44 protein-coding genes, 7 pseudogenes, 2 riboswitches and 1 other annotated feature (1 of these 54 running past the window's edge) are annotated in these 57,671 nt (G+C 38.2%); of the genes and pseudogenes, 26 read left to right on the forward strand and 25 right to left on the reverse strand.

What is annotated here, in order from left to right; genetic code table 11:
• The 3 genes and pseudogenes from QOS06_RS11130 to QOS06_RS03830 all read right to left on the reverse strand — a co-directional run.
• Positions 1-1,967 (reverse strand): LysM peptidoglycan-binding domain-containing protein (locus tag QOS06_RS11130; RefSeq protein ID WP_502868064.1); only part of this gene is annotated, 1,967 nt, incomplete at its 3' end.
• Between the two features lie 161 nt (positions 1,968-2,128).
• The gene (locus QOS06_RS03825) at positions 2,129-2,962 is read right to left on the reverse strand and encodes an IS982 family transposase (protein WP_152700983.1); all 834 of its coding nucleotides are present in this window, start codon (positions 2,960-2,962) and stop codon (positions 2,129-2,131) included.
• Between the two features lie 128 nt (positions 2,963-3,090).
• A pseudogene (locus QOS06_RS03830) lies at positions 3,091-3,515 on the reverse strand (ECF transporter S component).
• Between the two features lie 54 nt (positions 3,516-3,569).
• A riboswitch (THF riboswitch) is annotated at positions 3,570-3,668 on the reverse strand.
• Between the two features lie 178 nt (positions 3,669-3,846).
• On the opposite strand from QOS06_RS03830, the gene QOS06_RS03835 reads away from it, so the two are divergent.
• Positions 3,847-4,299, forward strand: coding sequence for an Rrf2 family transcriptional regulator (locus QOS06_RS03835; RefSeq protein WP_020843428.1), 453 nt, complete (start codon positions 3,847-3,849; stop codon positions 4,297-4,299).
• Positions 4,300-4,359: 60 nt separating this feature from the next.
• Here QOS06_RS03835 and QOS06_RS03840 read toward each other — a convergent pair whose 3' ends face one another.
• Positions 4,360-6,891, reverse strand: coding sequence for a M1 family metallopeptidase (locus QOS06_RS03840; protein WP_273774383.1), 2,532 nt, complete (start codon positions 6,889-6,891; stop codon positions 4,360-4,362).
• A gap of 145 nt (positions 6,892-7,036) precedes the next feature.
• Positions 7,037-7,678 (reverse strand): SDR family oxidoreductase, encoded by a 642-nt coding sequence (locus QOS06_RS03845; RefSeq protein WP_085678413.1) that lies wholly within the window; start codon positions 7,676-7,678, stop codon positions 7,037-7,039.
• Positions 7,679-7,896: 218 nt separating this feature from the next.
• Here QOS06_RS03845 and QOS06_RS03850 point away from each other — a divergent pair, with 218 nt between their 5' ends.
• The 3 genes from QOS06_RS03850 to QOS06_RS03860 all read left to right on the forward strand — a co-directional run bounded on the left by QOS06_RS03850 (position 7,897) and on the right by QOS06_RS03860 (position 11,869).
• Positions 7,897-9,219 carry a C1 family peptidase gene (locus tag QOS06_RS03850; protein WP_003670129.1) on the forward strand — a complete coding sequence of 441 codons (1,323 nt, stop codon included), beginning with the start codon at positions 7,897-7,899 and terminating at the stop codon, positions 9,217-9,219.
• Between the two features lie 149 nt (positions 9,220-9,368).
• Positions 9,369-10,544 carry an MFS transporter gene (locus QOS06_RS03855; RefSeq protein ID WP_085678419.1) on the forward strand — a complete coding sequence of 392 codons (1,176 nt, stop codon included), beginning with the start codon at positions 9,369-9,371 and terminating at the stop codon, positions 10,542-10,544.
• Positions 10,545-10,555: 11 nt separating this feature from the next.
• Complete coding sequence (locus QOS06_RS03860; RefSeq protein ID WP_078009799.1) at positions 10,556-11,869, forward strand: hypothetical protein; 1,314 nt, start codon at positions 10,556-10,558, stop codon at positions 11,867-11,869.
• On the opposite strand, the gene QOS06_RS03865 is transcribed toward QOS06_RS03860, so the two are convergent.
• Together QOS06_RS03865 and QOS06_RS03870 are read right to left on the reverse strand one after the other, a co-directional pair.
• Positions 11,862-12,314 (reverse strand): winged helix-turn-helix transcriptional regulator, encoded by a 453-nt coding sequence (locus QOS06_RS03865; protein ID WP_283595523.1) that lies wholly within the window; start codon positions 12,312-12,314, stop codon positions 11,862-11,864. The two genes, QOS06_RS03860 and QOS06_RS03865, sit on opposite strands and share 8 nt — an antisense overlap.
• Before the next feature lie 66 nt (positions 12,315-12,380).
• Positions 12,381-12,983 carry a nitroreductase family protein gene (locus QOS06_RS03870; protein ID WP_003670122.1) on the reverse strand — a complete coding sequence of 201 codons (603 nt, stop codon included), beginning with the start codon at positions 12,981-12,983 and terminating at the stop codon, positions 12,381-12,383.
• Positions 12,984-13,080: 97 nt separating this feature from the next.
• Here QOS06_RS03870 and QOS06_RS03875 point away from each other — a divergent pair, with 97 nt between their 5' ends.
• From QOS06_RS03875 to QOS06_RS03890, 4 genes and pseudogenes are all read left to right on the forward strand, one after another.
• Positions 13,081-13,392 carry a winged helix-turn-helix transcriptional regulator gene (locus QOS06_RS03875; protein ID WP_035159677.1) on the forward strand — a complete coding sequence of 104 codons (312 nt, stop codon included), beginning with the start codon at positions 13,081-13,083 and terminating at the stop codon, positions 13,390-13,392.
• Positions 13,393-13,520: 128 nt separating this feature from the next.
• Complete coding sequence (locus tag QOS06_RS03880; RefSeq protein WP_003670119.1) at positions 13,521-14,177, forward strand: NAD(P)H-binding protein; 657 nt, start codon at positions 13,521-13,523, stop codon at positions 14,175-14,177.
• Between the two features lie 177 nt (positions 14,178-14,354).
• Positions 14,355-14,792 carry a GNAT family N-acetyltransferase gene (locus QOS06_RS03885; protein WP_078009797.1) on the forward strand — a complete coding sequence of 146 codons (438 nt, stop codon included), beginning with the start codon at positions 14,355-14,357 and terminating at the stop codon, positions 14,790-14,792.
• A 128-nt stretch (positions 14,793-14,920) separates the two neighbouring features.
• A pseudogene (locus QOS06_RS03890) lies at positions 14,921-15,163 on the forward strand (cytochrome b5 domain-containing protein).
• A 189-nt stretch (positions 15,164-15,352) separates the two neighbouring features.
• On the opposite strand, the pseudogene QOS06_RS03895 reads toward QOS06_RS03890, so the two are convergent.
• Positions 15,353-16,485: pseudogene (locus tag QOS06_RS03895) on the reverse strand (5-methyltetrahydropteroyltriglutamate--homocysteine S-methyltransferase).
• Between the two features lie 469 nt (positions 16,486-16,954).
• Positions 16,955-17,190, forward strand: a binding site (T-box leader).
• Between the two features lie 55 nt (positions 17,191-17,245).
• Between QOS06_RS03895 and QOS06_RS03900 the strand changes: the two are divergent.
• Positions 17,246-18,202, forward strand: coding sequence for a ketopantoate reductase family protein (locus QOS06_RS03900; protein ID WP_085678428.1), 957 nt, complete (start codon positions 17,246-17,248; stop codon positions 18,200-18,202).
• 64 nt (positions 18,203-18,266) lie between these two features.
• Here QOS06_RS03900 and QOS06_RS03905 read toward each other — a convergent pair whose 3' ends face one another.
• Entirely contained in the window at positions 18,267-19,661 is a 1,395-nt protein-coding gene (locus QOS06_RS03905; protein WP_085678431.1) for an APC family permease, read from the reverse strand.
• A gap of 228 nt (positions 19,662-19,889) precedes the next feature.
• Here QOS06_RS03905 and QOS06_RS03910 point away from each other — a divergent pair.
• Positions 19,890-21,185 (forward strand): annotated as a pseudogene (locus QOS06_RS03910) (alkaline phosphatase family protein).
• A gap of 9 nt (positions 21,186-21,194) precedes the next feature.
• Positions 21,195-22,438 (forward strand): annotated as a pseudogene (locus QOS06_RS03915) (MFS transporter).
• A gap of 43 nt (positions 22,439-22,481) precedes the next feature.
• Here QOS06_RS03915 and QOS06_RS03920 read toward each other — a convergent pair.
• From QOS06_RS03920 to QOS06_RS03935, 4 genes are all read right to left on the reverse strand, one after another.
• Positions 22,482-22,616 (reverse strand): hypothetical protein, encoded by a 135-nt coding sequence (locus QOS06_RS03920; protein WP_263862755.1) that lies wholly within the window; start codon positions 22,614-22,616, stop codon positions 22,482-22,484.
• Between the two features lie 262 nt (positions 22,617-22,878).
• Complete coding sequence (gene thrS, locus QOS06_RS03925; RefSeq protein ID WP_283595526.1) at positions 22,879-24,684, reverse strand: threonine--tRNA ligase; 1,806 nt, start codon at positions 24,682-24,684, stop codon at positions 22,879-22,881.
• 328 nt (positions 24,685-25,012) lie between these two features.
• Positions 25,013-25,696: a hypothetical protein gene (locus QOS06_RS03930; protein WP_152726250.1), complete on the reverse strand. Its 684-nt coding sequence runs from the start codon at positions 25,694-25,696 to the stop codon at positions 25,013-25,015.
• 265 nt (positions 25,697-25,961) lie between these two features.
• Positions 25,962-27,602 (reverse strand): Nramp family divalent metal transporter, encoded by a 1,641-nt coding sequence (locus QOS06_RS03935; protein WP_152726251.1) that lies wholly within the window; start codon positions 27,600-27,602, stop codon positions 25,962-25,964.
• Positions 27,603-28,124: 522 nt separating this feature from the next.
• Here QOS06_RS03935 and QOS06_RS03940 point away from each other — a divergent pair.
• The 6 genes from QOS06_RS03940 (at position 28,125) to QOS06_RS03965 (ending at position 34,006) form a co-directional block, all read left to right on the forward strand.
• A complete protein-coding gene (locus tag QOS06_RS03940) occupies positions 28,125-29,135 on the forward strand; it encodes a zinc-dependent alcohol dehydrogenase family protein (protein WP_283595528.1) in 1,011 nt (336 codons plus the stop codon).
• A gap of 155 nt (positions 29,136-29,290) precedes the next feature.
• On the forward strand, positions 29,291-29,803 hold the full coding sequence (locus QOS06_RS03945) for a TetR/AcrR family transcriptional regulator (RefSeq protein ID WP_283595529.1): 513 nt from the start codon (positions 29,291-29,293) through the stop codon (positions 29,801-29,803).
• Positions 29,804-29,814: 11 nt separating this feature from the next.
• The gene (locus tag QOS06_RS03950; RefSeq protein WP_085649590.1) at positions 29,815-30,873 is read left to right on the forward strand and encodes an ABC transporter permease; all 1,059 of its coding nucleotides are present in this window, start codon (positions 29,815-29,817) and stop codon (positions 30,871-30,873) included.
• 18 nt (positions 30,874-30,891) lie between these two features.
• Positions 30,892-31,581, forward strand: coding sequence for an ABC transporter ATP-binding protein (locus tag QOS06_RS03955; RefSeq protein ID WP_283595530.1), 690 nt, complete (start codon positions 30,892-30,894; stop codon positions 31,579-31,581).
• Between the two features lie 96 nt (positions 31,582-31,677).
• Positions 31,678-33,660, forward strand: a complete 1,983-nt coding sequence (locus QOS06_RS03960; protein WP_283595533.1) for an ABC transporter ATP-binding protein/permease — start codon at positions 31,678-31,680, stop codon at positions 33,658-33,660.
• A 109-nt stretch (positions 33,661-33,769) separates the two neighbouring features.
• On the forward strand, positions 33,770-34,006 hold the full coding sequence (locus QOS06_RS03965) for a hypothetical protein (protein WP_003670091.1): 237 nt from the start codon (positions 33,770-33,772) through the stop codon (positions 34,004-34,006).
• A gap of 101 nt (positions 34,007-34,107) precedes the next feature.
• On the opposite strand, the gene QOS06_RS03970 is transcribed toward QOS06_RS03965, so the two are convergent.
• A complete protein-coding gene (locus QOS06_RS03970; RefSeq protein WP_078009787.1) occupies positions 34,108-34,428 on the reverse strand; it encodes an ArsR/SmtB family transcription factor in 321 nt (106 codons plus the stop codon).
• A 164-nt stretch (positions 34,429-34,592) separates the two neighbouring features.
• The gene (locus QOS06_RS03975; protein ID WP_283595535.1) at positions 34,593-36,500 is read right to left on the reverse strand and encodes a LysM peptidoglycan-binding domain-containing protein; all 1,908 of its coding nucleotides are present in this window, start codon (positions 36,498-36,500) and stop codon (positions 34,593-34,595) included.
• 425 nt (positions 36,501-36,925) lie between these two features.
• Here QOS06_RS03975 and QOS06_RS03980 point away from each other — a divergent pair, with 425 nt between their 5' ends.
• A complete protein-coding gene (locus tag QOS06_RS03980) occupies positions 36,926-37,870 on the forward strand; it encodes a LacI family DNA-binding transcriptional regulator (protein ID WP_085649587.1) in 945 nt (314 codons plus the stop codon).
• Positions 37,871-38,001: 131 nt separating this feature from the next.
• On the opposite strand, the gene QOS06_RS03985 is transcribed toward QOS06_RS03980, so the two are convergent.
• Complete coding sequence (locus tag QOS06_RS03985; protein WP_003665077.1) at positions 38,002-38,187, reverse strand: LBP_cg2779 family protein; 186 nt, start codon at positions 38,185-38,187, stop codon at positions 38,002-38,004.
• A 224-nt stretch (positions 38,188-38,411) separates the two neighbouring features.
• On the opposite strand from QOS06_RS03985, the gene QOS06_RS03990 reads away from it, so the two are divergent.
• The 3 genes and pseudogenes from QOS06_RS03990 (at position 38,412) to hisS (ending at position 41,834) form a co-directional block, all read left to right on the forward strand.
• Positions 38,412-39,032 carry an LVIS_2131 family protein gene (locus tag QOS06_RS03990; protein WP_283581268.1) on the forward strand — a complete coding sequence of 207 codons (621 nt, stop codon included), beginning with the start codon at positions 38,412-38,414 and terminating at the stop codon, positions 39,030-39,032.
• A gap of 1 nt (position 39,033) precedes the next feature.
• Positions 39,034-40,230 (forward strand): annotated as a pseudogene (locus tag QOS06_RS03995) (MDR family MFS transporter).
• A 326-nt stretch (positions 40,231-40,556) separates the two neighbouring features.
• Complete coding sequence (hisS, locus tag QOS06_RS04000) at positions 40,557-41,834, forward strand: histidine--tRNA ligase (RefSeq protein ID WP_003670084.1); 1,278 nt, start codon at positions 40,557-40,559, stop codon at positions 41,832-41,834.
• Positions 41,835-41,960: 126 nt separating this feature from the next.
• Here hisS and QOS06_RS04005 read toward each other — a convergent pair whose 3' ends face one another.
• The 3 genes from QOS06_RS04005 to QOS06_RS04015 form a co-directional block, all read right to left on the reverse strand.
• Entirely contained in the window at positions 41,961-42,455 is a 495-nt protein-coding gene (locus QOS06_RS04005; RefSeq protein WP_085649583.1) for a helix-turn-helix domain-containing protein, read from the reverse strand.
• 103 nt (positions 42,456-42,558) lie between these two features.
• Positions 42,559-43,197 (reverse strand): NAD(P)H-hydrate epimerase, encoded by a 639-nt coding sequence (locus tag QOS06_RS04010; RefSeq protein WP_078009738.1) that lies wholly within the window; start codon positions 43,195-43,197, stop codon positions 42,559-42,561.
• A 338-nt stretch (positions 43,198-43,535) separates the two neighbouring features.
• Positions 43,536-44,921 carry a L,D-transpeptidase gene (locus tag QOS06_RS04015; RefSeq protein WP_098035536.1) on the reverse strand — a complete coding sequence of 462 codons (1,386 nt, stop codon included), beginning with the start codon at positions 44,919-44,921 and terminating at the stop codon, positions 43,536-43,538.
• 516 nt (positions 44,922-45,437) lie between these two features.
• On the opposite strand from QOS06_RS04015, the gene QOS06_RS04020 reads away from it, so the two are divergent.
• On the forward strand, positions 45,438-46,094 hold the full coding sequence (locus tag QOS06_RS04020) for a L,D-transpeptidase (protein ID WP_003670079.1): 657 nt from the start codon (positions 45,438-45,440) through the stop codon (positions 46,092-46,094).
• A gap of 198 nt (positions 46,095-46,292) precedes the next feature.
• Here the strand turns inward: QOS06_RS04020 and QOS06_RS04025 are convergent, their stop codons facing one another.
• Positions 46,293-46,874: a hypothetical protein gene (locus tag QOS06_RS04025; RefSeq protein ID WP_228340981.1), complete on the reverse strand. Its 582-nt coding sequence runs from the start codon at positions 46,872-46,874 to the stop codon at positions 46,293-46,295.
• Positions 46,875-46,944: 70 nt separating this feature from the next.
• Here QOS06_RS04025 and QOS06_RS04030 point away from each other — a divergent pair, with 70 nt between their 5' ends.
• Together QOS06_RS04030 and QOS06_RS04035 are read left to right on the forward strand one after the other, a co-directional pair.
• The gene (locus tag QOS06_RS04030) at positions 46,945-48,156 is read left to right on the forward strand and encodes a D-alanyl-D-alanine carboxypeptidase family protein (RefSeq protein ID WP_283595537.1); all 1,212 of its coding nucleotides are present in this window, start codon (positions 46,945-46,947) and stop codon (positions 48,154-48,156) included.
• A gap of 68 nt (positions 48,157-48,224) precedes the next feature.
• Positions 48,225-49,070, forward strand: coding sequence for an alpha/beta hydrolase (locus QOS06_RS04035; protein ID WP_085678464.1), 846 nt, complete (start codon positions 48,225-48,227; stop codon positions 49,068-49,070).
• A 193-nt stretch (positions 49,071-49,263) separates the two neighbouring features.
• Here the strand turns inward: QOS06_RS04035 and QOS06_RS04040 are convergent, their stop codons facing one another.
• From QOS06_RS04040 to QOS06_RS04050, 3 genes are all read right to left on the reverse strand, one after another.
• Positions 49,264-50,385: a glycerol dehydrogenase gene (locus QOS06_RS04040; protein WP_085678467.1), complete on the reverse strand. Its 1,122-nt coding sequence runs from the start codon at positions 50,383-50,385 to the stop codon at positions 49,264-49,266.
• A gap of 157 nt (positions 50,386-50,542) precedes the next feature.
• Positions 50,543-52,672 carry an LTA synthase family protein gene (locus QOS06_RS04045; protein ID WP_085678470.1) on the reverse strand — a complete coding sequence of 710 codons (2,130 nt, stop codon included), beginning with the start codon at positions 52,670-52,672 and terminating at the stop codon, positions 50,543-50,545.
• A 125-nt stretch (positions 52,673-52,797) separates the two neighbouring features.
• On the reverse strand, positions 52,798-53,061 hold the full coding sequence (locus QOS06_RS04050) for a hypothetical protein (protein ID WP_087216046.1): 264 nt from the start codon (positions 53,059-53,061) through the stop codon (positions 52,798-52,800).
• A 131-nt stretch (positions 53,062-53,192) separates the two neighbouring features.
• Here QOS06_RS04050 and QOS06_RS04055 point away from each other — a divergent pair, with 131 nt between their 5' ends.
• Together QOS06_RS04055 and QOS06_RS04060 are read left to right on the forward strand one after the other, a co-directional pair.
• Positions 53,193-53,846, forward strand: coding sequence for a histidine phosphatase family protein (locus tag QOS06_RS04055; RefSeq protein ID WP_078009745.1), 654 nt, complete (start codon positions 53,193-53,195; stop codon positions 53,844-53,846).
• A gap of 196 nt (positions 53,847-54,042) precedes the next feature.
• Positions 54,043-54,387, forward strand: a pseudogene (locus QOS06_RS04060) (YfcC family protein); the annotation flags it as partial.
• A 43-nt stretch (positions 54,388-54,430) separates the two neighbouring features.
• Here QOS06_RS04060 and nhaC read toward each other — a convergent pair.
• Both nhaC and QOS06_RS04070 read right to left on the reverse strand, forming a co-directional pair.
• Entirely contained in the window at positions 54,431-55,840 is a 1,410-nt protein-coding gene (gene nhaC, locus QOS06_RS04065; RefSeq protein ID WP_078009748.1) for a Na+/H+ antiporter NhaC, read from the reverse strand.
• A 311-nt stretch (positions 55,841-56,151) separates the two neighbouring features.
• Positions 56,152-57,480: a nucleobase:cation symporter-2 family protein gene (locus QOS06_RS04070; RefSeq protein ID WP_003669772.1), complete on the reverse strand. Its 1,329-nt coding sequence runs from the start codon at positions 57,478-57,480 to the stop codon at positions 56,152-56,154.
• A 103-nt stretch (positions 57,481-57,583) separates the two neighbouring features.
• A riboswitch (purine riboswitch) is annotated at positions 57,584-57,671 on the reverse strand; it runs 11 nt beyond the window's last position.

A 57,671-nucleotide genomic window follows, 5' to 3' on the forward strand; every position in this document is an offset into this window, starting at 1 on the left:
CCCGCTGCGCCACTAGCTGACGTGGCTGGTGCTTCCCCGCCTAGCGTTGCACTGGACGTTGGCTTGTCGCCGCTCGTTACCGGCGTATCCGTTCCGGATGTTGGCGTTTCGCTCGCTGAGCCACTAGCTGACGTAGCGGGTACTTCCCCACCTGGCGTTACACTGGTCGTTGAGTTGTTACCACTCGTGGCCGGCGTGTCCGTCCCGGACGTTGGTGTTTCACCGGCTGCGCCACTAGCTGACGTGGCGGGTACTTCCCCGCCTAGCGTTGCACTGGACGTTGGCTTGTCGCCGCTCGTTACCGGCGTATCCGTTCCGGATGTTGGCGTTTCGCTCGCTGAGCCACTAGCTGACGTTGCCGGTGCTTTCCCGCCTGACGTTGCACTGGTCGTTGGATTGTCGCCGCTCGTTACCGGTGTGTCCGTCCCGGATGTTGGCGTTTCGCTGGTTGTGCTACTGTCCGACGTTGTCGGTGCTTCCCTGCCTGGCGTTACACTGGTCGTTGGGTTGTCACCGCTCGTGGCCGGCGTTTCCGTCCCGGAGCTTGGCGTTTCACCCGCTGAGGCACTGCCGGACGTTGCCGGTGCTTCCCTGCCTGGCGTTACACTGGTCGTTGGGTTGTCACCGCTCGTTACCGGTGTGTCCGTCCCGGACGTTGGCGTTTCGCTGGCTGTGCTACTGTCCGACGTTGCCGGTGTTTCCCTACCTGGCGTTACACTTGACGTTGGGTTGTCGCCGCTCGTTACCGGCGTATCCGTTCCGGATGTTGGCGTTTCGCTGGCTGTGCTACTGTCCGACGTTGCCGGTGCTTCCCTACCTGGCGTTACACTGGTCGTTGGGTTGTCGCCGCTCGTTACCGGTGTGTCCGTTCCGGATGTTGGCGTTTCGCTGGCTGTACCACTATCCGACGTGGCTGGTGTTTTCCCACCTGGCGTTGCACTTGACGTTGGGTTGTCACCGCTCGTTACCGGTGTGTCCGTTCCGGACGTTGGTGTTTCGCTGGCTGTACCACTATCCGACGTGGCTGGTGTTTTCCCACCTGGCGTCGCGCTGGTCGTTGGATTGTCGCCGCTCGTCACCGGCGTATCCGTTCCGGATGTTGGCGTTTCGCCCGCTGCGCCACTAGCTGACGTGGCTGGTGCTTCCCCGCCTAGCGTTGCACTGGACGTTGGCTTGTCGCCGCTCGTTACCGGCGTATCCGTTCCGGATGTTGGCGTTTCGCTCGCTGAGCCACTAGCTGACGTAGCGGGTACTTCCCCACCTGGCGTTACACTGGTCGTTGAGTTGTTACCACTCGTGGCCGGCGTGTCCGTCCCGGACGTTGGTGTTTCACCGGCTGCGCCACTAGCTGACGTGGCGGGTACTTCCCCGCCTGGCGTTACACTGACCGTTGGCTTGTCACCCTTCGTGGTTGGCTGACTCCCTTGATCAAGCGAGGTGGCCGCCGTTCCCAGGCCACCAAAAGTCCCGATCGGCTCACTGCTCCGGCCTGAACTGACTTGCGGCCACAGGATCGTATTGGTCGTTCCGATTTGGGTCCGCCAGGCTTGCGGTGGCAAGTTTCGATCAATCAGTTTCCGACCATCCGGCGTAGTCATCGTCACGTGGTTGCCGCGAATCTTTACGACCGTTCCCACCGGAATGTGGTACTGATCTCCTTCGTGCAAACCATTCCACTCCATCAAAGTATGGTAATCAATCCCCAAAACTTGCGCCAAGGCCCACAAAGTGTCACCCGCCCGGAAAGTATAGGTTTGATCCGTTGGCGCAATGCGGGGCGCGATCTCCGCCGGCGTCGTCGCTCGCCATGGTAACAAGCTCGCCGCATCAATCGTGGTTGGGCCTAAGCCTAAGGTAAATGCGGTTAAGGTAAACGCGGTTAAGCCAATCGCAATCCAATGGTTTCCTTTCTTAACTAACTTGACCCGGTACAGCCGGTCAGCAATCATTTGATATTTATGTTCCATTTTTCTCCCCCTTATTTTAAGGATAATTTAACCAATGGCCACTCTGCTTCAAGTTAATTCTAACTTAATTTCTTGCTTTTTTCACTTATTACACGAAAAAAGAGGCTGATCAACGATCAAGCCCCTTTCCTAGACTGGACCCTGTCAAGTGGAAAGTTGAATTATACGCGAATTGCTATGCCGTTGCCTAAAATTTCCAGATTATGGGCCAAGATGATTGATTCAATTTGCGCTCGTAAACCGGCTAAGCTCCGAGTACAAGTTTGTTCGCTTCCTACTGCAGTAAGCTTGGCAAAGGTTGTCTCGATCAGACGTCTAGTCCGCTTTAAAGTTGGATTATTGTGTTCCTTAGCCCCTTTCATATTTGATCGATATGGCGTCCAGAAGTTATAACCTCGTCGCGCAAATTTAGCCCGAAGATCTACATCAGCCAGAATATTTGGGTAAGGGCAACCTTGCGTTACCGTTAAAGCTACTTTAACATCTGACAACGAGGCGGGAGTTACAACATAATTGAGGATTAGTCCGGATGGCGTCACTGCCATATGGACCTTAAACCCATAAAAATGTTGTTTCTTTGTAGCGTTGTAACCTATGTCAGCATAGCCGGCAAACGCACAGGCATGAAAGTTGCGCACATATTGGCATAACGGTAAAGGATAACTGTCAATGATGGCGATTGATCCGGGGGTTGTCCAAGATAATAACCCCTGACGAATAGCCTGTAATACCGGTCCCAGTTGCTTGATGCGCCGAGTAAAACGAGAATACTCAATCATCGCTAATTCAGGCAAAGCATGCTTAACCAAACGATAGAGGGCCATCCAAGTGGTAAGTTGATAGTGAACTTTTAGGCACATGAGGGCCAATAAGTCTTCATCGGCAAGCTTCGTGTTATTGCCGTTACGACGATCGGTGAACCAACAAGGAACGAACCAATCAATTAGTATTTTAAATTGAGCCCTTTGATGATCAAAACGGGCTTGGAAATCCATATGATTAAGACTAGACTGAGATTAGCTTAGCATGGTTAGGACTCCTTTTTTAGTCTACTTTGAGTCTAACCTTGTTAGGCTTTTTTAAATATTACGAACTAGCAATTCGCGTACTTTTTTAAATAAATTTATTTTTCGCTCTTTTTTGCAATTAAATTTAATCGTGATAATTGCCGCAGGATAACTAGTACAAGCAAGGTTTCAATCGGCCAGGTAATCAACTCTTTTGGCAAACGAATGAAGAGGAGAGCCATGAAAGTATGGCCGGTACTACTGGAACTTAAGCTCATAAGGTAAAGCCAGGAAAGAATAAGCTTCCTGAATTTAAAATAGTATTACTTATGATATCAGATACGACCATTGGCCATCCACCAATCCATGGTCCAATACAGTAACCAATAAGTGCAGTGGCAATAAAACCAAAACTAAATTTTAAAACCGCTGGATCTCCAATTGAAAGTTTATTTAAGATTACCTGCAGTGCGACCAGCATAGCAGCTAAAGTCAAATTCTTTGTAGTAAAACGCGGTCCGGCAAATGATAACGTAGACATATCAATCCACTCCCTTTTGAAAATTTTGTTAGGGAACACATTGACGTTTCCGTTCATGGTGAATGCGGAATAACAAAGCAGCTAGTTATAAGCCTCCTTCTAACGTTCACATTCCGTTCCGTTAGACAATAACTCTGAGATTCCTACCCCAACAGTAGTAATATATGCTAAATATATTTATTAATCAAGCTCAAACATGTGATTTTATTTTTATCATGTATTTATTTTGCTAGAATTAAAATTATTTAACAAGCGTAGTTATTAAAAGTGAAAACTATAAATTAATGCTATAGCGCTTGAATGTTATAAAACAACAAGATAAAATAGGAGTATGAAATATTCATATAAACTAAGTGATGCTGTTCACTTATTAAGCTATTTGCACATTTATCAGGATGGTGACTTATCTAGTAAAGCGATTGCTGATAGTATTGAGTCGAATCCGAGTGTTGTTCGTCAATTAATGTCAGATTTGAGGACTGCTGGTTTGATCGTAACTAGAAAGGGGGCTGCTGAACCGCGATTAGCTAAAAAGCCACGAGAGATTAACCTGTTTGATATCTACCAGGCAATAAATATGGATCATGATTTACTTCATGTTGATCCAAAAACTAATTTGAAGTGTATTGTTGGTGGAAATATTCAGGCGTCATTAGAAAAGTATTATGATCAGATTCAAGCAGCAGCTTTTAATGAGATGAAGCAAATTTCATTAGCAGATGTAATCGACGATATTCTACAACGCCAAAGTACAAAGTTAGATTTATTAAAGAAGCAGATTTAAAATAAAAACGCAACTGAGGAAAAATCCTTAGTTGCGTTTTTTATAGGGCTTTACAGTTAATTATTGTTGCGCAATTGCATCATTAACAGCTGTTTGCTCTTTGTTAATTAAATTGACCTTGCTTTCAATTACACTAATGTCCATTTTAATTTCCCGAGTTAAACCTGGTGTATTAAGTTTAGGTTCAAAGAAGTCTTTAAATTCGTTCAATCGTTCTGGAGTATGGAAAACGCCGGAAGTGACAGTGATAAAGGTAGCAAATTCCATATCGCCACCAACTGTATCATTTAACCATTGCCATTCATCACGAAGCCAATTCCAGGCAGCTTGTTGACCTGCTTTATTGGCAAGAAGGCCACGATACCATGCTCGTAAATCTTGTGGCTTAATGACGTCAGCATCTTCAAAGTAACTAACAACTTTTGCAATTAATGCTGGATCAGTTGTATTTGGTATTGCCATTCGCAAGTCTTGTTTAAAGCTTGCGTCCGCTGTTTGTTGGTAAGCTTTGATTAATTTATCAAATAATTCAGCACTCCCGAAGTTTTGAACTTCATTTTTAAGAACTAAACCACGAATATCCGCCGAAAGAGACTCTAATTTATCCTGATTTTCAGTAAAGATTTGATGAGCTTGAGTAATTGAATCATTATTGCGTGCAAATAGTGAAGTGCTAAGAATATAAGGGCGCGTCAATTGGTCATCGTTGCTTTCATCATCTTTAGGTAACCAACCAAGCCGCTTTACTTGATCCTTACTTAATAGATCAAAGAATTGTCGTAGTTCTTGTTCAGCAGGAGAATCAGGTTTAGCAAACATTTTAAGGCTATTAGCTATTTGGTATAGTTCGGCATTAACAATTGCTGAAGGACTATCTTTAAATTGCTTTAATAATGGGATTAATGACGCATAAGATATTTGTTGTCCTTGGGCAAGTAACCGCAGATCCTGAAGAAGTTGACGCTGGGTAATCGGGTCTAATTCATCAGTGTGATTTAAAATATCGTTTAGTAGCGTATCATCATATTTTACGATGAAATGTGAATTATTGCCAAGGTTTAGACGGAATGGTTGACCATTCTTATCGTGCAATGCTTGATAATTTCCAAGGTTGAGTTCTTGTTCCGCCATAATTTGTGGAGCTTCATCATAGTTGCTATTAAGTGGGATTTGCCATTGACGATCAACATCTTTACCATCACCAATGAAAAATTGCTTTTGTGACAGTACTAAATCGCCATCATCATTAATCTTTGCTGTTACAACAGGATAGCCTGGTTGTTCAAGCCATGAATTCATGATTTTTCCAATGTTAAGCCCCGATGCTTTGCCAAGAGCTTTCCATAAGTCAGCTCCGGTTGCATTACTGTATTTGTGAGCAGCAAAATAATTCTTAAGACCTTCTCGTAACGCTTTGTCACCTAAAAGAGCCCGGACCATTACTAACATTCGCGATCCTTTGGCATAAACAATCGCACCATCGAATAAGGCATCAATTTCAGCCGGATTGTTAACATCAACATGAACGGATTGAACACCATCAGTTGCATCTCGTTGTAATGCCATTGGAGCTTCTGAAGTTTGGAAAAGTTCCCAAATGTGCCAGTCAGGCTGGAGAGCATCGACGGCAACATATTCCATCATATTAGCAAAACTTTCATTAAGCCATAAGTCATCCCACCACTTCATTGTCACAAGATCACCAAACCACTGGTGAGCTAGTTCGTGTGTGATGACAGTTGCAACTAATTGTTTCATTTCAAGGGAAGTGTTGTCTGGATCGAGTAATAAGTAAGCTTCCCGGTAGGTTACCAATCCCCAATTTTCCATTGCACCGGCAGAGAAATCAGGTAAAGCTAACTGCCATGAATGGGGAAGAGGGTACGGAGTTTGATAGAAATCCTCATAAAATTCGATTGCCCGCTTAGCAATATCTAATGCAAAATCAAGTTCTTTTGGTTGGTGCGCTTTCGTTGCGAATACACCTACTTTAACGCCACCCTTTGTTTCAGTAATTTTACTTTGGAGTTCTCCAAATGCAAAGGCAACAAGATAAGTGGACATTCGCACAGTGGGTTCAAAGTAGTGGATGCCATTTTCAACGTGATCTTCTGGCATATTAGCGATAATGGTTTCACCAGGATGCTCATCAAATTTAATTGCTAGACTGAAGGTAGCCTTAGCCTCTGGTTCATCGACACAGGGAAAAGCTTGCCGAGCAAAAGTTGTTTCAAATTGAGTCCCGATAATTTGCTTTTTCTCCCCGTCAACCTCATAGTATGATGGATAAATTCCCATCATCGAATCAGTTAACTTAGTATTATAAGTTACAGTAAAAGTTACTTTACCAGTTTGCGGAAGGGTAATCCGAACTGCCTCGGCATCATTATCAATATTAAAGTCTAATTCTTGACCGTCTGCTTGAACACCAGTGACCTGCAAATTTTTTTGATTAATTGCAATTTGAGGATCAGTCGCGTTACCAGTGATAGTTGTTTTTCCATTAATAGTTTTCTTTGCTCGATTAATATCGATAAAAACATCATAATGGTCAGGTTGGAAAGTATTATAAAAGCGTTCGAGTTTTGCCATGTAAAAGATTCCCTTCTTAATTTGTTTTTAATGTTTATTATACGGCTGATGAGAAGAATTAGCTAAACTATTACCTGATTTTAGAATAGAAAAAAGTTGTAGGCCAATCTTACGCTATTTCGACTGGTCAACAACCTGTAAAAAATTAAATTTGATCTAGTGCTTCTTCAATCGGCGTGTCTCCACTCCGCATCATGATGACGTGGCCGATTGTATTATCGTGTTGTAGAATATCGGCTAAAGTCTGGGCAACGTCTGGAATCGGATTAGAAGTTGCAGAGCCTTCACCAATTTGGATTTTACCGGTACCGGGTTCTTCAGTTAAATTAGCAGGTTGAAGGATAGTGTAGTCAAGATTTGTATTTGAGATAAGATAATTATCAGCAAAGAACTTGGCAATGTTATAATCCATAATTGAAGCTAATGATGGAACTTTTGACCACATTTCAGGTTGTAAAGCATATAGCGAACTTAACATAATGTAACGTTTAATGCCGTCTTTTTCAGCAGCTTGCATTGTTTTAACTGCTCCCATCGCATCAGCTTGCAGTAAATCTTTGCCACGTGATCCGGCAACAAAGTAAATTGCATCCATGTCCTTCATTAATTCAGCGATTTTTTCAACACTATCATGTAGGTTCAATTCAACAGCAGTAACGTGGTTTAACTTAATAACTTTTTCCGGATGGCGAGCACCAGCTGTAACTTCATTACCAGTGGCAACTAAATCTTTAATTAAGTCAGTAGCAACACGGCCTGAACCACCAACAACAAATACTTTCTTCATAATTAATCGACCTCCTAGATAGAATTTTATCGCAGTTCATATAATTTATAATTAAAAGTGACTTACTAAATATAATCTTAGCTTACTTTTTATAAGTAGTAAAGGATTGATGCTTGTTTAAAATAGAAAAGCTTTTAAGTCAATAATTTTGAAGAAAATGCGGTATCATTAATAATGTATAAGTCATTTTAGAATTTTAGGCAAAGAAGGGATTTATTGTGACTGAAGAACACGATTTAACCTCAAAAATGGTTGAAAAATTAAAGAAAGAATTTCATTCACGTAAAGATGCAGAAATTATTGCCCGGGCAATACAAAAAAATGGGATTAAAGCTGCGAGTGAAGATCCAACGGCAAGCGAACGTCTTCATCGAGCATTTTCTTATGAAATTAAGACGGGGAAGCCAACCAACCAGCGTCATAGTGGACGTTGCTGGTCTTTTGCAGCATTAAATACATTACGTCATAAGTTTGCAACAAAATATAAGTTCAAGGACTTTGAATTGTCACAAAATTATCTATTTTTCTGGGATCGAATTGAACGGGCAAATATGTTTTTCCAGAAGATTATTGCAACTGCTGATAAGCCTTTGCATGATCGAACCGTTGATTTCTACCTTAGTTTTGCATTAAATGATGGTGGGCAATGGGCTAATGCCGCTTCTATTATTGAGAAATATGGTGTTGTTCCAGAATATGTAATGCCTGACACACATAATACGAAGGATACTTCAGATGTAGCCGAAGTATTTGATAGCTTAATGCGCAAAGATGCAATTGAATTACGGGCAATGGTGCAAACTAATGCCAGTGCAACGGAATTACAGGAAGCACAAGAACGAATGATGGGTGATGTTTATAAGATTGCAGCCTACTCATTTGGTGAACCGCCTGCAAAATTTGATCTTGAATATCGGGATGATGATAAAAAGTTCCACCAAGTTCTTGGCTTAACGCCATTAAAGTTCTATCATGAATACTTTGATACAAACTTAAGTGACTATGTTGTAGTTACTAACGCTCCTGATCATGAAATGGATCGGAGTTATTTAATGCCAGCGCAAGATAGTGTGGTTGATGGTTTGCCAATTAAATTTGTTAATGTTCCTTTTGCAGAATTACAAGAAGGAGCCATCAAACAATTGCAAGCTGGTGAAACAGTTTGGGTTGGGAATGATGTTCTCCAACAAATGGACCGTAAGCGAGGCTTGATGGATGCAAAATTATATCATCGAGAGGAATTGCTTGATGTTGATTTTGTAATGGATAAGAAGCACCGTTTGGAAACTAAGCAAGCCGTCGTTTCTCATGCAATGACATTAACAGGCTTTGACATGGTAAATGATCAACCTACACGATGGAAGATTGAAAACAGTTGGGGTAAAGATAATGGCGATAACGGATACTTTGTAATGACCCAAGATTGGTTTGAAGAGTATACTTATGAGGCTGTTATTAATAAGAAGTACCTTAGCGATCGAGTAAAGAAAGTAGCTGCCAGTGAACCCGTTACTCTACCAGCTTGGGATTCTTTGCAGTAAAATATAAATAGTGAAGTACACACGGAGAGGTTGGGAAACAAAACCTAATCTCTTTATTTATTTCCTGGGAAATCATTTAACTTCCCCAAATAGTTGTATGATAGTAATTAGAATTTAATTAAAATCATGCAAAGAAAGTAGGGGAATTGATGGCGAAGGAAAAATCGATTTTTACAAAAGATGTTGTGCTCGTAATGGCGGCTTCGTTCTTTTTTATGTTTAGTAATATGTACTGTAACCCATTGATTAACGGTTATGCTCAAGATTTAGGCGCATCAAGTGCTTTTGCAGGTATAATCGTTGGAATGATGAGTATTGTTTCAATGTTTTTGCGACCAATTGCTGGTAATCTGACTGATCGTTTTTCAAAATATTCATTAGCTTTTTGGGGTGGAATATTGTGCTTTATTGGGGTTGCAGGTTATGTGTTAACGCCTAATAGCACTTTCTTGTTAATATGCCGTTTGGTTAATGGATTAGGATTTGTATTATGTACAGTTTGTATGACAACCTGGCTATCATATTTAGTTCCATTTAATCATGTTGGCGAAGCAATGAGCTTTTATGGACTGATGAACGCTTTGGCAATGGCATGTGCCCCCGCTGTATCAATTAACTTATATCGAATTATTGGTTATCGAGCTGCAATGGTGATTTCAGCATTATCGGCTTTACTGGTTGTTGTCACAATTCAGTTTGTCAGTAACCGCGCTCAACCGGCAGCACACTCTGTAAAACAAAGTGGCTTTCATATTAAAATCATTCAGCGAGACGCTATCCCGGTTGCCCTTTTAACAGCTTTATTTGCTATCCCATATTTTGCAACGCAGGCAGATATTGTTGAGTACGCTGAACAACGTCACTTACCTATTGCTGTTGGTGCTTATTTCTTAATTTATGCTGTAGTTCTTTTACTTAGCCGATTATTCTTACGGACCCAATTTGATACTGTCCGTTTTGAACCATGGTTGATTTTAAGCACGGTTGCAACAATCTTTTATCTTATTATGTTAAGTATTATGAAAAATAACATTGAAATGGCACTGGCAGCTGCTGGAATGGCATTTGGCTATGGTATTATTTATTCCGTTTGTCAATCAACTGCAATGATGCTAGCTCCAGATAATGAACGAGGGTTAGCAAGTTCGACATTCTTTCTCGGCCTTGATATTGGAATGACGCTTGGGCCAATCATCGGGGGGATTATTGATAGTACGTTACCTGTGAAATATTTTTATCCCGTAATGCTATTTATTGTCCCGTTAGTTATTATTATTTTTCTAGTAAATCGAAAGAAACTGAATAGTGCAATTGACCAGCATTAGAGGAAATAAAAATGAAAAAATTAGAAAAGTTGACTGGTGTCTGTAGTTTATTATTAAATTTAATGCCTTTTTTGCTGTATATTTCCCTTACTAAAGAACAGTCTGATATCTTTGTTGGTGCCTTGCCCTTCGCTATTTTCTATGCTTTCCGGCATACAATTTTATTATTTTGCCGTGATTTAGAATACGATTATCAACGGCTGGCCTGGATTGGTCTTTATAGCGGAATTATTGGTTACTTTTTAGGGATGTTTGGTGGATTTCAACCAATCTTCTGGGATTTGTCAGGTGCAGGGGCAGGGATTGCCTCTCGACTATTTCCAACTGCAATAAGTCAGCGGCGGCGATTAATAAAACGAGGACTCTTACCCCAGCAGGATCATCTTAAGCCGCTTTTTCAAGTTATTATAGTTTTGATTGTGTTTGGGATAATTGTGTGGATAAAGAAGCCAGTAATTAGTTTTGTTTTAATGTTAATCATTACTTTTGGTGCAATGGGATCAATTTGGAAAACACCCCATGCAATTCGTCCGCTGCCAGTTCGTCTACATTGGGCTAATTACTTACTAGCATTAATTTTGCTTGGCGCAATGTTACTGTTGCGATTAGGGAGAAGTTTAGGCTTTGGGAAACCACTTGAATGGGGAACCGCTCTTTTATTAATCTTCCTCATCACGATGATCCTTACCTTGCTTGTAAACCATCGGCGATTACTTCACTATCCCAATCATTTACGGCAACGAATAATGCTTTATGGTGCTTGTGGTCAGTATTGGACCTTGTATAGTACCGTTTTTATTGGCATTTTGTATGGCACAAAAATGTATTCTTGGACAATTGTTGCTTACTTATTTGCTTTCGTCTTTGGAGGATTATTGGTAAAACAAACCCACCATTTATTCCATTTTAAGGATTGTCAAATTAATTTAGTGATGCTAACAATTGGAATTCTCTTAACATTTTGGTTGCCAACATATTTTATTGGCGTATTTATCATCCGTAGCTTTGCCGGTGCAGAACGTAAAACAGCAATTGATGACTACGAGAAAGCAACCCATAATTATAGTATTTCTTCGATCGTCAATTATTACTATGCATCAATTGCGGGGATAATTTCCCAATTAGTAATGTGGGGAAGTTTATTTATTTTTGCTGGAACAACAGGAATTAATAGAATTTTTGGTGCGTTTTCGGTGGGAAAAACAAGTATTCAAAGCTTTCCAATTATCATGAATACCCATCTTATTCTTGCGAGCTACATGATTATATTTATAATGGCGTTGGCTTTTAGATTAAAGAACACAAAAAAGCAAGAACTTAGATAGAAATATCTTTGTCCTTGCTTTTTACAATTTCTTGACGCCAATGATTAAGATGTTTTTTAGTGATGACACACAGGCCATCATCGCCGACTTGCTTCATTTCGTCAGTACACATGATTTTAATGTTACCAGTTTTTTTTGCTCTATTTTCACCCCAGTAATTTAAATAACGAAGGGCAGCATAAAGATTTTCACCCTCAGGAGTTAAGCGATATTCAACATGTGGAGGAATCGTATTGAAACTTTTTCGGATAACGAGGCCGGCATCTATCATTTCACGAAGCTGGTCACTCAAGACTTTATATGAGGTGCCTAGCTGCTTAACTAGTTCACTTGTTCGTCGGGGATGACCAGCTAAGAGATAAAGGATAACGGACTTCCATTTACCACCAATGATTGCTAAAGCATAATCTGCTCCAGTATTATACATTTTAGGTTGCCGTTCCATTAAAATTCCTCCTTTAACGTGTTTACAATAATTATATACCGTTAAAGAGGATGGAGAATAATAAGTTTACTTGATTAATTTGAACATCTCTTCGTCATCAAGCTGAGCCTTTTCTCCAGCTGGTGCCTCAATTGAACCAAATGGCATTTCAGCACGCAATTGCCAATCAGCTGGAAGATTAAATACTTGATGAATTGCATCATCAATCAATGGGTTATAATGTTGAAGACTGGCACCGATTCCTTGTTCTGCGAGTGCTGTCCAAACTGCTTGTTGAGCACCACCGAGGCCTTGTTCAGCCCAGTTTGCAAAATTAGCTGCATATGATGGATAATCATTCTCTAATTGATGCACAATTGTAGTGTCAGTAAAGTAGAGGATCGTTCCATAGCCTGCCTTGAAACTATCAATTTTTGACTTTGTTTGTTCAAAAGCATCTGGACTCTTAGCGATTTTGCGTAAAGCATCCTCAACGATTTCCCATACTTTATCTGATGACTTGCCAAATAATACGACTGCCCGTACTGTTTGACTATTAAAAGCAGTTGGTGAGTTTTTGATTGTTTGCTTCACTAAGTCAAAAATTTCTTCTGGTGTTTGTGAAAGATTATCACCAAGCGCATAGATTGAACGACGATTTGCAGCTAAACTGTTAAATTGTGAATTCATAATAATCACTCCCGTACATTTATTTACTTACTAATAGTAACTCAAAAATAAAAATATACAAGAAGTGAATTTTATTTCACTAGCGAAAGGAGAAAAAATGGTCGAAAAAGATTGTCCGATTGAGAATACGCTTAAGTTAATAAACGGAAAGTGGAAAAGCGTAATTATATATCAAATTAGTGAATATGAACCTTGTCGTTTTTCGGAGTTGCAAAAATTAATTCCGGATTGTTCAAAGAGAATGTTGGCTCTTCAACTAAAGGACTTAGAGGGAGCAAATATTATACAAAAGCGTGTTTATTCGACAGTGCCGCCTAAGACTGAGTATTCATTGACGGAAGTAGGAAAAAGTTTGGTACCAATAATTAGGTCAATTAACCAGTGGGGCAAAAAATATACTAAAAAATAAAATTTTGCCGATTACTTGTCCATCAATCATATCTTACCTGAGTGTAACTACCTTACTTGTGTGTACTTACTTTTAATTGGTACAGAGAATTGTATACTAAAAGTAGAATTTATGAGGAGGTAGAAATAATGGCAAGAGAAGTTTTGATTCTAGGTGCAACGGGAAAAATTGCTGGACACGCAATTGATGCATTGTTAGCAAATGGTAATGATGAATTATTACTATTTACTCGGCACCCACAAAATATGAATGTTGTCGATGAAAATCGTGAAACAGTTATTAAAGGGGATGTCCTAAATATTGGTGATTTAGAGCCAGCGATTGAACGAGCAGATGTAGTTTATGCTAATCTACGAAATCCTGAAATTACGCAACAAGCTAAAAATATTGTCAGCTTAATGGAAAAATATGCTGTAAAGCCGTTAGTCTGGATTTCCTCGATTGGAATCTATGATGAAGTTCCAGGTAAATTTGGTGAATGGAATAATGAAATGTTAGGTGGCGGCCAGAAAGATAGTTATTTAGGAACTTATCGCAGTGCTGCCGATGTAATTGAAAATTCAACCCTTGATTACACAATCATTCGACCAGCATGGTTAACAGATAAGGATGAAGTGGATTACGAAACGACTGCAAAAGGAGAACCATTTAAAGGTACCGAGGTCTCGCGAAAGTCAATTGGTAATTTTGTAGCAAAAATTATTGATGATCCGGCACCATATGCACGAAAAAACTTTGGTGTGAATAAACCAAATACAGACGGAGATAAACCTGCTTGGTATTAAATCGCTAATTGCAAGATAGATTAATCCGTTGTATACTGATACCGAATAATTTACTAACGACTCGTCTTTAGTCCCCGGATTAAAGACATTAAGAGTACTAGCCATCTTCTACTAGGGCCTGTCACAATGACATGAAGAAGTTGGTTAGTACTCTTTTATTTTTTAGGAGGTTTTAATATGAATGTTGAAGTAAAAACGCTAAGTGAAATGACCGCTCAAGAATGGTGTAGATTAGCAGAAGAACGGATAAAAGTATTTGTTGTTGAGCAAGAATGTCCTTATCAAGAAATTGATGAACAGGATTATCAAGCTCACCATTTAATGCTGAAGGATGACCAGGGAGACTTAGTAGGTTATACGCGAATTATGGCTAAGGACAGCTCTCATGCGACTTTTGGCCGCGTATTAGTTTTAAAACAATTTCGTGGACATGAATACGGACGTCAGCTAGTTCAGGCAACGGTCGATGAAACTAAGCGTCTTTTCCCAAATAAGACAATTCAAATTCAAGCTCAAGCATATCTTAAAGAGTTTTACGCATCGTTTGGATTTAAGCCGATTTCAGATGTTTACCTTGAAGACAATATTCCGCACTTAGATATGATATTAGATTAATTGTGAAGAAAATACTAATAGAGTAGTAATTTTGCGTTAAAGTGAGGTAATTATTAATTTTTTGTGTGCGCTTCCATGATATAGTGAGGATATTGAATTGACACTATCAAATAAGGAGGCGGAATATTATGGCAAAGACATTTACAAGAGAAGAATTGAAAAAATATGATGGGCAAAACGGGAATCCAGCTTATGTAGCAATTAATAATCGTGTCTATGATGTAACTCATATTCCTGCATAGCAAGATGGCACCCATCATGGAAATAAGGCAGAATTGGATTTGACAGATGTTCTGTTTGATTACTCTCCGCATAAAGACCGTGTATTGGCAAATCTACCCAAGGTGGGAACTTTAGTGGGAGAAGAATAAATGGGACTGTGACATAAGTTAAGTTACTTTCATAAAAAGCAAATACGCAGTACAATAATGGCCTCTAACGTCCGGCAAAACCGAACGCTAGAGGCCTATTGTTGCTTGCGGGGGCTCCCAGAGGCTAGCTTCGCGTCGAAAAACGAAGTCACAAGTGACTTCTGTCTCGCTCCCATTATTCATTTTAAATTATCCCCAAACTTCTGTAGCAATTTCTTTAACAAGTGCAACCTCCATTGCTGTTCTTCTGTTAAAATGTTTCCTTCTTCAGTTGATGCGAAGCCGCATTGAGGACTAAGACAGAGCTTATCTAATGGATGGAATTGCGCAGCTTCATGGATTCGTTTGATAATTGCTGCCTTATCTTCAAGTTCACCTGATTTTGAAGTAATTAAACCAAGAACAACATATTTATCATCAGGAACTTTGCTAAGTGGTTCAAATCCGCCAGCACGTTCACTATCGTATTCGAGATAGAAGGCATTGACGTTTTCTTTAGCAAATAGTGTGTCGGCAACTGGTCCATAACCACCGGCAGCAGCCCATGTTGAGTGATAGTTTCCGCGACAAACGTGGGTATTAATTGTTAAATCGGCGGGTAAATTAGCAATTGCCTCATTGTTTACTTTTAAAAATCGCTTTTGCAGGGCTTCAAGCTGAGATACATCAGCATTGGGGTCTTTTTTCTTTAGGTTAGCAAAGGCGTTAACAGAAATTCCCCATGTACAGTCATCTAGTTGAAGAGTACGACAACCAGCAGCATAAAGATCTTCAATCACTTGATGATAAGCAGCGGCAACGTCATGATCTAAATCTTCTTGGTTGGGATAAAATTCTTTAGCATTAGCTTGATTTTCGGGACGAAGAAATTCTTCTAAAAATTGTGCTGGCGCAGGGATAGTTTGTTTAACTTGAACACCATCAGAGGTATGAGCTTGGGTAAATTTGAAGTGTTCGACAAAGGGGTGGTTTTCGCCGGAGATTTTTCCAGTGATTTGCGCAGTTTCAGGACGAGTCTCTTCATCTGCAAATTTATAGCCTTCCTTTAGAGTAGCTTTTTTAACGCCATTTAATCCCCAGAAAAAGTCAAGGTGCCACCAACTACGCCGGAATTCACCGTCAGTAACTGCTTTCAGGCCGGCAGCTTCTTCTTGTTTAATCAAATTAATAATTACTTTATCTTCAACAACTGTTAAGTCTGCTTGTGTTATTTCGCCGTTTGCAAATTTTGCGCGAGCTTCTTTTAGCTCTTGAGGACGAAGGAAGCTTCCAACGATGTCATAACGAAATGGTGATGTAGTACGTGTAGTGAATTCAGTCATAGTAAATCGATCCTTTCTATTCGTGATGGGTTCAAGAATTGAAGCAATAAAAAAAGCCCCTAGGAAAAATATTTCTACTTTTCCTAGGGACGTTGATTAATCAATAGTTAATTAACGTGTTACCACCCTAATTTGATAGTATCTCACAATACTATCCTCAATAGGTACACTAATGGAAGCTATACCCGGACGTTTTATCGGTCGTCAATCGTGAACTACTTATATAAAATACTCGTAATTCGTGAAGCTCCAAGACCATCTTCGTCTCAGTCTCTTATGTCACCTCTCATCAACCGTGATTCTCTGTAATAAGATTCTAAGATTACTCATCTTTTCTAAGCTTTTTCTCATTTAGTTGTCATTATAATACGCGGATGAAATAGGGATGTCAAGATAATTTATAACAAAAATAAATCTTGACATTTACAACCCAAAGTATTAAATTAGATAAAAATTAAAATGTGATTATGAAAACACGTTGAAAAGAAGAGTAATTATGAGTGGATTAGCAGAGAGTCCTTGGTTGATGAAAAAGGATAACCTGCTTATAATGAAAATCACTTTGAGTGCCATGATGAAATTAGTAATTAATGGTGGGATCAGCCCATTATAGCTGACGTGTTTAATGGAAGCATTGAACATTTGAGGCTAATAATGTGAATTGTTGGCAAATTAAGGTGGTACCACGCAAAAAGCGTCCTTAGGTTAAGTTGTTTAATCTAAGGACGCTTTTTTATAGTCATAAAAAGGAGAGATAATTATGAAATTTACAGTCGTTGGTGCAGGTGCAATGGGATTACGGTTTGGTGTTTTATTACAAGAAGCAGGTAATGAAGTTGATTTTGTTGAAGGATGGTTACCACATTACAATAAGATGAAAGAACAAGGAGGCGTTTATGTAACTCGCGAGCATAAAAATAGACACCTTGTTCCCGTTAATGTTTATACACCTGAAGAATACAATGCTACAGATGCTGATTTTGTTTTCTTTGAATTAAAACAAATGCAGTTAGATGATATGTTAAAACGTTGTGAACATTTCTTGAAGGATCAATATGCGATGACAGCGATGAATGGAATGGGACATGTTGAAAAATTATTGAAATATTTCCCCGAAGAAAAAGTAGTTGCTGGAACTGCCTTAGTAGCAACTATTTTAACCAAACCTGGCGAAGTGGAATTTGTTGGAGAACGAGGGATGGGAACGACTAATTGGGCTAATTATACTGAAAAGCCTGATGAGAAGACACAAGCGTTAATGGCAGAACTCAAAAAAGCAAACTTTAATCCATCCCTTAAAGATGATTTTATGGGAACGTTGATGGCAAAAGTGGTCTTTAATTCAGTCGTTAATACCCTTTGTACTATGTTTGAAATTACAATGGGTGAATATGCGGCGTTTGATAAGGCTGATGAACTATCTCGGCAATTAATCGATGAAGCATATGATGTCTGTGAACGTGCAGGGGTACAATTAGTTAATACGCGAGCAGAAGAGCTAGAAAGTGTAAATTATGTCTCTAAAGTTGGCTGTCCGCATCATTATCCTTCAATGTACCAAGATATGAGTCATAATCGTCCAGTGGAAGTTGATTATATCAATGGTTACTTTGTTAAGCTGGGTCGCCAATATAATTATGAAGCCAAAACTCATAATTTTGTTACTAATTTAGTCCACTTAGCGGAAACAACTCGTCAAAATCGAAGTGCTAAATAATATTAAAATAGACCTCTAACATTCTGGATCAATGTAGAGGTCTATCATAATTTAGAACTAAATTTTAATTACCTGGGATATCACTTTCATCTTGGAAATTAAATTCGTTGGCATGACGAAGGGAATAGCAGAAGTAAACTCCTAATCCGACTACTAGCCACAATAAGTATGTTAACCAAGCATTAAGTGAGATGCTTACTAATAAAACAATACAGATCAATACTGATAGCACAGGAATAACGTTGCCAAAAGGTACCTTAAATGGTCGCTTTAATTCTGGATAACGGTACCGTAAGATAATTACAATGAGCGAAATTAAAGCAAAGACAACTAATGATCCAATATTGGCAATTAATGCAAGATAATGGAGATCGAATTCTCCAGCTAGGACAGCTGAAAGAAGTCCGACTAGCCAAATAGCACGATTAGGACTTTGAGTTTTGCCGTTGACTTTAGCGAGGCCTTGAGGAAGAAAGGCACTTCGGCTCATTGACTTCATGATATTTGAGCCAGCATAGATGAATGCAAAGACGACAGCCATAATTCCTAAAACAGCGCCAAGTGAAACAATTTCAGCCACGTATTTATGACCCTTAGCTAAAAGAACATACGACATAGCTTCCGAGACATTCAAATCTTTATAACTTAGAACTCCCGTCATAACAAGACTAACTAAAATATAAAGAGCAGTTGAAATAACTAAACATAAAATTATTGCCCGGGGAATATTTTTATCAACATCTTTAGCATCTTCAGCAGAAGTAGCTAATGCATCAAATCCTAAGAAGGAGAAGAAGACAGCAGATGCTCCTGTGAAAATCCCCTTGTATCCATATGGTAAAAATGGGTGCCAGTTAGCGAGATTGATATGTTGAGCACTAACAACGATAAATAGAACAATAATAAAGATTTTGACACCAACCAAGAAGTTGTTAATAAGTTTACTTTCACTAGTTCCACGTGTCAAAATAATCGTCATAAAAAGGATCATCAAGACAGCAGGGAGGTTTACATAACCACCAGCTGTAGGCGTAACCAGTAATTTATGTGGTAAATTAACTCCGAGGACTTCTAGGAACGATTGTACGTACCCAGTCCAACCATTAGCTACCGTAGCGGTTGTAGTAACGTAGACCCCAATCAGCGTCCATCCAGCAAGGAACGCCATAAATTTACCAATTGAAACCCACGCGTAATAAAAGGCACTTCCTGAATTGGGTAAACTAGTGGTTAATTCTGAATAACAGAGACCAATTAAACCACTAGCAAGAGCAGCAATCAGAAAAGAGAAAACAATTGCTGGACCTGAATCTTCCGCGGCGACAATTCCAGTTAAAACTAAAATTCCAGTTCCGATGATTGCGCCAATACCTAGAATAGAAAGGTCGAAGAGGCCGAGAGTTTTCTCGTGCTCTTTTCCCTTGGGTAACTGATTTTGCATGATTATGATTCCTTTCATAAAATACTGAAAACTGAAACTTAATTTTACATTAAAAACTACTGTGAATCAAATTTCACTTTAAAACTTATTGAAAATCGCTGGCTTACTAATGTGGGTTAACTTTTTTATCATACAAATTTTAATGCTTACGATGAGAATGATTTTTGATAATTTCTTTCAAAACTAGTTATTAACAATGATTTATTTTAAAATAGCTAATGAGTTTGAAAAAAAGCAGATGAACTGATGAAACAGCATAAGCTAATTGTTATTTCGCTAGATTCATTAGGTTTTCGTGACCTAAACGAATTACGTCAATTAACACCAACATTAGCAGATTTAATAGAAAAAGGAACATGGGTGAAAAAAGTTGAGGGAATCTTTCCAACGTTAACTTATCCATCCCATACTTCGATTATTACTGGTCAGTATCCGGCCGTACATGGAATTATTAACAATACTAAATTGCAGCCGCGCCGGCAATCGCCTGACTGGTTCTGGTATCGAAAAGAGATTCAATCGATGCCCCCCTCTATGATGTTGCAAAAGAAAAGGGCTTAACAACTGCTGCATTTTTGTGGCCTGTGACTGCTGGCAGTAAGATTGATTATAACCTTGCAGAAATCTTTCCTAATCAAATTTGGACAAATCAAGTACAGGTTTCGTTAAAGGCAAGTAGTCCGTTATTTCTATATGAAATGAATAAAAAATACGGTAAATTACGTCACGGGATTAAGCAGCCGTGGCTTGACGATTTTGTAACAGCCTGTGCGGTTGATACAATAAAAAATAAAAAGCCGGACTTAACATTGATTCACTTAGTTGATATGGATAGTATGCGTCACCGTTATGGGGTTCGATCACCACAAGCCAAAGAAGCATTACACCGTCTAGATAAACGTGTAGATAAGATAATTCAAGCGACAAAAGATACCGGTACTTACGCGCAAACAGACTTTGTGATTTTAGGAGATCACTATCAAATTAATGTTGATAAGATGATTCATTTAAATATGTTATTTGCGCAACAAGGACTTCTTCACCCTCTTGGAAAGAAAAGCACTTATCGAAATAACTGGCAAGTCACTGCTAAAACTTGCGATGGAGAAACTTATATTTGCACTCGTGGTGCCGTGGATCGAGGAAAAATTAAGCAAATGATTGCTGGTGTTGAAGGAGTTGAGCGAATCTATGATAACGCAGCGGCGATCAAACGGGGGGGCAGATCCTAAGTGCACATTCCTCGTCGAAGCCAAACCAGGATAATATTTCACCGATGAGGTAAACAGACCAGCGATTGTCGAAAAAGTTGATCCAGAATCAATTGGAACTCACGATCGCTATCATGGCGTTCATGGTTACGGGCCAACACAAGCAAATTACTTCACTACCGCTATTTTTGCTGGTCTCCAAATCAAAAGTGGTGCGACTATTGAACATGCTCGCTTGGTTGACGAAGGACCGACATTTGCTAAATTATTAGGATTACATTATCCGACTTCAACTGCCGGACAAGCAATTGATGCAATCTTTAAAGACTGAGGTGACGTTGTGAAGTTTACGAGACAACAATGGCAACGGATTTTTTATGATTGGGCAAATTCTGGTTATGGAATTTTAGTTGTGACCGCTGTTTTACCAGTCTATTTCAAAGTAGTAACTGATCATGCCGGTGTTAGTGCAGCAAACTCGACAGCACTGTGGGGGTATGCTAATAGTTTTGGTACGCTTGTTATTTCATTATTAGCGCTTTATTAGGGGCATTGGCTGATTACCCGTATGCAAAGAAGCGCTGGCTAAGTCTTTTTACCTGGTTGGGAATTATACTGACAATTGGGCTTGCCCTTGTTCCAACTAAATACTGGCAACTACTTTTAATCGTTTATATTGGGTCAATTATTGGTTACTCAGGAGGAAATCTATTTTATGACAGTTTTTTAACAGATGTGACCGATAATAGGCAAATGGATCGTGTTTCATCGACTGGCTATGGAATGGGATATTTAGGAGGAGTAGTCGTCTTTATTATCTTTTTAGTAGCAGAACTAAGTAAGGGCTTTGGCGGTCTCTTAAGCAGTTATGGAGTAGCCCGATTTAGTTTTATTCTGGCTGCAGTTTGGTGGATTATTTTTGCGTGGCCGTTATTAAAAAATGGTCATCAACGTTATAGCGTCAGCAGTGTCGCAAATCCTTTTGTCGATAGTTTGCGTCGTCTGAGAAGAACTATGCATCATATTAATCAATATAAGCAGTTGACATGGTTTTTAGTTGCTTACTTCTTCTATATTGACGGTGTCGATACAATCTTTACAATGGCAACGGTTATTGGTAAAGACTTAGGAATTCAAACAACGATGCTGATGGTCGTTCTGTTAGTAGTTCAGTTAATTGCTGTTCCATTTTCAATTTTATATGGTTGGCTTGCTAATAGATTTTCTACGAAACGAATTATTATGCTGGGCATTATCGTTTATTTCTTTATTTGTCTTTATGCTTTATGGTTAGAAACTTTAACTGATTTTTGGATTTTAGCTATTTTAGTTGGGACAAGCCAAGGCGGACTTCAAGCACTTAGTAGATCATACTTCGGCCGCCTTGTTCCTAAAAATGCCAGTAGCGAATTTTTTGGTTTCTATAATATCCTTGGGAAGTTTTCCGCCATTCTTGGCCCCTTTATTGTTGGAATCGTTACTCAATGGACTGGTAAATCGACGGTCGGTGCAGCTTCATTAAGTGTTCTGTTTGCTCTGGGGTTAGTTATGTTTATATTTGCTTTGGCTATTAAGGATAAATAAAAAAGGTCATGATCGGGAAATCCCTAATCATGACCTTTTAAAATTACTTGCGAACGTTAAGGATACCTTGACCAATACCAGCAGGTGCATCAGTTTTAGCTTCAAATAAAAGACCGCTAGCATGATGTTCTTCAGTAGCTTTACCCATTGCTTTAAATAAATCGTTCATAGTAGACATATCTTATACCTCCAAAATAAATAGTTTTTGTTTTTAGAATAATTAATTAATATATTTAGTGGCTCAGAAGCGAGCGTTTATTACTATAAAGCCTTTGAGTAATAGTGTCAATTACTAATTTTAGGTTGTCAAAAACTTCACGAATACTTCGAAAACGGTTTATTTTTGGTGATTAAAGTTATGCTAAAAATTTCACTTTCATAAAATTTAAAACAAAAAAATGGCTTTCACAAAGTTGTGATAGAGCCATTTTTAGTCTTAATTACTTTTCACGGGAGTAAGAAGCAATATCTTCAAGAATTTCATTCATAAATTCTTCTTGACTCATTTCATTTTGTTCCTTTTCACCGTACTTACGAACAGATACACCATTGTTATTCTTTTCATCGTCTCCAACAACAAGAGTGTATGGAACCTTTTGTGTTTGAGCTTCACGAATCTTGTAGCCCATCTTTTCATTTCGGTGGTCAACATTAACCCGAATGTTAGCAGCCTTCATCTTCTTAGCGAGGTTATCTGCGTATTCACCATGTGCTTCTTCGTTAACAGGGATAATGTGGACTTGTTCTGGGGCTAACCAAGTTGGGAATGCACCCTTGTAAATTTCTGTTAAGTAAGCCATGAACCGTTCCATTGTTCCAACAACACCACGGTGAATCATAACTGGTTGATGTTCTTTACCGTCTTGACCAACGTAGGAAAGTCCGAATCGTTCTGGAAGCATAAAGTCAAGTTGAATAGTTGACATTGTTTCGTCATTCCCAAGAGCAGTCTTAGTTTGAATATCAAGTTTTGGACCATAGAAGGCAGCTTCACCTTCAGCTTCATAATAATCAAGGTTAAGATCGTCCATTGCTGATTTCAACATTGATTGGGATTTTTCCCACATTTCGTCATTAGCATAGTACTTCTTAACGTTCTTAGGGTCACGAAGAGAAAGACGGAAGCTGTAGTCAGTAATATCAAAGTCTTCGTAAACGCTCATGATCAACTTCAAAATCTTTGCGAATTCAGAACGAATTTGGTCAAGGGTAACGAAAGTGTGGCCATCGTTCAAAGTCATTTCACGAACACGTTGAAGACCAGAAAGGGCACCTGATTTTTCATAACGGTGCATCATACCAAGCTCCGCAATTCGTAATGGGAGATCACGGTATGAACGAATATGGTGCTTGTAAACTTGAATATGGCTTGGGCAGTTCATTGGCCGTAATTCAAGCATTTCGCCATCACCCATGTCCATTGGTGGGAACATATCATCGCGGTAGTGTTCCCAGTGACCAGAAGTCTTGTAGGCATCAAGATTCATTAGGACTGGAGTATAAACGTGTTGGTAACCATCGGCAACTTCCCGGTCAATAATGTAACGTTCGATGGTCCGGCGAATAGTAGCACCTTTTGGTAACCAGTATGGTAAACCGGCACCAACTTTAGGATCAACAAAGAAGAGGTCAAGTTGGTTACCGATAACACGGTGGTCACGTTCCTTAGCTTCTTGACGTTTCTTTAAGTCTTCTTCTAATGCGTCCTTCTTGTAGAAGACAGTTCCGTAAATCCGTTGAAGCATTGGATTTGAAGACATACCTTTCCAGTAAGCACCAGCAACAGAAAGAAGGCGTAAGTTTTTAACAACGTTACCATATAAAAGAATGTCATCATCTGCAACAGCTTTGACATCACCAAGTTGGTACATTGCTACTTTGCCGTCTTTAGCATTTTCATTGATCAATTCAGTTGAGAAACGATCATCTTTTACTTCGGCAAGTGCTTCCTCTACAGGTACTTCAACAAATTCTACCTTAACATCGTTCTTTGCCATTCCCTTGATTACGTCTTCAAGAGCTGGTAATTCGTCAGCAGAAACTTGTTGATTATCTTTATCAGAATCAACGTGGAAACCATCTTCGTCAGCGACAGCTTCACCAAGCCGAATACCCTTAAATTCTTGTTTTAATGCAGCCTTTAACATTAATGCAGAAAGCTTACGTAATGCTTCTAAACCTTCTTGTGAATCCCGATCGATCTTCTTAACTGATCCATCTGGGGACATAACAGCAACCTGAGCCATAGAAATCTCTCCTTTAATATAAATAAAAACGTCCCTGATACTTTCAATGTTGAAAGTATCAGGGACGTCAATTAACAAAAATTAGCGTGGTTCCACCCATCTTTAGGACACACTAGTAATGTCCTCTCTAAGGTGCGGTAACGGACACGATCCGACTAGCCTTATCTCGGCTAATAATAAGGGAAGGTGGTACAACCATCATTGTCACTCACAAGTGCTTCCACTCAAGGCACTTACTCTCTGTAGAGGACTTTGAAGGTGCATATCCTTCAATCGATTGTCTTGATTATAGCACGCCCACTTTAATTGACAACCCCTTTATTCCAAATTAATGTTGATTATTTTGAGAATGAGGTTGAACTGGTTGCGGGTTTGACTGGGAGCTAGTACTTTGCGAACTTTGATTGGACTGTGACCCAGAATTGTTGCTTGCTGGTTGTGAAGTAGATTGTTGTTGGCTATTGCCTTGATCATGGTGTTCTTCCTGCGATGGTTGGTTTTGTTGCGGAGTTGAGGAAGAGTTAGTAGCTGGTTGTTGGTTAGTTGGATGACTTGATTGAGGCGTGTTATTCGAACGACTAGGAGTTGAAATACTATAAGTATCTTGAGTATCATTGTCATCACTGTCATTGGAACTTGAACGATGCTTATGACTGCTACTGCTGCTCTTTTTATGCTTCTTGCGGGATGAAGTGCTTGTGGAGACAGTAGTGTCATTGCTATCAACATTGACAGGGTCCTGTTGTTTAACTAAGAAAATAACAATGGTTGCAATTAAGACAACTAATAGACAGCCTAAAATGACCTTGAACATCCGACGTGAAATTCCATATGGATTCTTTTTCTTATTAGGGGATGCTGTCTTATGTTTATGGTTAGGGGTAGTCTGTTTAGGTTTACGATTAAAGAAAGAACGTTTTTTCTTTTCTTCTCCTGGCTTAGGAGTGTCATAAAGCTCAACCCGCGTAGGTCGCCGCTTATTGTTATTTTGATTATTATCTTTATTATTCAATGATTTCACCTCATACTTAATGAGTAATATATCTAGTTCCTTATTATACCATGGTGAGCCTAGATGTATTAAAAAATGGTCGACTCATTATGGGCCGACCACTTTTCGTATTTCTTCCTAGCTATTTTGAGGGGGATAGTATAGAAGAAAAATAGGGGTTTATTTATATTAGGGATTGTTTATACTATACCGTTCAAGTATGAACATTTTGTGAAAGAATCGTTACAAAAATAAAAAACTGGAAGCAAATTTCCAGTTTTTTATTTTAATCTTCTACAGCTGAATCTTTCATTTGAGCTTCACGTTGGCCGAATCCTTTACCTTCAGCAGCAAACCGCTTGTCCCCTTTGTAGAGTTCAACGCAAGTCCAGATAAGAAGAGCAAGGATGACAATAATTGTGATATAAGCGAGAACGTCAGATGTCCCTTTTGCCCAAATACCAAAACCTTCATAAGTTGCAGGAAGGTTGTAAAGATTTAAGAAAGTAAGGGCGATTACAGAAATCCAACCGCAAACCTTAACCCAGCCACTATTCTTAAATTCACCCATTTCAACTTCACTGTTAGTCATCATTAATAATGGTAACATTGAGAATGGAAGGGCAAAAGCTAAGAATACCTGTGAGTTTTCCATTAAAAGGTTCAAGGCGGTGTGTTGTTGGATAGTATTTTCACCGCTCGTCATAGCAACACATGCGATAACTGGGACGACTGAAAGAATTCGTGTAACTAACCGCCGTGCCCATAAAGGCATCCGCATGTGAACGAAACCTTCCATGATAACTTGACCAGTCAGTGTTCCAGTAATAGTTGAATTTTGACCAGAGGCAAGTAAAGCAACTGCAAATAAAGTTGACAATACACCAGATTTAGCAACCGCAATTAAGATTGGATTACTAAGCATAGAAGTGTTATTCAGGGCATCATATAAACCGAAGAAAGAACTATCTTGAACAGCACCAGTCTTGAAAACAGCAACCCCCATGATTAAAAGAAGGGCGTTAACAATAAATGCTAAGGATAATTGGATATTTGAATCCCAAGTAGTAAAACGAACAGTTTGACGAATGCTATCAAGATCATTGTGGTCAATCTTCCGAGTTTGAGAAATTGCTGAGTGGAGATATAGGTTGTGAGGCATAACAGTCGCACCGATAATACCTAATGATCCAGTTAATGGAGTAATACCACTAATTTCTGGATGTTGGGCAATTGCCTTAGCTGATGGAAGGAGACCCATAAATACGCCACCCCAGTTAGGGTTAGATAAGGCAACTTGGTAAGCAAAAACAAACAAGATTACCAAGATCAAACATGCAACAATTGCTTCAATCTTCCGGAATCCGATCTTGGTTAATAATAGCAGTACTAAAACATCAAGAACAGTAATAAATACAGATGGGATCAACGGAATGTGGAACAGTAAGTTTAAAGCAATAGCAGCCCCGATAACTTCAGCGATATCAGTAGCCATAATCGCCAACTCAGTCATAATCCATAAGATAATACCTAATGCTTTACCGGTACGTGCCCGTGTTGCCTGAGCAAGGTCCATTTGGCTCACGATTCCGAGTTTAGCCGCCATGTATTGAAGCAACATCGCAATCAAACTTGAAATCAAGATAGTAGTCATTAAGGTATATTGGAAACTCTGTCCACCAGTAATTGAAGTTGACCAGTTACCTGGATCCATGTAACCCACAGCAACTAATGCACCGGGACCAGAGTAAGCGAATAATGTTCGCCAGAAGCCTTTTCCACGAGGAACTTCAACTGTTCCGTTGATTTCCTCTAGTGATTTACCGTTAGCATATTCAATAAGTTTATGCTTCCGGTGTTGATTCTTTGTGTCGTCCACGCCAAATCCACCTTTCGTTTGAGTTTTGTTAATTAGATTGGAAATCATAATTAACTAAGTTCGAATACTTTGTTAGGGTAACATAAAAAAATATATCCTGCAATGGAAAATAGCCGTTATAACGGCCATTTGGGCGATCTTGAGGAGCGGTTGGAGATAAGTTTTGGCGTGCCTAATGGTAGTTAAGCGCTTTCTGAAAGTTGGAGAAATTTTCTATATAAATTTAGAATTTATTACTTTATATGTAGAAACATTTTATTTCTTGATGTAAAACGCTAAATAGGATAAAAAGCCTTGTGAAATTATGTAATTTAAAAAATGAAAGTAAAACCATTTATGTGATAACAAAAAAATAGCATAAACTTAGTGAAGAAAAAAATATTTAAAAATTGCACTTTTTTAGAAAATGCTTCTATACCGGGATTTATTTAGGTTCGGATTTGCTGAGTTTAACGTTTTATGATGGCGAAAAGAATGTGAGATAATTGTTGGACGTTTGACAATTAAGGCGTTTTCACACTATACTATCACTTGACAAATGATAAAATTCACAAGAGAGGTATTTTAATTATGAAGGCACTTGTTTTAACAGGTAAAAAACAACTCGAAATTGAAGATATTAAAGAACCTGAAATTAAGCCTGATGAAGTCTTAATTCATACTGCCTACGCTGGTATTTGTGGTACTGATAAAGCGCTCTATGCCGGTCTTCCGGGATCTGCATCAGCTGTTCCTCCTATCGTTTTAGGTCATGAAAACTCAGGGGTAGTTACAAAAGTTGGTTCAGAAGTTACTAACGTTAAGCCAGGAGATCGTGTAACCGTTGACCCTAACATCTACTGTGGTCAATGTAAGTATTGTCGGACTCAACGCCCAGAATTATGTGAACACCTTGATGCTGTTGGTGTTACCCGTAACGGTGGTTTTGAAGAATACTTTGCTGCTCCTGCAAAAGTTGTTTACCCAATTCCTGATGATGTTTCATTAAAGGCAGCTGCCGTTGTTGAACCAATTTCATGTGCAATGCACGGTGTTGACTTACTTGAAACTCACCCATACCAAAAGGCTTTAGTATTAGGTGATGGTTTTGAAGGTCAATTATTTGCACAAATCTTGAAGGCTCGTGGTATTCACGAAGTTACTTTAGCTGGTCGTTCAGATGAAAAGTTGGAAAACAACCGGAAGCACTTCGGCGTTAAGACTATCAACACTACTAAGGAAGAAATTCCTGCTGATGCATATGACATCGTTGTTGAAGCGGTTGGTTTGCCAGCTACTCAAGAACAAGCACTTGCAGCTGCAGCTCGTGGTGCTCAAGTATTAATGTTTGGTGTTGGTAACCCTGATGACAAGTTCTCAGTAAACACTTACGATGTATTCCAAAAACAACTTACAATTCAAGGGGCCTTCATTAACCCTTACACTTTTGAAGACTCAATTGCACTTCTTTCTTCTGGTGTTGTTGACCCACTACCACTCTTCTCACACGAATTAGACCTTGATGGTGTTGAAGACTTTGTTAGTGGTAAATTAGGTAAGGTTTCAAAAGCTGTTGTTAAGGTTGGCGGCGAAGAAGCTTAATTCTAGATTAAGATAAAAATTTAAATATATTAAAAACGAGGCAAAAAATTTTTCGCCTCGCTTTTTTTATCTAGTAATTGACATGGTGTCACTTTGGTGATAATATAAAATGAATTCATAGTGACACGGTGTCACGATGCGGCGGAGGAATTAAGATGCCAAGTACAACATTTGAAAATTTAAATCTACAGAAAAAAGAACTTATTACTAATGCATTACTAACAGAATTTAGTCAACATAGCTTAGCAAGTGCACAAGTTGCACGGATTGTAAAACAAGCAGGAATCGCCAGAGGAGCATTTTATAAATATTTTACAGATTTAACGGAGGCATATCAGTATCTTTATCAAGTGGCACTTTTAGAAATTCATACACCAATTACCCGTGCAAACCATATTTTAGCTGCGAGTGATTATGTTAATCAGATTAAAGCTTTTGTTGATGAGATCAACGGAAGTAAGTACCGTGATTTTATGCGTTTGCACTTTCAAACAAATGAAGGATTGTTACGTGATAATACGCAGCCGCAAATTAAGATTCATAGTGCTCAAGAATGGAGTGTAATGGTTTTGAGTCATGAAACGATTAAGGATTGCCTTCTTCAACCTGATAAACAAAATGAAGCAATTGAACGGCTCTCCAAGGCACTGACTGCATTGTTGCAGTAGGAGGTTATAATATGTTTTTAGCACTAAAAGAAATGAAACATGAAAAGCTGCATTATGGATTAATTGTTGCCATGATTGTTTTAATTAGTTACCTAATGTTTTTCCTAATGGGGATGATGTTGGGACTCCAAAATGAAAATGATGCCGCCATTAAAGAGTGGGGTACGGAAACTGTTTTTCTAAATAAAAATAGTAATGATAATCTTGGACAATCAATTATTACTCGTGACCAACTATCTGGTAAAGATCAAAAGAATGTTGCTCTTGTTGGTCAGGCACCAGTAGTTCTTAAAGAAAAAGGAGCAAGTAAAGAAAGTGCTCAATTTATCGGTTTAGATCCTGACCAATTTATTTCCCGGGAAAAGATTAAGATTACAAGTGGCCGTCAAGCTAAGGGAAATAACGAAATTGTTGTTGACAAGAGTTTAAGCAAAAAGGGGTATCATTTAGGGGATCGAGTAACAATCAATTCTCAAAATGAGAAATATAAAATTGTTGGCTTTGTTAATGATGCTAAATTTAGCGTTGCCCCCGTTATATATGGTAGTTTGCCAGTTTGGCGGGAACTGAGAGGATTAAATAGTTCAGCCGTTGCTAGCGGACTCTTTTCTGACAATAAGCTTAGTAAAAATACCTACCCTGATCTCCAACACTACACTGTTAACGAATATATTAATAAGCTACCGGGATATTCAGCGCAAAATAATACGTTTACTTTTATGATTGGCTTCTTAATGGTAATTTCGTTAATTGTAATTGCGGTCTTCTTATATATTCTTACCATGCAAAAAATAAGTCATTATGCAGTTATGCGCGCTCAAGGAATTCCTGCTCGTCATCTAATTATTGCGACAGTTACTCAATCAATCTTTCTAATGGTTTGTGGAGTAATTGGCGGGATTCTTTTAACCCTTATTACAAGTGTAGCGATTCCAATGTCGGTACCAGTTATTATGAATTGGCCACTAATTAGTTTAATGGCAGTGGGATTAATAGTTCTTGGAATGATTGGTTCGTTATTACCAGTCCGAATGATTATTAAGATTGATCCAGTACAGGCCTTAAATTAAGGTGAGGAGGCAAATGTTATGTCAAAATTGAAGTTAGTAGACGTTAACAAATATTATGGCGAAGGAATTAGCCGTGTCCATGTTCTTAAGGATGTTAGTTTTTCTGCTAAAGCGGGAGAACTAAATTTAATTTTAGGACCTTCTGGATCAGGAAAGAGTACCTTTCTAACGATTGCGGGCGGTTTGCAAACACCTACTTCAGGAAAAGTATTAATTGATGGAATTGATATTGAGAAATTATCTTCTAAAAAACGTGATGAACTACGCTTACAGAAGATTGGTTTTATTCTTCAGTCGTATAACCTATTACCCTATCTAAATGTGGCGGATCAATTTAAGCTTGTTGATCGCATAAAGAAGAATGGGAACGTCTCATCAGAAGCTTTTGATGAATTATTGGAAAAGCTTGCAATAAAGAAGCTGCTCAAGCAATATCCTTCTGAATTGTCAGGAGGTCAAAACCAGCGGGTAGCGATTGCACGTGCCCTTTATACCAATCCCGAGATAATTCTTGCAGATGAACCAACAGCGGCCTTAGATAGTAATTTAGTAAAGACAGTGGGGCAATTATTTCAAGATCTGGCTAAAAAGGATGGAAAAGCAGTGATTGCTGTAACCCATGATTTACGTTTGCGTGAATATGCAGATAATGTTTACGAGTTAGCTGATGGGAAACTTACATTAAGTAAAAATTCTCCAGACCAATAATATAAATAATGTTAAAGAATTATGAGCGAAAAACCTTTTTCATAACGAACCTTGCTATAATAAACAGACTAAATAAATAGTAAAGGGGAGGATGCAATGGCTTTTTTAGAATTAAAAAACATATATAAATCATATTATCTTGACAAAGAGGAATTCCCAGTTCTTAAGGGAATTGACTTACAGTTTGATCGGGGAGAATTTGTATCCATCCTTGGTGAATCAGGTGGTGGAAAGTCCACTTTAATGAATATCATTGGGGGCCTTGATCGTAACTTTGAAGGTGAAGTCCTCGTAAATGGTAAAATCCTCGATCATAAAAAAGAAAAGCAACTAGATAGCTATCGGCGCGCGACGGTGGGTTATATCTATCAGTCCTATAACTTAATTTCTCACTTGACGGTGCTGGATAATGTTTTGGTTGCGTTGGATATGACAACGTTGACTAAGGAAGACCGGCGAAAGCGCGCGTTGGAACTCTTAGATAAGGTTGGTTTAAGTGAACAAGTAAAAAAGCATCCGAACCATTTGTCAGGAGGTCAAAAGCAACGGGTAGCAATTGCCCGAGCATTAGCAAGTGACCCGCAAATTATTATTGCTGATGAACCTACAGGAGCCTTAGATGCACAGAATACCAAAGAAGTATTAGCATTATTAGACGAAATTGCTCGTGATGGGAAACTAGTGATCGCTGTTACTCACTCCCAGGAAGTAGCGGATAATGGGACACGAATTGTTCATTTAGCTGATGGAAAAATTGACGGCGATGAAAGATTGCGTCCTGCTTATCCGATTCCAGAAGACCCAACAGAGATTACTCCACGAGTTTTACCGGCGATGGCGAGCTACCGAACGGCTTTTAAACATTTGACCTATAACTTTTGGCGTAATTCGTTAATTATGCTTGGAACTGCAATCGGTATCTTTGCCGTACTCTTGTTTAGTGGTTTAGGTAATGGGATAAATGGTTACATTCAAAATCAGATTAATTCTCTTGCTAATCCGCAGGCAATTACCGTATTTAAAAACACAACTGGTAAAAAGATGACCCAGGAACAAATTCAATCATCGTTAGGACAAACGATGGCGGCTAATCCTCAATCAATGACGATTAGTGACCATAATATTGACCGGTTACGAAAGCTTGATAATGTGTCGTCTGTCCAGCCGGGAATTATGGTGAGCGCCTTTCAGCTTGATTATAATGGAAAAAAGCAAAGTGGGACTTCACTAAGTACCTGGAGTAAGGCAATTACTAGTGATTCAATTAAACAGGGGCATAAACCCAAGAATGGTGAAATCGTTCTTACAAAGCAACAAGCAATCCAATTATCAAGTGCTAAAAATTATAAGCAAATGGTTGGTAAAACTATCCGTCTCTCCTTTACATGGATAGATGCCAATAATAATCCAGTTCCCGTTTCTGGAAACTTCAAGGTGGCAGGGATTACAGAAGGCGCGAGTGCTGGAACTTCAATTACTTATTCCACTATGCGTGCGCTGCTTCAAAAAGCGAATGCCTCTACTGCTGCTAACTTTGCAACCGTTAATGTAACAAATCTTGACAGTGTTCAAGGAGTGGCGAATAAGATCGATAATCTTCGTGGTAGTAATAACAAACGGATATTAGAAGCGATTACAGTCGGGTCAATCCTTAAAACCATTAATACTTATGTTAGTCTTGCTTCCACGGTTCTTGCTTCAATTGCTGGAATTTCATTACTTGTGTCTGCATTAATGATTATTGTGACAATGTACATGTCAGTTTCGGAACGGACAAAGGAAATCGGTATTTTGAGAGCCTTAGGTGAGCGAAAAAAAGATATTCGCCGATTATTTACGTCTGAATCCGTCTTTATTGGACTGTTTTCCGCAATTCTCGCACTGCTAATTGTTGCAGTTGTAACGGTTATTATTAACCACGCTTTATATGGCTTGATTAAATATAATATTGTACAAATTACTGTTGGAAATGTAATCTTTGCAATCGTAATTGCGATTGTAATTTCGTTTATTGCCGCATTGCTTCCTGCACGTCGGGCGGCAAACCTTAATCCAATCGATGCATTAGCTGCAGATTAGTTTAAAAGCAACAACTTTCCTATAGCTGAAGTTGTTGCTTTTTTTGTTTTACTTAAAAATATTTTTGGTAGTCCAAAATTGAGATATAATAAAAACGGAGGTGAGAAGAATGACAACAATTTATGTTCATAATAATAATCAATCACAAAATATTACTTGTTCCGATGGCTCACAAGGTGTGTTGCAGGTTAGTAAACTGAATAATGCAATGCGGTATAGTTTTAAGTTTTATAGTCACGCCCATCTTGGATTTTGGTTAGATAAGCATCAGTTTTATGATGGTAAGTCATTGATTGTAAAAGGAGTTTTGGAAGATGAACGATTAGAAATTAAGTTTATTAACTAACGAAAAGACGTTTAGAAGTCATCGTCTAAGTTTGACTTAGGATGAGTTCTAAACGCCTTTCTTTTATTTCAATGGGGGGATCCCAAAGAATATTCACTAAATTATTGGATGATTTTTTCTGCATGACTTAATACATCAGCGATCAAGGTCATTACCTGCGGATCCTCTAAATGATAGATAACGGTTTTCCCCTCTCGCCGTTGTTGAACTAAATTATATTTTCTCAATAGTTGCAGCTGGTGAGAAACCCCCGATTGTTCCCAGTTCAACTTCATACTAATTTCTGAAACGCTCATTGAATGTTGAATCAGCAAATATAATAATTGTAATCTTTTAGGATTCCCTAGTAATTTAAATAATTGACTGATTTTATTAACATTTGGAATATCTGTTGTCCAACGGTCTACCACAATAAATATCACATACTTTCTATAAACTCCCTAATAGTAATTTAGTGAATATTAATAATAAACTGCCTACCTTTATTCTAGAACAGAAAAGAATTTTTTTAAAACAAAAAAGCAAGAAGCATAGATTTTCTTATACTTCTGGCTTTATATCATATAATAATTTAATAGTTACTTGACTAAAGTGATAAACGTTGTCCAACAAAGATTGTGTATGGACTTTGAATGTTATTTTTAGCTGCAATTGATCGCCAGTTTAAGCCATGATAAGCGGCAATCTTTGATAATGAATCACCACTTTGGACTACGTAATTTCCATTGTTAGTATTGGAGTGGCGTGAAGTGGTTTTTTGAGCACTAGCACTATTGTTAATCCGTAATTGTTGACCAACTTCAATTAAATTAGGGTTACTAATATGGTTAGTTGAAGCTAATGCAGATGTTGTGGTATTAAAACGAGCAGCAATTTGTGAAAGGGTATCGCCACTCTTAACGGTGTAGGTGCCATTAGCACTAGTAGTAACTTGTTTATTTTGCTGGCTTTCTTGATGGTTAGTAGTATTTTGAGCTGTAGTTTGATGAAGCGTTAATACTTGCCCTACATGAATCACATTAGGGTTACTAATATGATTGAGCTGAGCTAATTGAGTATAAGTAGTGTTAAATTTGCCAGCAATTCCTGAAAGGGTATCGCCACTTTTAACGGTGTAGGTGCCATTAGCACTAGTAGTAACTTGTTTATTTTGCTGGCTTTCTTGATGGTTAGTAGTATTTTGAGCTGTAGTTTGATGAAGCGTTAATACTTGCCCTACATGAATCACATTAGGGTTACTAATATGATTGAGCTGAGCTAATTGAGTATAAGTAGTGTTAAATTTGCCAGCAATTCCTGAAAGGGTATCGCCACTTTTAACGGTGTATGTATTACTATTAGTGGTAGTATTGTTTTCAGTTCGCTTAGGGGTTGTTTGTTGCTGTTGTTGTTCAGCAGGTTGACGAACCAAGAGCCGTTGACCAACATAAATACGGTTAACATTGTGGATATCATTTAAGGTGGCGAGTTTATTTACAGTTGTATTAAACTGTCCGGCAATGCGTGATAAGGTGTCTCCGCCCTTAACCGTGTAGTATCCAGTGTTTGAAACAGTTACATTAGTTTCGGGAGTTTGAGCACTTTCAGTTTGCTTATTCGTAACAACTTTCCCAGAAAGGGCAACGGCATCTAACTGATTTAAGTTATATGTCTGAACAAAACGAATTAAGGTACTAGCATAGCTTGGATCGGTAGCATAGCCGTCTTGCCGAAGCTTATTTGCAACAGATGCATAGTTAGTGTCACCAAGTAAGTTACGGTAACGACTATTTACATTGAGAAAGCGACCATGGTCAGTAACTGATTCGGAGTTGTTAGCATAGGCCCGGAAATTGGCGTTAACGTAAACACTCCGGCCACCATAAACTTCCCGTGTACGCATTACAACTGAATTTCCATTATAGGAACCCTTAATTCCAAATAAGTTATGGGCCTGGGTTGATAAGGCTGAACGGCCCCAACCACTTTCAACGATAGCCTGGGCAACTGTAATTGAAGGGAGAACTTTGTATTCATTCCATCCTTGGATTGCACCAGGAGCAACACTTTGGATGAATGCTTGTTGTGAAGCGTTATTACTGAAATGGAGGGCGCTTAAATCTGTTGTTGAGTTCTCTTGTGATGTAGCAACGGCACTAGCAGCCTTTGGGGCAGCTTGTTTAGCTTCAGCAGATTGTGCTAAAGCTGAATCTGCTGCGGTTTGGCTGGCAACAGTTTGACTGGCATTAGAAGTAGCACTATTTCCTGTTGAGGCGCTGTTTGATGTACTTTGAGTGGCAGCAGAAGAATCAGCGGTACTATTTGTATTATTTTGTGTATTGGCAGTAGTAGCGGCGGCAGGCTCTGCAGAAGAAACTGAAGCATCATCAGCATGAGCAACAGCGCCGCTAGCAGTTAATAAGGTAACAGCAGTTAATCCAGCGAAGACCCATTTTTTTCCGCTTTTGTACATTTTAAAATGGGTTGATGGATCATTATTAGATTGACGATTCATTGGCAGGGACTCCTTAAGTTATATTTGAAATTCCTAAACATTACTCCTAAAAGTGGCTTATTAATCATTTCATAAATTAAAATAATATCAAAAAGGTCAAAAAGTTTAAGAAGTTCTAAAGATTCAACTACCTATAAACTAGCATTAATTCTCTTTAGCGTCAATTTAATTTGAAGGTAAAAAACAAGTGAAATTCTTTAAAACTGGGGAGAAAATATCATAAAATCAATAATTATCATCTTCACAAAACATGTTTTATCAAATGAAAAATATTTTTAGATAAATGATAAATTAAACATATGTAATAGAACACATTTTTGTGAAAATAGCGATTAAAATTATATTTAAAGTAACCGTCGATTGTTCAAATGTGGTGAGCTATAATAATGGAATAACTTAAACGAAATTAATCAAGGAGTTTTAGAATGGTTGCTAAGTTAAAAGATGTTGCTCAATTAGCGGGGGTCTCAGTAACTACTGTTTCAAGAGTAATAAATAATTATGGTTCTTTAAGTCAAAAGACGATTGATAAGGTCCATGAGGCGATGCGAGAGTTGAATTACCAACCAAATGCCTTGGCACGGGCGATGCAGGGTAAACCATCTAAGTTTGTTGGCTTAATTTTTCCTAATTTAATTAATCCATTTTTTGCAGAATTAGCAAATGAGCTTGAACATGAGCTATTTAAAAAGGGTTATAAAACAATTATTGCATCATCGGCACAAAATCCGGAAATAGAGCATGAATACTTAAATATGTTGATGGCAAATCAAGTAGATGGGATTATTTCGGGTTCTCATAATCTGGGGATAGAGGAATATCACCAACTTACTGCTCCCATTGTTTCTTTTGACAGATATCTTGCCGATAATATCCCAATTGTTGCAGCTGATAGTTACCACGGGGGTGAATTAGCAGCGAAGTATTTGGTAGAACATGATGTAAAACACTTGGCGGTAATTGTGGATGAAGATACATCTGTTTCACCTACCATTAATCGGATTCAAGGGGCACTTGATTTTTTGAATAAACAGAAACGAGATTTTGAACCTTTAGCTATTCAACATTTGGATCTTGAGGCTACGTTTCCTGGTAATTATGATGGGGTGCTGGCTTCTAATGATGTTCAAGCATTAACGATTAGCAATCTTTACTACCAAGCAGGAAAGCAAATAAATAAAGACTTTTTTATTACAGGTTATGATGGCTCGCGATTAATTCGAAAAGTAGCGCCTTATCTTCCAACAGTAATCCAACCAATTCCATTGTTGGCACAAGAATTAATTGAAACCTTAATGAAGCGAATAGAAACACCTCATGAAAAGATAGAAACTAAACTTGTTCCGGTTGAATTTTATCAACCAAAATAAGCAGAAAAAGGACCTAGAAGAAAGTAATGTTTTCTTCTAGGTCCTTTTTAGATTAGAGCAGAGAAATATTATTAGTTCTGCTTTAGAAAATATTTAGCTTTGATTTTGCTACAATGGTATGAATGGTAATGTTACTTACTTTGCATGAACCGTTGAAGCAATTCGACTTCTTCTGAAGTTACTGGAGTATTAGATGATTTAATTTCGTGAATTCGTTCAACAGATAAATGACTGCCGAAAGCAACTTCATTATCATTTAAGTCATTTTCGCGCTCAAAGTTAATCAATTCTTGAGCAAGCTCACTCAAATTGTCCATGAAAACATTCCTCCTTAGTAGGTATATTATTAAATAATACTAACCTTATCTCTTATTCTAAATCAAGACACAGTTTGTTACCAAAAATTAGTTTAGCACAGTTTGAACTTATCCTTGTAGTTATTTTATTAAATTTATTTGTTTGTTATTAAGATTTAACGACAAGTGAATCAATTTGTGTGATAATCATAGTAAATAATTTAGAGAATGGAGTATTGAAAATTATGAGTTGGAATTGGCTAGGATGGCTATCGTGGATATGTGCAATTGCCTTTTTTTGTTATGTAATCCACTATATCCGTGTTAAACAATTAATGCTGATTGTGAAGACAAAAAAAGTATTTAAATTAAATTTAGTGATTCGTTATGTGATCTTATTAGTTGTCTCGTTATGTTGGCTCGGAGGGATGTCATATCTCACATTTTTCCGTCCAGTTGACATTAATAATCATCAACAAACACAGACTTCAATCACTTATCGTCCACTTCAAATGGGAAATAAGTCAGATGATTTCTATTATGTTTTAGCGACGCGTAGTAAAAGCGGCAAGCACCCAATTGTGTCGTATACGTACTGGGCTGGAAATGATAAATATACAACAAATTCACGGTATGGATCGGTTGCTGATGGATCGCGGATAGTTACCTTAGATGCGAGTGCTTTGCCATGGGATAAAAAGCAATTGGAAAAAGAGGATGCTAAAACAGGCCATGCTTTTGCAGCGGTAATGGATGTAAAGTATAAAAATACTGCTATTAATGGTTTAGGGTTAAAAGCAAATCATAGTGCTGTAACCTATACGCTTTTACGTGTACCTTCCTCTGATATGGTATCTGAACGTTAAAATGGAACAGCAAACAGTAAAATTAAAATGGGTTGCCCTTGCAAGTCTGTTAAACAACACAGGGGCAGCTTTTTTATGGCCGCTTACAACTATGTATCTTCATAATTACCTTGGCCAAACTCTGACGACTGCTGGCTTTGTGATGTTAATAATGTCCATTGCCATGATGATGGGAAATTATTTGGGAGGGTGGTTATTTGACCATTGGAAACAATATCAAACAGCTATTTTAGGAGTTAGCCTCTCAACACTAGCAATATTCTTATTGATCTTTATTCATGATTGGCCATGGTATGCTGTCCTAATTACAATTAACAGCTTTGGGGATGGAATCAATGCCACGATTGTTAATTCTTATGGGACGTTGGTCAGTGATCATTCTTCCCGTTATGTCTTTAATTATATTTATATGGCCTTTAATATCGGAGTTGTGATTGGAACGTTGCTGGTGGGTGTTCTTTTACCGATTAGTGTAGTGGTAGTTTTTGCTGTAGCAACAATCTTTTATGCCTTGTTAATGCTAGTAGTTGTTTTAACATTTAATGTGGCTGTAGATGCAATTAAAAATAATTCAGAGATCCAAGAACACTATCATGTTTCCCGCCAATTGCATTCGCGATGGATCGTCTTGGTTTGGTTTATTCTCATAAACTATATTGCGGTTCATTTAAGTTATTCCTTATGGGAAAGTGTAATGGCAGTCCATATGACAAACATGGGGATTCCATTCTATGCCTATAGTATGTTATAGACATTGAATGGGGTGCTAATTATTATCGGACAACCACTTGTTAATAAGTTAAGTCCTTATGTTCGTTTATCAACGCAAATTATTGTGGGAATCTTTATTTTTGCCCTATCTTTCCTCCTGTTAATTTTTGCTTGGACTTTGACAGCATTTGTTATTGATTTTGTAATCTTAACAATTGGTGAAATGACTAGTTTTGCTGGCCTACCTGCTTGGATTGCTCAACTGACTAATGTCGACGAAGCTGGGCATTACCAAGGATTGCTTAATATTATGATGTCGGTTGGACGTGCGATTGGTCCATTGTACGGTGGATTTATCATTGAAAAAGGAAGTTATCAATTTTTATTTATTTCAGTCTTTTGTCTAATGACCGGTACTCTGATTATTATCTGTCTTTATTTATGGTATTTATACCGAGTTCAACGGCGGCTTAATTTAGATAAATGATACCCAAAATCTGTAAGCTATGGTAAAATCACTAATGTATTATAAAAGCATTGACGTAGAAACAAAGTGCCTGTGTAATTGACAGAGATCCAGTTGAGTTGAGAGCTGGGAGCAGACATGATCCACCTCTACTAGCTGAAAGGATGAATTTTAGTAGTCTGTTCCGGTGATTCCGTTATCATCAGGAGTTAACGCAACTCCATGAGGCAGTGACTGTGAGGTTACTGTGAAATAGAGGTGGAACAGTGATGAATATCGCCCTCTAAGGCTGTTAAGGCCTTAGAGGGCTTTTGTTTTTATACGTAACGAAAGGGGAAACACAGTTAATGGATTATCAAAAGCCAAAGGGAACTGCAGATATCTTACCAGGAACTACAAGTATTTGGGAAAAAGTAGAACAAAATGCGCGCGAAGTTTTTAACCAGTTTGGATATCGCGGAATTCGAACACCGATGTTTGAAGATTACCATGTTTTTTCACGGAATGTGGGCGATACTTCAGATATTGTTGAAAAAGAAATGTACGATTTTCATGATAAAGGTGATCGTCATATTGCATTGCGTCCTGAGGGAACAGCTGGAGTAGTACGGGCTTATGTAGAAAATAAGCTCTATGGTCCAGAATATCCTAAACCTTATAAAGTTTATTACATGGGGCCAATGTTTCGGTATGAACGTCCACAATCAGGGCGGCAACGTGAATTCCACCAAATTGGGGTTGAGGCATTAAACAATGAGTCACCACAGATTGATGTGGAAGTTATTTCAATGGCAATGGCGCTCTTTAAAAAGTTTGGAGTGCCAAATGTTAAATTGGTTATTAATACTCTTGGGGATAAAAAAGTTCGTGAAGATTACCGTGAAGCATTAATTAATTACTTGAAGCCTCACTATGATGAATTGAGTAAAGACTCTCAGGAACGTTTATATAAGAATCCATTGCGTGTACTTGATAGTAAAGATGAAGGCGATAAGAAGATTGTTGCAGAAGCTCCATCAATCCTTGATTATCTTGATGAAGAGTCACAAGCTTACTTTGACGAAGTGCAGGCCTTATTAAATAAATTAGGAATTGATTTTGAAATTGATACCAATATGGTGCGGGGTCTAGATTACTATAACCATACTATTTTTGAAATTATGTCAGACTCACCAGTATTTGGTGGTGGGTACACGACTGTTTGTGCAGGAGGCCGTTATAATGGGTTGATTAGCCAACTTGGTGGCCCTGAAGAAGGTGGAATTGGCTTCGGAATGGGTGTTGAACGATTAATGCTCTTACTCCAAGAAGAAAATCCTGCATTTGCTCCTCAAGACCAACTAGATGTCTTCTTTGCTAGTGCAGATCAGCAAGGGGATGAAATGGCATTTGAAGTCCTCAGTAAAATTCGTCAGCAAGGGATTGTGGCTGACAAAGATTACAGTGGGGTAAAAGTTGGTAAGCAGATCAAAGAAGCTTTCCGTCGTAATGCGAAGTACTTTGCAGTGTTTGGCGCTCGTGAAGTTGAAGAAGGAACTTTCCAATTAAAGAATGCTGCTACTAAGGATGCAACAACTATTAAAATTAGCGATTTTGTAGCAAATCCAGCAGAATATTTAAAATAACTAAATTGAAAGTGAGCGGGAAAGTACTTTCTTAATAAGACTTGTCGCTACTAAAAAGGCAGAAACTAAGGGATCATAGAAAAAAATTCTCTTAGCCTCTGCCTTTTTTGAATAGGATATTATATTTTAACGGCAAATATTTCCAAGGGCGTTGTAATTTACGTCGCGGTTTGCATAATCCTCTATTAGCTTGTTTACAAGACGGTCTAATTCTCGTTGTTCATTTTCACTTAATGTGTGGTAAGCAGCTTCAGCAATTTTGTCACGGCGCTTTAGCAGATTATCAGCAACTTCGATACCTTCAGTGTTAAGTTGAATTTTGTAGTCTTCCTCGTTAATTGGGGTAGTAGTTGACAAATTGTTTGTTACTAATGCTTTAGTAGCATCTTCGAGGTCACTTGGCCGGTAATCGAAGTCATAAATTAGTTGTTTGCTAGTTAAACCGTCATCATGTTTACGTAAAATCCGGAGAAGGCGGTGGAAATTGTGACGATCAGGAAAACCCGGTAAGCAATAATCACCATGACGTTCTTCTTCAATGTGTACTTGGCACTTTAACATTGATTGGTATTTTTCAAAATTTTTAACATCTATAAATAATTTGGTTGTTAATTCTGACATATTATTTACCTCCAAATTAGTTCACTGAAACGTTCGTTACTTATTATAATAATATTAATATTCAGCGATTAATAGTAAAACGGCTCGGTAAATAATATTCCAATCAGTCTACTGCATAGGTTCCCATATCATTTGCGACGACAATATTTCCTGCGTAATCTTTTCCGGCATTCTTGGTTAAGCCAACTTTATTATAGGCGAAAGTTACGGTTGTAGTAGCTCTGACGGCAGTCCCCATTACCTCTCCAGTATCAGTATTAATTCCTGATGGCATATCTACTGCAACGACAACTGCATCAGTGTTATTAATGGCGTTAATTGCGTCGGTATAAGCTCCTTTTACTGCACGATCGATTCCGATTCCAAACATTGCATCGACAATTAATGTTGCCTTATTAAGGACAGCGAGATCAGAGGTTTCGGGAATTTGATAATATTGCGCGATTTTTTCTTGTGTTTGGTGTTCAGCAGACGCATGTTTAGGATTACCTATATTGAGGATTGTTACATGGACACCAGCAAGATGCAGCAACCGAGCAATGGCTATTCCATCCCCGCCATTATTTCCACTACCGGCAACTACTACCACATCTTTTAGCGCGATTGGAAAAGCATGCAAAATTTCATCACGAACGGCTAATGCAGCTCGTTCCATTAACACAAGGGAAGGGATACCAATTGTATTAATGGTGTAAGAATCGTAATGTCGCATTTCTTCTGAAGTAACAATTTTATCAGTCATAATCTAAGCCTCCTAAGGTTTATTTTTACTGTACCACTATTTTAGAATTATGAGGTGCAAAGGGAAATATTTTTTACGTATATATTAATTAAGAGAATAAAAAATAAGTTAGCTTGCAAGTTTTTCACCACAGTCCGGTTAGGCGTTCTTTTAAAATAATAGGGACTGTGACATAAGTTAAGTTACTTTTATAAAAAGCAAATACGCAGTACAATAATGGCCTCTAACGTCCGGAAACCGAACGCTAGAGGCCTATTGTTGCTTGCGGGGGCTCCCAGAGGCTAGCTTCGCGTCGAAAAACGAAGTCACAAGTGACCTCTGTCTCGCTCCCTAGAGTATTAATAAATAATAACGGGTTCATTTTGTTTTAAATCATGGAAGGCTTGGCCAGCCACGCTTGGTTGCATATTAATACAGCCGTGCGAACCATCGCTTAGGTAAGCAGTCTTGGACCAATTATGACGCCAACTTGCATCGTGGAAGCCACATCCCGTTAAAGTAAACGGCGACCAATAATTAACTTTACTTGCATAACTTGATCCGTCATCGTTTTGTCCACGGAGAATGGAAGGACTTTGTTGGTACATGATATACCAGACTCCCTTTGGCGTTTTGTTGCCTTCGTTATTAGTCCCACTAACGATATCTGTTTCAAGGACACATTTACCATCTTTGTAGAAATAAGCTCGTTGGTCAGCTAATGAAACCTCAGCATAAGTGTCGCCAATACCATTATTGGATGTAACATTGTAGCCGAGTCCAGCAGTGTTATAGCCTTTTCCTTCAATATCGTGCTCGCCATCAACTTCTTGGCGGCCATCGATAATTGCTTTAGTTAATGAATTGCCAGCTTTTTTCTCGCTAATTTTCCAACCATAGGAACCATTAGCTGTAGTGGTAATTTCTGCTCCAGAATGAGTTCTAAATTTAAATGGCTTATCAAGAGTTGCATGTTTCTCATTGATTTTCTTTACTTGTTTATTTAAGGCCGTAGTGTCGAAATGATACTTGCCGTTTTGATAGGTTGCCCGGGTAATAATTTGATTGGTAGTGAGGTTATACTTTTCATTTTGAACGAGGTAAGTAACTTTCTTCCCTTTTAACTTATTTAACTGTTTTTCCTCATTCTTAACGGTTTTGCTATTTGCAGCAATCGGCTGTTCCTTATGTAAAGTAATATTAATTTTAGTACTTCCGGCTTGATTATTTAGTTGATTAACAGCGTTTTGTAAATCATATTTATTACCCTTAACTGCAGGAACTACAGAAACTTTCTCATTTTGGTAGACCGCGTAAGCATCAACGGGAGCTTTACGACTTGTGTTGAGTTGATGTACCTCGTTAGTTAATTTGTTTTTCGCAATATTAAACGAATCTTGATCAAAGTTATCTGGCTTTATTGATAAGTTCGTTGCTTTATATGATGGGAAAAATGTAAACTGCTTTTTCAGTGCTTGATTAAATTTTTGTTCATCATTATTGCTAAAATTAGCCTGCATGGATTTAGTTTGGTAAACTAGCTTATTGTCAACATATACCTTGGTTGCTCCTGAGGTCCCCTTTACCTTATCAAAAGCTTGCTTGGCTGTTAGCCCTCCCACGGCAATGTTATTGATGGTTACGTTTTTATTGAAATGATTTTTCTGGTGAACAGTCATCCCCGCAATCATTATAATTAATAATGCTCCTATTCCTGCTATCCAGTATTTAATATATGAATGCATTGTACCTTCCTCAAATCGAAAATAAATAATTACGTTCCTATCTTAGCACGGAAAATTGATAACTCAATAAAGAATTTATAAAGTTACCGTGTTCTTAAATAGCGATCAATACCATCTAAAAGGAACTTAAAAAACAAACAAATATTTAATAGCAGAAATACTTTAAAAAAGATCCGCCAATTAATTATTTTTAATGAAAAGTGAAAAAGATCGTAAACAATAACTAAAAGAATAAAAAGGATGTTGGCTCGTAAAATATCCTTTGACCATTTATGGTTGATGGTATATGACCAAATATTTGATATGAATGAAAAAAATGATGTCATAGTAGAATCCTCACGATTATTACGCAAGATTTGCATAAATGATAGCAACAATAAAGAAAAAGATAGCAGTTAAGTATGAAACTTTAAGATTATCTCGCATTTTGTACACCTTTTTTAAAGTATATTGAATAAAAAATTCCCTATAATTATAATAGTGATGTTTTGAATTATCTGTAAAGGAGAAATTAATTTGAACTTACGAGTAAAGCATTGGATTTATGGAATATTTTGCTTATTAGTAGCAATAATTGCAATTGGTCCAGAATTACGTGCTACTTCGAATGCCCATCCCCAAAAAGCAGTAGTTGAATTGCAAGTAAAAGAAAAACCAACACAAGAAAAGAAAATCGATAATAGTGAAAGTCATATGCGAACCCCAATTGATTGGCATAAGTCCTCGGAAACAGTTCCGTATCCAGATTTGAATAAAGTGAAGGACTTTTGGATTAAAGTTGATTTAAAAAATAATCGGACATATTTGTATGATGGTTCAAAAGTCATTTATACAATGTATAGCACAGGTGGAATTTATAAAAAGGATCCTAAAACTGGTAAACTGAAAAGTGTGACCCCGACAGGAACATTTTATGCTCAACAAGAGCGAGGAGATAGCTTCTTTAATCAATCGTTGAAAGAGGGAGCTAATTACTACGTTTCTTGGAAGAATCATGGAGAATACTTGTTCCATAGTGTTCCGACTAAAGCAGATGGAAAATATAATGAACAAGAAGCTGCTAAACTTGGAAAAACACAGGGTTCTCACGGGTGTATTCGGCTTTCAGTGCCAGACGCTCAATGGATGGAAAAGAATTTGCCAGTTGGTACTAAGATTGAGATTGTCGGCTAATTGTATAGCGCTAAAATCTTAAAGATAATCAAGAGTAGGTCAATTATTAGAAAGAATAAAATTATTTGAATGATTGAAATTTTGATTAATGGGATGAAGTATGTAAGAAGATTATAAAAGCTAATTATAATTAGCAAAATAAGATTACTTCCAAGTAAGTGATTAAAAAACCGTCCATGTTTTAGGCGTGAAATCATATTAATAGTCCTCCTTAACTATTAAGGGTGTGTTTTCAGGTAAAGTTTGCAGCCATTTAGCATCGGGGATTGACACCTGGATAGTATTTTCAATTTTGGGTGCTTTTCGTAGATTTCGTGAGACCTGATGATTATTCATATCTGTAACGGGGGTTTCAATGTAGTTCCCATTAGTAATTCCTAACCAATTCTTAGCGATGGCTTGCTGGGAACCATTAATATGATAAATTTGCTGCCCCCGAGCGTGAAGTAAGCGGAAAGAATTTTTTTGTGCTGGTAGATTAATCTGTGCGTGAATAATGTAAATAACTTGGCGCTTATTTGAGTTGATAACTAGAATCCTTTTTGCTTGTTTGATTGCGATCAATTCAATAGGAGCGTTACCGATCTTAGGGTATGCCCAATTTTCAGAGGAACGGTGAATATTAGGAGCACGAAGCCGATTTTGACTAAGAATTTGACTTGTTTTTCTAGCTTGGGGAATAAAACTAGCAGCATTATATGTATAAAGATTAAAAATTAGAACAAAAATAAGGAATAGACCAGTTGAGATGAAAAGCAGCGATTTAAGTTCTTTATTCATAATGAATTCCTTTATTATTTATTATTAAGTTTATCTTACCGTACTTGAAGAAAATAGGAGAATAGATTTTATGAAAAAGTTGACAGTTTTTATTTTATCTCTATTCATGATGCTAATGGTAGGAAGTCAATCAGTGTTAGCAAATAATCGAATTGATGCTTCTGCAGCGATCATGGCTGATGCTTCAACAGGGCAAATTATCTATAAGCAAAATGTAGATAAGGCTCTTCCCGTGGCATCAATTACAAAATTATTAACTATTTTGGTAATAGAAGATGAAATCCAACAGAAGCAACTTTCATGGGATACTCAAGTAAAAATAACTCCTGAAATTGCGGCTATTTCTAATGATGCTGCTTATTCTTCAATCGGACTAAAATCTGGTCAATCTTATTCAGTTCGGACATTAATCAATGCAGCCCTTGTAAAGTCAGCGGATGGGGCGACTGTCGCACTTGCAACAGCTACCGGGGATGGAACCGATGAATTTAATCTTAAAATGATGCAAAAAGCCAAAAAAATTGGAATGACTAAGACAAACATTGTGAATTCAGTTGGATTAGATAATGGAGATATGAAAAGTTTTAAGTTAGCGGATCTCCCTAATAATGCTGCTAATACGATGAGTGCACGTGATGTTGCTATTTTATCGCAATACTTTGTAAAACATTATCCTGAACTTTTGCAAATTACAGCACAAAAAGAAGTAAAATTTCAAATAGCGAAAGATCAAGTTAAGACTGAAAAAAATCTTAATAAGATGTTACCAGGAGAACAGTACGCTGTAAAAGGGGTAACGATTGATGGCTTGAAGACGGGGACTTCTGACAGTGCGGGAGCTTGTTTTGCAAGTACAGGTAAGTATCAAGGACATCGCATTATTACTGTTATTTTACATTCAAAAGGGAGCAATAAAGACAACCGATTTAAGGCTACGCAGGATTTATATGAGGTCCTTAAGACAGAGGACCATTTACAAAAAATAAAAGTTCCATTATCAGTAACAACACGTAAAGTAGCTAATGGTGTTGAAAAAACAATGAAACTCACGCCACAACATGTAACTATTTGGAGTCCGTACGATACAAAAACGAATTATACAATTGGAACACAATATAAAAAGAAAAAACTAGAAGCACCTATCTGGAAAGGTGAACGTGTTGGCAACTTAAGGATAACGAGTGATCAATTAGAAACGCTTAATGGTGAACCATTAACTTACTCTCTATATAGTGCTAATGATGTTCGACGGGGAAACTTTTGGCAACGTCTTCTACATTAAAGTAATTTTTGACTGCATTATTGTTCTTAGGCTTATAATCTAGGTAAATAAAAAAGCGGGTGAAAATTATGAAAAAAAGCCATATTGGGATTGGTGTAGTGATAGTAATTGTTATCTTGGCAATAATTGGTGGTGCAGTTTGGCGTCAGCAAAAACATAGTAAATATATGCAATCAACAACGCCAACACTATTTTTCCGTGGTGGAGGTAGTAGTTATCATGCAGAAGAACACATGGTAAATGCTGCTAAAAAAGCCGGGGTAACGAGCACAGTCCTGCGAGCTGATGTTACTAATAACGGAAAAGTTACTCTTCATGGTTCAATGCATAAAGGGGCCATTAATCCAATTGTTGAGGTGAATTATGATAATAATAGGCAGTTGGATTTTAATAAGCATGGCGAATATGCGACAAATGTTGTAAAAGCATTACAGAAACGATATCGCATAACTAAGATTAATATGGTTGGTCATTCCCTGGGAAATATTTCGATTATTTACTATATGTTGCAAAACGGTAAAAATCAGAATATGCCTCAATTACAAAAACAGGTTGATATCGCAGGTCATTTTGCTGGATTGAATTTTAAACAGGTACCTGCTGCTATCCAGCAACCAGTTGGAATGAAATTAAATAAAGACGGAAAACCAAATGAAATGAACGCCACATATCGTCAAATGACAGAAGTACGGCAAACTTATCCGAAAGGTCAAGTAGCTGTTCTTAATATTATTGGTGATGTTGGTAATCATTCAGACGGTACTGTTGATAATGTATCTTCATTGTCACTTAAGTATCTAGTGGCTGCTCGGGCAAAGTCATACCGTGTTCTAAAAATAACAGGAAAAGATACTCAACATTCAAAACTTCATAATAATACTCAAGTTGATAAAGCATTAATTAATTTCTTATAGGGTAAATAACAAAAAAAGGGACTGTGACATAAGTTAAGTTACTTTCATAAAAAGCAAATACGCAGTACAACAATGGCCTCTAACGTCCGGAAACCGAACGTCAGAGGCCTATTGTTGCTTGCGGGGGGCTCCCAGAGGCTAGCTTCGCGTCGAAAAACGAAGTCACAAGTGACTTCTGTCTCGCTCCCTTTTATTACATCTGGCTATGATGACAATGGTGACTATTTAAATATTGCTTAGTATATGCATCAACTGCTCGTAATGCTTGAGCCACGTCATCTGGTGTTACCTTAAATGGTAAACGATCCATGGTATCTTGTTCTGAACAGGCGGCTTTTCCAGCATTGAGTAATTCTTCATCAGTGACATTTTCTAAATGTAGATCAGCAAGAGTAGTTGGTAGACCTAAAGAAAGAATAAATTGGAAGTACTTGTTATAACGTTCCTGGTCAGCGCCTTCCAACATTAATTGTGTTAAGGTACCGTATGCGACCTTTTCACCGTGTGTTAAATCATGAGTCTCTTCTAAAATTGTTAAGCCATCATGAATAGCGTGGGCACCAGATAGACCACCACTTTCAAAACCGAGACCGCTCATTAGTGTATTTGCTTCAACGATATTAGAAAATGCTGGTGTAACGACATGCGCTTCTGCATCAGCTACAGCTAGGTGTGAGTAATTAAATAATGTTTCTTCACACTTCTGAGCGATTGCATTTCCAACAAGGGTTTGTTTTTCACCAAGCATTGTATCGCTATTAGCTTTGGCAACTGCTTGTGCTTCAATATTAGTAGCTAAAGCATCAGCAATTCCAGAAATTAACATCCGAACAGGACCATTAGCGATAACTTGTGTATCAACTAAGACCAAGTCAGGATTTTGGTTGTAGAAACGATAATGGTCAAATCCACCGTCATCAGTATAAATTACTGAGAGACGTGAACAAGGTGCATCATTTGAAGCCAACGTTGGCATAATTACAACGGGTAGATGGAGATTGTCGGCAATTGCTTTGGCGGTATCAACTGTTTTACCCCCACCAAGACCATAAACGACGGTTACATTATTTTCTTTACCAATTTCTGTGACCCGGTTTACTTCGTTAGTGGATGATTCCCCATTAAATTGAACACGGGTAACATCATAACCACTTTCTTGAAGATATTGTTCAAAACGCTTACCTACAATTTTATAGACGGTTTCGCCAGCCAGTAATAACGGTTTTGTGCCAAAGTTTTTAAGATACTTATCACTTTCAAAAAGGACACCTTTGCCTTGGATGTAAGACGATGGTGAGCCAAATTCTTCAACCATAAAAATCCCTCCATTATTCTTTGTGTACAAGTTAATAATATCACTTTTATTAATGGAGAGAAAATTTAGCTGATTGAAATTAGCTTAAACTTAAAAAATAGAGCCTAGGCAGAACACAGTGCTCTCCTAGACCCTACTATACTATTTTGTACCCTTACTACTTATTATTAGCATCTGGGTTAGTGATCTTAATACGGTTGGAATCAGTGGAAGAGTGGCTTTGCTCAGGGGCGTCAGTGCTGTAGTCATCTACAGTTGAACGGTCACCGTTTTCTGAGTAAATACTTGTTGATTTAATTCCTTTCTTCTTCTCGATTCGCTGCGCTCGTTTTAGACCATTTGAATAATTATAATCAGCTGGATTAACGTTTTTAAACCCTTTTGGATGGTAGAACCGCAAGAGATTCTTTTCATTTAATGAATCAGAAAGAGTTAATTCCTCATTTACAAAATCTTGATCCTTCTTTAATTTCTCTTGCTGCTTCTTGGTAAGTTTAGCTTCTTTCCCAGTCTTATTATTGTAAATTGTTCCGCCCACACTCGTATAAGTTGGCGTAACAAAATCCCGATTACGGAAGGCAACCACTTGATTATGCTTGCTGGAGAAGAGATCGGTTCCAAATTGAATATAGCGTTTACTGCTAATTCCTAATAAGTGAAGGAGGGTTGGAAGAACATCAACTTCTCCACCATAGGTATGATAAACTTTTCCGTGACCCGTACCAGGAATGACAAACATTAGTGGTACACGTTGCAGCTGAGCATTATCAAAGTCAGTCCAATCATCTGCACTCTTCCCAAGAACACTTGCTAAGGAAGTATTTTCACTGTTTGAAATCCCATAATGATCACCATAAATCATAATGATTGATTTCTTATCAAGACCAGTCTTTTGGAGATAGTTAAAGAATTCTTGGATTGATTGATCAAGATAATGAGCTGTTACGAAGTAATTATCGACGTTACTGTCCCCGGTATTAGTTGTTTGGAAGTTTGGATCTTTATCCTCATCGTCAAGCGTGTAAGGGAAGTGGTTAGTAACAGTAATATATTTAGCGTAGAATGGTTGCTGTAAACTTTGAAGATACTTGATCGAGTTTTTGAATAATAACTTATCTTTAAGTCCATATCCGGTAGCCTTGTCTCCAGAAGTATCGTAATAACTAGCATCAAAGAAGTACTGATAGCCTAAATTCTTGTATACATTATTGCGGTTCCAGAAACTAGCAACGTTTCCGTGGAAGACTGCGCTCGTGTAACCGGCGCGTTGATTAAGAATCGCTGGAGCACCTTGGAAAGTATTGTCACTCCCTAGTGTGGCAAATAAAGATCCTTGTGGCAATCCAAATGTACTAGTCTCTAAAAGGTTTTCTGCGTCACTGGTCTTACCTTGACCGACTTGATGGAAGAAATTATCAAACGAGTAGGCATCCTTACCGTTATAAAGCGAGTTAAGGAATGGGGTAACTTCTTGCCCGTTGATCTTCTTGTTAATTAAAAATTGTTGGAAACTTTCAAGGTGAATAATAATCACGTTACGACCCTTTGCAATTCCATACATTTGTGGATTGGCCGGAGCGTAGTGCTTATCAGTGAACTTCTTAACTTTTAGGAGCTCAGGTTTAGTAGCACTTTGTCGCATATTATTGATATGTTGCGACTTCACTAAATCATAACCAGTAAAAGTATCAATCCCAAGATATTTCACAATGTAGGAACGATCAAATGTCCGGCAGAGTAATTGTGGGCGACTCATTTCTGCAAAAGATAAATTAATCCCAAATAAGACAAGGCCAACGGAGCTAAAAGCAAATGCTAACCGCGTTCCAATTGCTCGTGGATCAAATTTGATAACTTTACAGAGCATTAAAATAAGAATTACGACGATATCTAACCAGTAAAAGACATCATGAAAGTTAGTGAGGGCAAGTGAACTACCACTTAAACCTTGATTAACTTTTGAATAACCGGTCATCGTAGCAATTGTCATAAAATCGGTAAATTCACGATAATAGATGACGTTTAAATAGAGTAATAGGGTGTTTGCGATATCTAGACCCATAATAACTGGGTAGAAGAACCGCGAACGCTTAAAGTAGAATGCTAAACTGTAAATAAAAAAGGTGGTCGCTAATGGGTTAAAAATTAAAATAAGGTATTGAAAAATTCCCGTAACGCCAAGCTTAAAGTCAGTAAAGTAAGCAAACAGGGTCTTTAACCAAAAAAGGATAACTAGGAGGGTGAAAAAACCAATCCTAGTATCCACAAATTTGCTTAATTTTTTCATTAGGAATGTTCCTCGCAATCAATATGGTTTGTTCTATATTATCGAAGTGCAATTTCGACAAATCAAGAATTATTTTATCATAGATTACTACAAAACATTCTTTTTATGGAAATCATTGAAGAAACTTAATTCTTTGCTAGGACCAAGGCAGGAACAAAGAGCCAGTCATAACTAAATAATTTTTTTAGCTTTTTATTTACTGGAATCCATATTCCTGCTTTCAAGATATCAACCAATGATGCCCGTAAAGTTTTATCTTCCCGATATTGTTTAGTTAATGGAATCTTGAGTAAGTGGCCTTCTTCAGTAATTACGGTAACATTTTTCGGAGTAACTTTAATAATCTTAGCGGCAACAATATTTGGTTGACTAGTGTCTCTAAGTTTCATAGTAATTCCTTCTTTCTATATTTTTTAGTCTACGTGGAGAATATGAAGAAATTATGTTTAAAGCTCAAAGTTAATACTTAAATAGTCTTAAGGATTTGTAAGCGGTACAATAAGATTATGGAGGGATCGTTATGACTAAATTGAATATTTATCTTGTTCGTCATGGACAGACTTTCTTCAACATCTACAACAAATTACAGGGTTGGAGTAATTCGCCATTAACTATGAAGGGCAAAGAAGATGCAAAGGTAGCTGGGGAGAAGTTACAAAACATTCACTTCGATGGTGCGTTTTGTAGTGACCTTTCCCGAGCAATGGAAACAGCACAAGTAATCTTAAATCTTAATAATGCTAATTCTGTAGCTCATCCAGTCACTGCTCCTTATTTTCGGGAAGAGTTTTATGGATCATATGAAGGAACAAATATGGATCTTGCTTGGTACAATGCGGGTGCCCCTCATGGCTTTAAGAACTTCCGTGAAATTGTAACCGCATATTCCATTGGTCAAGCCAAAGACTGGTTAAAGGATGCTGATCCATTTCATGATGCCGAAAATAATGAAGAGTACTGGCAACGAATGAACAAAGGGATTGAATTAATTCGGAATGCTGATTTACCTGATAATGCAAATGTTTTATGGGTAAGTCATGGAAATACCGTTTTAAGTTTAGTAGAACGGTTTGGTCATGGAAAGTATGATGTGACAGAGCGCCCAGCAAATGGAAGCCTGACGCGCGCAACGTTGACCGATAATGATATGGAAATTGTTGAATATAATAAGTAAAGATGAATACTCTGTGCTTGAATGCATGGAGTATTTTTAGTATAAATAATAAAAAATTTCAAATAGTGAAACTTATGGATGACTTTTGGCTAACCGTAATAAACCGAGTAGATTAGGAGACAGATTATGAATGATAATTTTTCAACCACTTTGGTTAAAGCACAACAAATAAAAGATTATATCAAGAAACAAGAAAATGGTTGCACATATGAACGGATCATTTTTCATTATTGTGATGATGTTGGTATTCTTTGTCTTAGGCTTTATCGTTCCATCATCATCTGGTTTAGCAGTGCTAGCAATGCCAATTTTAGCGCCACTAGCTGATACGGTTCATATTCCACGATATACGGTTGTTACTGCATATCAATTTGGGCAATATGCAATGTTATTCTTAGCACCGACTGGATTAGTAATGGCAACTTTGCAAATGCTTGATATGCGATATTCTCATTGGCTGCGGTTCGTGTGGCCGGTAGTTGTCTTTGTTTTAATCTTTGGTGGTGGATTATTGGTAACAGAAGTATTAATTGCAGGATAATAAAAAAGTCTGGGTAAGAGAAACTCTCAAACCCAGATTTTTTTTAAGCTTCCTTTATTTGATTTTCATTTGTAGTATTGCGTTGCTTTCCTTTTTGCCACTTCAAACCAATCCCCGTAACTCCACTTAAAATTGAGAAGACTGGTGAAAACAGACTAAAGAAAGCGAATGGTAGGAAGTGAAGGACTGGTACACCAAGGGTTGAGGCGACGAATGAGCCGGCAACTCCCCATGGGATTAAGTAGTTAATAACACTTCCGCCATCTTCAAGGACACGACTAAGAGCTAAAGGTGAAAGACCCATTTTATCAAATGCACCCTTAAATGCCTTACCTGGAAGAATAACGGAAAGGTATTGCTCCCCAACAAAAAGATTAATGCCAATACCTGAGAGAATGGTAACAGTAATAAGACTGCCAGGCTTGTGAAGATGATCAACGAGTGGCTTCATTGCTGACTGAACAATGTTAAACTTCATCAAAATTCCTCCCAGTGAAAGGGTAACAATGATCAGGGAAACTGTTCCCATCATGTTGCTAATCCCACCACGAGTAAGCAATGTATTAACAGTTGCATCGCTGGTATGAGCAACAAAACCATCACTAATTAATTTAGCGAGGGATTGAAGAGAGATTCCTGGATTTTGGAAGGAGATCATGACTACTGTAACGATGATATTGATAAATAAGGTTGGAATAGCTGGAATATGACGCCATGCACAGATAAACATTAAGGCGATTGGTAGTAGGGCCCACCATGAAATCATAAATTGTTGATTAAGGATAGCCATTGTGTGGGCGATCTTACCGGTGCTGATATGAGAACTGGAATTACCAAAGAACCAGAATAGAATTAGCGAAACGATAAAAGAAGGAATCGTTGACCACATCATATTCTTAATATGGGCGAAAAGGTCACTACCTGCAATTGCAGAGGCAAGATTAGTTGAATCAGAGAGCGGCGACATTTTATCACCAAAAACGGCTCCCGAAATGATCGCACCCGCTACCAGCGCAGGATTAGCATTAAGCGCAACTCCCATTCCAAATAAGGCAATTCCGATTGTCGAAATAGTTGTAAAACCACTACCAATGGATAGACCGACTAAAGAGCAGACAATAAATGTTGATGGAACAAAAAATTGACTGCTAATCAGTTTGAAGCCGACAATCATAATTGTAGGGATGACTCCAGCTTGAATCCAAACAGCGATTAATGCGCCAATAAGGATAAAGATAAAGATGGGGATGATTGCGGTACCGATTCCTTCTTGGATACCCTTATGAATCTCGTCCCAACTAGCACCACGAAGCTTAACCCAAAAAATAAGTAAAGCAATGACAAATAGGACGGGGATCTGTGGTGACAAGCCAAACCTAATCACGGCGGTCCCTAAAATTATTAGCATGATAAGTAAGAGGGTTGCGGCCTCTTTGAAACGAATACTCTTCATCGTTGTTCCTCCTTAGAAAAGAAATAAAAAAGTCCCGTTGATAAAAGTATCAACGGGACGATTATTTTAATCGCGGTACCACCCACCTACGCATCTTGATTTTATGCGCACTCATATCAGGTGGTAACGGCACTGAATATGGCCGGACAATTCAGATCACGTGATAATTCGAAACACTTCGCCTGACCGGTTCGCACCTCACCACCGGCTCTCTTACGCCCAACGAAGGTTCTACTGAAACGATAATTGTTGAAATTATAATATCGTGCTGAGATTTGAATGTCAACAACTAAATTAAAAAAGAATGAGAATTAATTATGATTAGCCCACCGGTGATTAAATAACAGATTAAGAAGAACGGCTGAAAGACTGGTGACGACAATCCCGTTACCCAGGATGATTTGAAATTCAGTTGGCATATGCTGGAACAGTTGCGGATACATGGTAATCCCTAATCCTAGTCCAATTGAAACAGATGCAGTAAGAAGGTTGGCATTGTTAGAGAAATCAACTTTATGGAGAATTTGAACTCCTTGAACACCGACCATCCCAAACATCACAATCATTGCACCACCAAGGACAGGTTCTGGAATAACCGTTGCGAGAGCGCCGACTTTAGGTAAAAGACCAAGCAATAAGAGTAAAAAGGCGGCATAGTAAACGGGTTGACGACTTTTCACTCCAGACATTTTAAGAACACCCACATTTTCAGAGAAAGTAGAATAAGGGAAGGTATTAAAAAGTCCGCCTAAAATTGCAGCAATCCCTTCAGCGCGGTATCCACGTTCTAAGTCGTTGGTTGTTAATTGACGGCCAGTAATGTCGCTAAGGGCAAAGAAAACACCGGTTGACTCAATCATTGTCGTGAGCGAAACAAGAATCATTGTGATCATGGCACTCATATCAAAACGTGGAACGCCAAAGAAGAATAATTGCGGAGCGTGGAACCAAGCAGCTTCACTAACCGGTTTAAGAGAGACAAAGCCTAATGCGCCTGCAATGAAAGAAGAAATTAAAATTCCTAGTAAAATGGCGATTGATTTCATAAAGCCACGAGCAAAGGCATTGAATAACAGAATGATGGCAATTGTTAGAAAGCCGATAAGGAGGTTAGCGGGATCACCAAATGAAGCAGCAGTTGGCGTACCTCCTCCTAGGTCTTGGAAACCTACTGGAACAAGGGTAAATCCAATAATAGTTATTAAAGATCCAGTAACGACCGGTGGAAAAAACTTTTTTAAGCGGGCAAAAAAGCCAGCAATTAGGAAAACAAAGATCCCGGCTGCAATAATGGCCCCATACATATAAGTGATTCCTAGCTTTCCACCAATTGTTTCGAGGGGAGTAACAGCTTGAACTGCGCAACCGAGGACAACAGGCAAGCCGATTCCAGTTAATGGTGTTCGCTTTAATTGTAAGAGGGTTGCGACACCACACATGAAAATATCGATTGAGACTAGATAAGTCATTTGAAGCGTGGAGAAATGTAAGTAATGTCCAATTAATAGCGGAACAAGAACGTCCCCAGAATACATTGCAAGTAAGTGCTGGAAACCAAGGACAAAATTTTGCCATTGACGAGTGAAATCGATTTTAGTGTGACGACTAGGTGCTTGAATAGATGAAACAGGTTCTTTCAAAATATACCTCCCCAAAAATTAACACGCCTAAATAAAAATAAGAGACTGAAAATTCAGCCTCTCTACCGATTTTTAAAAGCTTAAAGTTAAAAACAGACAGTGTCAGTTTTTAAGAAGTGCTTATAGTCTAAAGTTTACGGCTTTAGGTAGAGACTAACCGACCATATTTCGGTATTATATAGGCTATTTAT

Origin of the sequence: Limosilactobacillus sp. DJ3M12 (genome assembly GCF_947381695.1) — a bacterium.
Taxonomy (GTDB): domain Bacteria; phylum Bacillota; class Bacilli; order Lactobacillales; family Lactobacillaceae; genus Limosilactobacillus; species Limosilactobacillus kinnaridis.

Coding starts and splice junctions, on each gene's coding strand:
- QOS06_RS04015 (WP_098035536.1), bottom strand. CDS start 44,921: ATGCATTCATATATTAAATACTGGATAGCAGGAATAGGAGCATTATTA.
- QOS06_RS04050 (WP_087216046.1), bottom strand. CDS start 53,061: ATGAAACTTAGAGACACTAGTCAACCAAATATTGTTGCCGCTAAGATT.
- QOS06_RS04040 (WP_085678467.1), bottom strand. CDS start 50,385: ATGGTTGAAGAATTTGGCTCACCATCGTCTTACATCCAAGGCAAAGGT.
- QOS06_RS03935 (WP_152726251.1), bottom strand. CDS start 27,602: ATGATTTCCAATCTAATTAACAAAACTCAAACGAAAGGTGGATTTGGC.
- QOS06_RS03880 (WP_003670119.1), top strand. CDS start 13,521: ATGGCAAGAGAAGTTTTGATTCTAGGTGCAACGGGAAAAATTGCTGGA.
- hisS (WP_003670084.1), top strand. CDS start 40,557: ATGGATTATCAAAAGCCAAAGGGAACTGCAGATATCTTACCAGGAACT.
- QOS06_RS04055 (WP_078009745.1), top strand. CDS start 53,193: ATGACTAAATTGAATATTTATCTTGTTCGTCATGGACAGACTTTCTTC.
- QOS06_RS03950 (WP_085649590.1), top strand. CDS start 29,815: ATGTTTTTAGCACTAAAAGAAATGAAACATGAAAAGCTGCATTATGGA.
- QOS06_RS03900 (WP_085678428.1), top strand. CDS start 17,246: ATGAAATTTACAGTCGTTGGTGCAGGTGCAATGGGATTACGGTTTGGT.
- QOS06_RS04005 (WP_085649583.1), bottom strand. CDS start 42,455: ATGTCAGAATTAACAACCAAATTATTTATAGATGTTAAAAATTTTGAA.
- QOS06_RS03945 (WP_283595529.1), top strand. CDS start 29,291: ATGCCAAGTACAACATTTGAAAATTTAAATCTACAGAAAAAAGAACTT.
- QOS06_RS03990 (WP_283581268.1), top strand. CDS start 38,412: ATGAGTTGGAATTGGCTAGGATGGCTATCGTGGATATGTGCAATTGCC.
- QOS06_RS03870 (WP_003670122.1), bottom strand. CDS start 12,983: ATGAATTCACAATTTAACAGTTTAGCTGCAAATCGTCGTTCAATCTAT.
- QOS06_RS04010 (WP_078009738.1), bottom strand. CDS start 43,197: ATGACTGATAAAATTGTTACTTCAGAAGAAATGCGACATTACGATTCT.
- QOS06_RS04035 (WP_085678464.1), top strand. CDS start 48,225: ATGAAAAAAAGCCATATTGGGATTGGTGTAGTGATAGTAATTGTTATC.
- QOS06_RS03840 (WP_273774383.1), bottom strand. CDS start 6,891: ATGGCAAAACTCGAACGCTTTTATAATACTTTCCAACCTGACCATTAT.
- QOS06_RS03955 (WP_283595530.1), top strand. CDS start 30,892: ATGTCAAAATTGAAGTTAGTAGACGTTAACAAATATTATGGCGAAGGA.
- QOS06_RS03845 (WP_085678413.1), bottom strand. CDS start 7,678: ATGAAGAAAGTATTTGTTGTTGGTGGTTCAGGCCGTGTTGCTACTGAC.
- QOS06_RS03825 (WP_152700983.1), bottom strand. CDS start 2,962: ATGGATTTCCAAGCCCGTTTTGATCATCAAAGGGCTCAATTTAAAATA.
- QOS06_RS03835 (WP_020843428.1), top strand. CDS start 3,847: ATGAAATATTCATATAAACTAAGTGATGCTGTTCACTTATTAAGCTAT.
- QOS06_RS03980 (WP_085649587.1), top strand. CDS start 36,926: ATGGTTGCTAAGTTAAAAGATGTTGCTCAATTAGCGGGGGTCTCAGTA.
- QOS06_RS03860 (WP_078009799.1), top strand. CDS start 10,556: ATGAAAAAATTAGAAAAGTTGACTGGTGTCTGTAGTTTATTATTAAAT.
- thrS (WP_283595526.1), bottom strand. CDS start 24,684: ATGGCTCAGGTTGCTGTTATGTCCCCAGATGGATCAGTTAAGAAGATC.
- QOS06_RS03855 (WP_085678419.1), top strand. CDS start 9,369: ATGGCGAAGGAAAAATCGATTTTTACAAAAGATGTTGTGCTCGTAATG.
- QOS06_RS03905 (WP_085678431.1), bottom strand. CDS start 19,661: ATGAAAGGAATCATAATCATGCAAAATCAGTTACCCAAGGGAAAAGAG.
- QOS06_RS03865 (WP_283595523.1), bottom strand. CDS start 12,314: ATGGAACGGCAACCTAAAATGTATAATACTGGAGCAGATTATGCTTTA.
- QOS06_RS03985 (WP_003665077.1), bottom strand. CDS start 38,187: ATGGACAATTTGAGTGAGCTTGCTCAAGAATTGATTAACTTTGAGCGC.
- QOS06_RS03875 (WP_035159677.1), top strand. CDS start 13,081: ATGGTCGAAAAAGATTGTCCGATTGAGAATACGCTTAAGTTAATAAAC.
- QOS06_RS03920 (WP_263862755.1), bottom strand. CDS start 22,616: ATGTCTACTATGAACGATTTATTTAAAGCAATGGGTAAAGCTACTGAA.
- nhaC (WP_078009748.1), bottom strand. CDS start 55,840: ATGAAGAGTATTCGTTTCAAAGAGGCCGCAACCCTCTTACTTATCATG.
- QOS06_RS03975 (WP_283595535.1), bottom strand. CDS start 36,500: ATGAATCGTCAATCTAATAATGATCCATCAACCCATTTTAAAATGTAC.
- QOS06_RS03960 (WP_283595533.1), top strand. CDS start 31,678: ATGGCTTTTTTAGAATTAAAAAACATATATAAATCATATTATCTTGAC.
- QOS06_RS03965 (WP_003670091.1), top strand. CDS start 33,770: ATGACAACAATTTATGTTCATAATAATAATCAATCACAAAATATTACT.
- QOS06_RS03885 (WP_078009797.1), top strand. CDS start 14,355: ATGAATGTTGAAGTAAAAACGCTAAGTGAAATGACCGCTCAAGAATGG.
- QOS06_RS03940 (WP_283595528.1), top strand. CDS start 28,125: ATGAAGGCACTTGTTTTAACAGGTAAAAAACAACTCGAAATTGAAGAT.
- QOS06_RS04030 (WP_283595537.1), top strand. CDS start 46,945: ATGAAAAAGTTGACAGTTTTTATTTTATCTCTATTCATGATGCTAATG.
- QOS06_RS04025 (WP_228340981.1), bottom strand. CDS start 46,874: ATGAATAAAGAACTTAAATCGCTGCTTTTCATCTCAACTGGTCTATTC.
- QOS06_RS04045 (WP_085678470.1), bottom strand. CDS start 52,672: ATGAAAAAATTAAGCAAATTTGTGGATACTAGGATTGGTTTTTTCACC.